At 41.2% G+C, this 57,671-nt stretch carries 46 protein-coding genes and 6 tRNA genes (1 of these 52 only partly in view); 32 read left to right on the top strand and 20 right to left on the bottom strand.

Features of this window, described 5'->3' with window-relative positions:
• On the bottom strand, window positions 1-1,716 hold the 5' portion of the coding sequence (locus QTN47_RS08050) for a M56 family metallopeptidase (RefSeq protein ID WP_369328832.1). It extends 414 nt beyond the left edge of the window; only the first 1,716 of its 2,130 coding nucleotides appear in the window; the start codon lies at window positions 1,714-1,716; its stop codon lies beyond the left edge, outside the window.
• A 2-nt stretch (window positions 1,717-1,718) separates the two neighbouring features.
• On the bottom strand, window positions 1,719-2,102 hold the full coding sequence (locus QTN47_RS08045; RefSeq protein WP_369328831.1) for a BlaI/MecI/CopY family transcriptional regulator: 384 nt from the start codon (window positions 2,100-2,102) through the stop codon (window positions 1,719-1,721).
• 271 nt (window positions 2,103-2,373) lie between these two features.
• Between QTN47_RS08045 and QTN47_RS08040 the strand changes: the two genes are divergently transcribed.
• Complete coding sequence (locus tag QTN47_RS08040) at window positions 2,374-3,360, top strand: pyruvate dehydrogenase complex E1 component subunit beta (protein ID WP_369328830.1); 987 nt, start codon at window positions 2,374-2,376, stop codon at window positions 3,358-3,360.
• Between the two features lie 518 nt (window positions 3,361-3,878).
• Entirely contained in the window at window positions 3,879-5,981 is a 2,103-nt protein-coding gene (locus tag QTN47_RS08035) for a TonB-dependent receptor (RefSeq protein ID WP_369328829.1), read from the top strand.
• Window positions 5,982-6,849: 868 nt separating this feature from the next.
• On the opposite strand, the gene QTN47_RS08030 is transcribed toward QTN47_RS08035, so the two are convergent.
• On the bottom strand, window positions 6,850-7,638 hold the full coding sequence (locus tag QTN47_RS08030) for an RDD family protein (protein WP_369328828.1): 789 nt from the start codon (window positions 7,636-7,638) through the stop codon (window positions 6,850-6,852).
• A 226-nt stretch (window positions 7,639-7,864) separates the two neighbouring features.
• On the opposite strand from QTN47_RS08030, the gene QTN47_RS08025 reads away from it, so the two are divergent.
• The 8 genes from QTN47_RS08025 (at window position 7,865) to QTN47_RS07990 (ending at window position 19,258) form a co-directional block, all read left to right on the top strand.
• A complete protein-coding gene (locus QTN47_RS08025; RefSeq protein WP_369328827.1) occupies window positions 7,865-8,827 on the top strand; it encodes a stage II sporulation protein M in 963 nt (320 codons plus the stop codon).
• The gene (locus tag QTN47_RS08020; RefSeq protein ID WP_369328826.1) at window positions 8,827-9,666 is read left to right on the top strand and encodes a hypothetical protein; all 840 of its coding nucleotides are present in this window, start codon (window positions 8,827-8,829) and stop codon (window positions 9,664-9,666) included. The genes QTN47_RS08025 and QTN47_RS08020 overlap by 1 nt, the downstream gene beginning before the upstream one ends.
• Before the next feature lie 9 nt (window positions 9,667-9,675).
• Entirely contained in the window at window positions 9,676-10,911 is a 1,236-nt protein-coding gene (locus tag QTN47_RS08015) for a DUF4350 family protein (protein WP_369328825.1), read from the top strand.
• Window positions 10,911-11,888: an AAA family ATPase gene (locus tag QTN47_RS08010; protein WP_369328824.1), complete on the top strand. Its 978-nt coding sequence runs from the start codon at window positions 10,911-10,913 to the stop codon at window positions 11,886-11,888. Before QTN47_RS08015 ends, QTN47_RS08010 begins: the two co-directional genes overlap by 1 nt.
• 3 nt (window positions 11,889-11,891) lie before the next feature.
• Window positions 11,892-13,235 (top strand): DUF58 domain-containing protein, encoded by a 1,344-nt coding sequence (locus QTN47_RS08005; protein WP_369328823.1) that lies wholly within the window; start codon window positions 11,892-11,894, stop codon window positions 13,233-13,235.
• A gap of 44 nt (window positions 13,236-13,279) precedes the next feature.
• Complete coding sequence (locus QTN47_RS08000) at window positions 13,280-14,053, top strand: hypothetical protein (RefSeq protein WP_369328822.1); 774 nt, start codon at window positions 13,280-13,282, stop codon at window positions 14,051-14,053.
• 188 nt (window positions 14,054-14,241) lie between these two features.
• Entirely contained in the window at window positions 14,242-17,517 is a 3,276-nt protein-coding gene (locus QTN47_RS07995) for a S41 family peptidase (protein WP_369328821.1), read from the top strand.
• A gap of 511 nt (window positions 17,518-18,028) precedes the next feature.
• Window positions 18,029-19,258 carry a T9SS type A sorting domain-containing protein gene (locus tag QTN47_RS07990; protein WP_369328820.1) on the top strand — a complete coding sequence of 410 codons (1,230 nt, stop codon included), beginning with the start codon at window positions 18,029-18,031 and terminating at the stop codon, window positions 19,256-19,258.
• A 78-nt stretch (window positions 19,259-19,336) separates the two neighbouring features.
• On the opposite strand, the gene QTN47_RS07985 is transcribed toward QTN47_RS07990, so the two are convergent.
• From QTN47_RS07985 to QTN47_RS07975, 3 genes are all read right to left on the bottom strand, one after another.
• On the bottom strand, window positions 19,337-20,029 hold the full coding sequence (locus QTN47_RS07985; RefSeq protein ID WP_369328819.1) for a TlpA disulfide reductase family protein: 693 nt from the start codon (window positions 20,027-20,029) through the stop codon (window positions 19,337-19,339).
• A gap of 181 nt (window positions 20,030-20,210) precedes the next feature.
• A complete protein-coding gene (locus QTN47_RS07980) occupies window positions 20,211-20,972 on the bottom strand; it encodes a slipin family protein (RefSeq protein WP_369328818.1) in 762 nt (253 codons plus the stop codon).
• An 18-nt stretch (window positions 20,973-20,990) separates the two neighbouring features.
• Window positions 20,991-22,268, bottom strand: a complete 1,278-nt coding sequence (locus QTN47_RS07975; RefSeq protein ID WP_369328817.1) for an NfeD family protein — start codon at window positions 22,266-22,268, stop codon at window positions 20,991-20,993.
• Between the two features lie 490 nt (window positions 22,269-22,758).
• Here QTN47_RS07975 and QTN47_RS07970 point away from each other — a divergent pair, with 490 nt between their 5' ends.
• From QTN47_RS07970 to QTN47_RS07960, 3 genes are all read left to right on the top strand, one after another.
• Window positions 22,759-24,033: a Gfo/Idh/MocA family oxidoreductase gene (locus tag QTN47_RS07970; RefSeq protein ID WP_369328816.1), complete on the top strand. Its 1,275-nt coding sequence runs from the start codon at window positions 22,759-22,761 to the stop codon at window positions 24,031-24,033.
• Window positions 24,034-24,161: 128 nt separating this feature from the next.
• Window positions 24,162-27,542 carry a 3-keto-alpha-glucoside-1,2-lyase-like domain-containing protein gene (locus tag QTN47_RS07965; RefSeq protein WP_369328815.1) on the top strand — a complete coding sequence of 1,127 codons (3,381 nt, stop codon included), beginning with the start codon at window positions 24,162-24,164 and terminating at the stop codon, window positions 27,540-27,542.
• Window positions 27,543-27,721: 179 nt separating this feature from the next.
• Window positions 27,722-28,165: a PepSY-like domain-containing protein gene (locus tag QTN47_RS07960; protein ID WP_369328814.1), complete on the top strand. Its 444-nt coding sequence runs from the start codon at window positions 27,722-27,724 to the stop codon at window positions 28,163-28,165.
• A 29-nt stretch (window positions 28,166-28,194) separates the two neighbouring features.
• Here the strand turns inward: QTN47_RS07960 and QTN47_RS07955 are convergent, their stop codons facing one another.
• Window positions 28,195-28,386, bottom strand: coding sequence for a type II toxin-antitoxin system antitoxin (locus QTN47_RS07955; RefSeq protein WP_369328813.1), 192 nt, complete (start codon window positions 28,384-28,386; stop codon window positions 28,195-28,197).
• A gap of 20 nt (window positions 28,387-28,406) precedes the next feature.
• Window positions 28,407-29,285, bottom strand: coding sequence for an SPFH domain-containing protein (locus tag QTN47_RS07950; RefSeq protein ID WP_369328812.1), 879 nt, complete (start codon window positions 29,283-29,285; stop codon window positions 28,407-28,409).
• Window positions 29,286-29,377: 92 nt separating this feature from the next.
• Between QTN47_RS07950 and QTN47_RS07945 the strand changes: the two genes are divergently transcribed.
• Window positions 29,378-29,557 (top strand): hypothetical protein, encoded by a 180-nt coding sequence (locus QTN47_RS07945; protein WP_369328811.1) that lies wholly within the window; start codon window positions 29,378-29,380, stop codon window positions 29,555-29,557.
• Between the two features lie 257 nt (window positions 29,558-29,814).
• On the opposite strand, the gene QTN47_RS07940 is transcribed toward QTN47_RS07945, so the two are convergent.
• From QTN47_RS07940 to tyrS, 6 genes are all read right to left on the bottom strand, one after another.
• The gene (locus QTN47_RS07940) at window positions 29,815-30,438 is read right to left on the bottom strand and encodes a hypothetical protein (RefSeq protein WP_369328810.1); all 624 of its coding nucleotides are present in this window, start codon (window positions 30,436-30,438) and stop codon (window positions 29,815-29,817) included.
• A 308-nt stretch (window positions 30,439-30,746) separates the two neighbouring features.
• Complete coding sequence (locus tag QTN47_RS07935) at window positions 30,747-32,924, bottom strand: TonB-dependent receptor (RefSeq protein WP_369328809.1); 2,178 nt, start codon at window positions 32,922-32,924, stop codon at window positions 30,747-30,749.
• Between the two features lie 53 nt (window positions 32,925-32,977).
• Window positions 32,978-34,231 carry a sensor histidine kinase gene (locus tag QTN47_RS07930; RefSeq protein ID WP_369328808.1) on the bottom strand — a complete coding sequence of 418 codons (1,254 nt, stop codon included), beginning with the start codon at window positions 34,229-34,231 and terminating at the stop codon, window positions 32,978-32,980.
• Between the two features lie 158 nt (window positions 34,232-34,389).
• Window positions 34,390-35,064, bottom strand: coding sequence for a response regulator transcription factor (locus QTN47_RS07925; protein WP_369328807.1), 675 nt, complete (start codon window positions 35,062-35,064; stop codon window positions 34,390-34,392).
• A gap of 294 nt (window positions 35,065-35,358) precedes the next feature.
• Entirely contained in the window at window positions 35,359-36,006 is a 648-nt protein-coding gene (locus QTN47_RS07920) for an alpha/beta hydrolase (RefSeq protein ID WP_369328806.1), read from the bottom strand.
• A 247-nt stretch (window positions 36,007-36,253) separates the two neighbouring features.
• Window positions 36,254-37,531 (bottom strand): tyrosine--tRNA ligase, encoded by a 1,278-nt coding sequence (gene tyrS, locus QTN47_RS07915; protein ID WP_369328805.1) that lies wholly within the window; start codon window positions 37,529-37,531, stop codon window positions 36,254-36,256.
• Window positions 37,532-37,673: 142 nt separating this feature from the next.
• Between tyrS and QTN47_RS07910 the strand changes: the two genes are divergently transcribed.
• Window positions 37,674-38,051 carry an RDD family protein gene (locus QTN47_RS07910; RefSeq protein WP_369328804.1) on the top strand — a complete coding sequence of 126 codons (378 nt, stop codon included), beginning with the start codon at window positions 37,674-37,676 and terminating at the stop codon, window positions 38,049-38,051.
• Between the two features lie 117 nt (window positions 38,052-38,168).
• Window positions 38,169-40,025, top strand: coding sequence for a Fe-S protein assembly chaperone HscA (gene hscA, locus QTN47_RS07905; RefSeq protein ID WP_369328803.1), 1,857 nt, complete (start codon window positions 38,169-38,171; stop codon window positions 40,023-40,025).
• Window positions 40,026-40,207: 182 nt separating this feature from the next.
• Here the strand turns inward: hscA and QTN47_RS07900 are convergent, their stop codons facing one another.
• Window positions 40,208-40,795 (bottom strand): riboflavin synthase, encoded by a 588-nt coding sequence (locus tag QTN47_RS07900; protein WP_369328802.1) that lies wholly within the window; start codon window positions 40,793-40,795, stop codon window positions 40,208-40,210.
• A gap of 102 nt (window positions 40,796-40,897) precedes the next feature.
• On the opposite strand from QTN47_RS07900, the gene rpsU reads away from it, so the two are divergent.
• From rpsU to QTN47_RS07825, 15 genes are all read left to right on the top strand, one after another.
• Entirely contained in the window at window positions 40,898-41,173 is a 276-nt protein-coding gene (rpsU, locus tag QTN47_RS07895) for a 30S ribosomal protein S21 (RefSeq protein WP_369328801.1), read from the top strand.
• Window positions 41,174-41,239: 66 nt separating this feature from the next.
• Window positions 41,240-42,136, top strand: coding sequence for a tyrosine-type recombinase/integrase (locus QTN47_RS07890; RefSeq protein ID WP_369328800.1), 897 nt, complete (start codon window positions 41,240-41,242; stop codon window positions 42,134-42,136).
• Between the two features lie 207 nt (window positions 42,137-42,343).
• Window positions 42,344-42,640: an HPF/RaiA family ribosome-associated protein gene (locus QTN47_RS07885; protein ID WP_369328799.1), complete on the top strand. Its 297-nt coding sequence runs from the start codon at window positions 42,344-42,346 to the stop codon at window positions 42,638-42,640.
• A 64-nt stretch (window positions 42,641-42,704) separates the two neighbouring features.
• On the top strand, window positions 42,705-42,965 hold the full coding sequence (locus QTN47_RS07880) for a hypothetical protein (protein WP_369328798.1): 261 nt from the start codon (window positions 42,705-42,707) through the stop codon (window positions 42,963-42,965).
• A 131-nt stretch (window positions 42,966-43,096) separates the two neighbouring features.
• Window positions 43,097-43,169 (top strand) — tRNA-Thr (locus tag QTN47_RS07875).
• A 67-nt stretch (window positions 43,170-43,236) separates the two neighbouring features.
• Window positions 43,237-43,319 (top strand) — tRNA-Tyr (locus QTN47_RS07870).
• Between the two features lie 116 nt (window positions 43,320-43,435).
• Window positions 43,436-43,508: transfer RNA gene (locus QTN47_RS07865), tRNA-Gly, on the top strand.
• 76 nt (window positions 43,509-43,584) lie between these two features.
• Window positions 43,585-43,656, top strand: a tRNA-Thr gene (locus QTN47_RS07860).
• A gap of 190 nt (window positions 43,657-43,846) precedes the next feature.
• Window positions 43,847-45,034, top strand: coding sequence for an elongation factor Tu (gene tuf, locus QTN47_RS07855; RefSeq protein ID WP_369328797.1), 1,188 nt, complete (start codon window positions 43,847-43,849; stop codon window positions 45,032-45,034).
• Window positions 45,035-45,152: 118 nt separating this feature from the next.
• Window positions 45,153-45,223: transfer RNA gene (locus QTN47_RS07850), tRNA-Trp, on the top strand.
• 104 nt (window positions 45,224-45,327) lie between these two features.
• Entirely contained in the window at window positions 45,328-45,522 is a 195-nt protein-coding gene (gene secE, locus QTN47_RS07845; protein ID WP_369328796.1) for a preprotein translocase subunit SecE, read from the top strand.
• A gap of 5 nt (window positions 45,523-45,527) precedes the next feature.
• The gene (gene nusG, locus QTN47_RS07840; protein WP_369328795.1) at window positions 45,528-46,109 is read left to right on the top strand and encodes a transcription termination/antitermination protein NusG; all 582 of its coding nucleotides are present in this window, start codon (window positions 45,528-45,530) and stop codon (window positions 46,107-46,109) included.
• A gap of 405 nt (window positions 46,110-46,514) precedes the next feature.
• Window positions 46,515-47,327 (top strand): purine-nucleoside phosphorylase, encoded by an 813-nt coding sequence (locus QTN47_RS07835; protein WP_369328794.1) that lies wholly within the window; start codon window positions 46,515-46,517, stop codon window positions 47,325-47,327.
• Between the two features lie 223 nt (window positions 47,328-47,550).
• The gene (locus QTN47_RS07830; protein ID WP_369328793.1) at window positions 47,551-49,587 is read left to right on the top strand and encodes a putative porin; all 2,037 of its coding nucleotides are present in this window, start codon (window positions 47,551-47,553) and stop codon (window positions 49,585-49,587) included.
• A 31-nt stretch (window positions 49,588-49,618) separates the two neighbouring features.
• Complete coding sequence (locus tag QTN47_RS07825) at window positions 49,619-50,092, top strand: TlpA family protein disulfide reductase (protein ID WP_369328792.1); 474 nt, start codon at window positions 49,619-49,621, stop codon at window positions 50,090-50,092.
• A 457-nt stretch (window positions 50,093-50,549) separates the two neighbouring features.
• Here the strand turns inward: QTN47_RS07825 and QTN47_RS07820 are convergent, their stop codons facing one another.
• The 4 genes from QTN47_RS07820 to QTN47_RS07805 all read right to left on the bottom strand — a co-directional run bounded on the left by QTN47_RS07820 (window position 50,550) and on the right by QTN47_RS07805 (window position 55,769).
• Window positions 50,550-52,856, bottom strand: coding sequence for a T9SS-dependent choice-of-anchor J family protein (locus QTN47_RS07820; RefSeq protein ID WP_369328791.1), 2,307 nt, complete (start codon window positions 52,854-52,856; stop codon window positions 50,550-50,552).
• A gap of 86 nt (window positions 52,857-52,942) precedes the next feature.
• Window positions 52,943-54,520: a NupC/NupG family nucleoside CNT transporter gene (locus tag QTN47_RS07815; protein ID WP_369328790.1), complete on the bottom strand. Its 1,578-nt coding sequence runs from the start codon at window positions 54,518-54,520 to the stop codon at window positions 52,943-52,945.
• 133 nt (window positions 54,521-54,653) lie between these two features.
• A complete protein-coding gene (aat, locus tag QTN47_RS07810; RefSeq protein ID WP_369328789.1) occupies window positions 54,654-55,301 on the bottom strand; it encodes a leucyl/phenylalanyl-tRNA--protein transferase in 648 nt (215 codons plus the stop codon).
• 120 nt (window positions 55,302-55,421) lie between these two features.
• Window positions 55,422-55,769, bottom strand: a complete 348-nt coding sequence (locus QTN47_RS07805) for an ATP-dependent Clp protease adaptor ClpS (RefSeq protein WP_369328788.1) — start codon at window positions 55,767-55,769, stop codon at window positions 55,422-55,424.
• Between the two features lie 79 nt (window positions 55,770-55,848).
• Between QTN47_RS07805 and QTN47_RS07800 the strand changes: the two genes are divergently transcribed.
• Window positions 55,849-57,213 carry an NAD-dependent succinate-semialdehyde dehydrogenase gene (locus tag QTN47_RS07800; protein WP_369328787.1) on the top strand — a complete coding sequence of 455 codons (1,365 nt, stop codon included), beginning with the start codon at window positions 55,849-55,851 and terminating at the stop codon, window positions 57,211-57,213.
• A 171-nt stretch (window positions 57,214-57,384) separates the two neighbouring features.
• Here the strand turns inward: QTN47_RS07800 and QTN47_RS07795 are convergent.
• Window positions 57,385-57,459, bottom strand: a tRNA-Val gene (locus QTN47_RS07795).
• Window positions 57,460-57,671 lie beyond the last annotated feature (212 nt).

The raw sequence follows: 57,671 nt of genomic DNA, 5'->3' as shown, positions 1-57,671 counted from the left end.
AGAATTGTCAGTTTGGGTCTTGTTTTCATTTCTTAAAGGCCGCGGAGCTGGTGGCGGTGGTGGAGTTGCACTTTGCATTCTTCTTGCTCTTGATCGATCCTTTGGAGACTCGGAAGCATTTTGATTCTCATTTAAATTAAATTGCAGGTTCAGTTCTTCTAATTGTTTAATAGCCTCATCCATTGACTTCTGAATAGTAGCCTGTTTATCTGCAGAAAGCCATTGCAATGCTGCCACCTTGCTCATTTCAATCTTTGCTTTAGCAACTTGTTCATCGAGCTTGTCTTTTGACCATTCGAATTTTACTTTCGCCAGTTCTTTATTAACTACTCTTTGAATTGAATCGGCATTGTATGCAAATGTAACGGGTATCTGTGCATTTTTAATTACATCAGTTGCTATAACAATTTGATTGCTAATATCTTTTGGTGAAATTAAATTAATGGCCTCATTTGATGCTTGTAGAGAAGTTAATACCAATGGAGCAACCTTTTCAACAGCTTTCTTTGCTTCAACCAGTCCTTTCATTGCTTCCTGTACACCTTGTTTAGCTGATTCTTCAACTTTATATGTAATCTCTTTTTTCATCGGTTCGTTAAGGAAAAAGACAGGGTTGAAAAGGGGGTTATCAACTTTTGCTGTAACAGGTTCTACTATTATAGTTTTAGTTGAAGTGCCTGTCGCCATCGGCGGTCCTGCTTTAATCGGACTTAGCCATGCAATTGAACTTAAAATTGAGGTCATTAAGACGAAGGCTACAATTTGGTGACGATAAGTAAAGGTTTGCTCTTTTTGATTGAGCATTCGTTTCACCCTCGAAAGCAAATCGCCTTTGTTACCCTTGGCTGGCATCGCAAGTGTGCTGCGACTCGTGTTCAGATAAGCAAGCTGAAGTAACGCCTCAGCATACATGGCCGGATTATATTTAAACTGAAGTACCCAGTCATCACAACTATGTTCCCTTTCTTTTTTAATGAATCTGCTGATAAGCTGCGTAAACGGATTGAAAAACAGGCTAATTTCTATAATGCTCAGAACGATGTTCAGGAGATAATCCATCCGCCTGATGTGAGCCAGTTCATGAAGAATAACGGCTTCTAATTGTTGCACCGTTAAATGATTGACACTTGCAATCGGAATAAGGATCACCGGTTTCCAAAATCCGATTGTCAGGGGAGAGTTTACAATGGTAGATGCAAAAATGGATACCTTGTTTTTGATATTGAGATGGGTAACCATGTCGTTTACAAAGTCTGACCATATGTCATCAATCCCCATAAGACCGTTCTTTTTGATCTCCAGAGTGTACCTGTAACTTCTGATCCAGCGAAAACCCAATACAAATAGTAACAAAATATATGCGACTGATAAATAAGGAAGTGTTTGTTCCATATGGATCAATGCACTCCACACCTTCGTATTAAAATTTTCAGCTGTTTGTTGTGTTATTAGTGCTTTTTGGGCGTTAATGTCAATTCCTTTCATTTCCTGGATGGACTGAAGACACTTCGAAAAATAAAACTGAAGTGTGAAAAGAAACCAGGCGAACCCGGCGAATTGAGCGGTAAGGGCAAGCTTATATCGTGCGTTGGATGAAAATGAAAAAAGGCTGTTTAAAAGAACCACTACTATCCAAAGCAGGGCCATTTGCCATAAGCTGTTAACAATTGCATACCCCAATGCCTGTAAAAAAGCTGAATGGGAAAGCGTTAGCATGTTTAGTGATTTTTCAGGTTATCCAAAATTTTTTGAATTTCTTCTAATTCTTCTTTACTGGTAGCCCCTGAGCCCAGGGCCTGCATAACAAGACTGGATGTTGAGCCGCCAAATAAAGAAGTGACCATTTTACCAACCAGCTGTTTCTGTGTGCTTTCCTTGGAAATTAGTGGTTCGTAAATATGTGTCTTACTACTGTCGTCCCGGGTTACGAGCCCTTTTTCAAACATGATCTGCATTAATTTGAGGGTAGTGGTATATCCGCTTTCCTTTGAAACACTCAGTTCTTCATGAACTTCGCGAACGGTTGCTTTTCCCCTGTTCCACAATATTTGCAGTATTTCCAACTCACTTTCGGTGGGCTTAATTTGTTTTAATGTACTCATGTTACGAATTGTTTCGTATCAAATGTAGAAAAAAAATCAGGAAACAAAAACGTTTTGCACACTAACTTTTGTGTTTTTTAACTATGTGTTGAATTTTACGGCGTTTCCCGGGGAGCTTATATTATATATTATACAACAGCGACACAGTTTACGCTTTGGGCTTTAAGCTTTAAGCTCCACATCTTCTCAACTTAAAACTTGTTTGTAAAGCATAAACTTATATTTTTGCCGAGCTTTTTTAAAAGGCTTTTAAACTTAACGAATCAATAGTATGCGACAAATACCTTTCCGTGAAGCTCTCCGCGAAGCCATGAGCGAAGAAATGAGAAGAGACGAACGTGTGTTTTTAATGGGTGAAGAAGTTGCTGAGTATAACGGAGCTTATAAAGTTAGCCAGGGGATGCTGGCTGAATTTGGTCCAAAACGTGTGATCGATACTCCAATTTCAGAATTGGGTTTTGCGGCAGTTGGAGTAGGTGCTGCACAAAACGGTCTGCGTCCTGTAGTTGAATTTATGACCTGGAACTTTGCAGTTCTTGCACTGGACCAGATTTTGAATACTGCAAGTAAAATGCTTGCGATGAGCGGTGGACAGATTGGTTGTCCGATCGTTTTCCGCGGACCTAACGGAAGCGCCGGTCAGTTAGGTGCACAGCACTCGACGGCATTCGAAAGTTTCCTTGCAAACATACCAGGCATCAAAGTGGTGTCTCCTTCAAACGGGTATGATGCAAAAGGGTTATTGAAACAGGCTATCCGTTACGAAGAAGATCCGGTGATGTTCCTGGAGAGTGAAGTAATGTATGGCGATAAAATTGAAATTCCCGAAGAAGAATATTATATACCTCTTGGAAAAGCTGACGTTAAGAAGCAGGGTAGAGATGTAACGATCGTATCTTTTAACAAGATGATGAAAGTTGCTATGGGTGCAGCCGCAGAGCTTGAAAAAGAAGGGATCAGTGCAGAGGTGATAGATTTGAGAACTATCCGTCCGCTGGATTGGGAAACCATTCTTGAGAGCGTTAAGAAGACCAACCGCCTGGTAATTGTTGAAGAACAATGGCCAATGTGTTCGGTTTCCTCTGAAATTGCTTACAAAATTCAGAAAGAAGGATTTGACTTTCTGGATGCTCCCATCCGCCGCTTAACCAGTGCTGATGCTCCGATGCACTATGCACCAAACCTGGTAGCCGCCTACCTGCCGGATGTGGCTCGTACGGTTAAGGTGGTTAAAGATGTTATGTACGCCAAAAAATAGTACAAAATCTGTTGTTAGAAATCAAATGGTCCCGGTGTTGAATAAGCTCCGGGATTTTTTTTGAAGAACGTTTGAACCACGGAGACAGTGCGACACGGAGAAACACGACGGATATTTGAAAGACGAAGTCAGGAAGAGCGCAAAGAGGCACAAAGGATTTTGGGAATATTTGAACCACGGAGACAGGGCGACACGGAGAAACACGGAGATTAGCCACGAAGACGCTAAGGCGCAAAGGGGCACAAAGAATTGTGGGAAACACGAAGACACGGAGAACACTAAGAGACACAAAGGTAAGAGACAAAAAGAGGAAGCTTAAGTAACTACAATGGCTTAAACGTAGAACGTAAAACTTATAACGTACAACTTGTTTGCCACTAAGGCGCGAACAGAACATGCGGCGGGTTGAAAAGTTTTAAGCTTTAGGCTTTGGGCTTTAAGCTCAAACAACTCTACCTTCGAATCGGTAAACGTATCACGTACAACTTACAACGTACAACTTAAACTACATTGCTACTATGAAGCATTTGTTGCATCGTACTTCTTTTAACTGCAAATCTCACTTCGGCAAGGTTGCGGGTATCCTTATAATCGGTAGCATACTGCATAGTTCTGCTTTTGGTCAGCAAGTAGATACTGTCGCTTTTTTGAAAGATACAAATGAATTAAAAGAGGTAAGCGTAAGCGCATTTGCTACGAATGCAAAATGGAAGGAAGTGCCTGCGGCTATTTCTGTTATCAATCAACAGCAATTGCATGTGCTGGATAATGCATCACTTGTGCCGGTATTAAATACAGTGGCGGGGGTGCGAATGGAGGAACGTAGCCCGGGAAGTTATCGCTTGTCCATTCGGGGAAGTTTATTGCGATCACCTTTTGGAGTTAGAAATGTACGGTTGTACTGGAACGATATTCCTTTTACCGACGCTGGGGGTAATACTTACCTGCAGTTAGTGGATCTGAACCAGCTTTCTTACATGGAAGTGATTAAAGGACCAGCGAGCAGCCTGTACGGAGCCAATACGGGCGGAGCTGTAATTATGCACCCTTATATTAAAGAGGGAAAGAAAAATATTCTGCAGGCTGGAATAACCGGCGGATCGTATGGACTTTTTGCAGAACACGCCGGATGGGATCACAACTCCGGAAATTTTCATTCTTCATTACAACAATCCCACACACAAAGCGATGGGTACCGACAGAATGCATCCCTGAGGAGAGACGCTGTTCAGTGGAACAGCAGTTGGGAGATCAGTCCTAAAGAGAAACTGTCCGCTATTTTATTTTATACCGACATGTTTTACAAAACCCCCGGAGGTTTAACAAAACAACAGATGGATTCCATGCCGTCGATGGCCCGGCCGGCCTCTTTGCAACAAAAGGCGGCTGTTTATAATAAAACTGCTTTTGCCGGAATATCACTTGAATCGCAGTTAGCAAAACATTTTAAGAATACAACTTCGCTAACGGTAAATCATACCGACTTCAAAAATCCGTTCATCACCAATTATGAAAAAAGGAATGAATGGAATTACGGAGCCAGAACCTCTTTTGATTATGCTGTTCAGGCGACAGGTGTGGACCTGCACTTGCTGGCAGGAGGAGAGTGGCAGCAAAATTATTCGAGAATTGATGACTACGATAACGATAAGGGCATCCCTGGAAATGTACAATCCAAAGATGTACTGTATGCCACCCAATATTTCTTGTTCACACAGGTAAACGCAACTTTTTTTAATAAGCTGAATGTGCAGGTGGGCATAAGCAGCAATAAGCAGCTGTTACGTTATAAGAGAATATCCGATCCGCAATCAAAAGGTTACCAGGAAAACAATACAGATGCGCTTCCGGCTCCGCGTTTTAGTGTTTCGTACCCTGTGGCTAAAAACATATTCCTGTATGCTGTTGCCGCGAAGGGATTCTCGCCACCAACTTTAGCGGAAATAAGACCGGGCGACGGAAATTTTTACAATCTGCAACCGGAAAATGGATGGAATTATGAAGCCGGCATAAAGGGGAGTACGTTACAATCCAGACTTCAGTTTGATGTTTCGTTCTATGACTTCCGCTTAAAGAACGCAATTGTGAGAAGAGTGAGTGATGCCGGAACCGACTATTTCGTGAATGCAGGCAGCACCAAACAACAAGGTGTGGAAGCGTGGTTTAAGGCATTCATCATTCACAACGAAAATGCTTTTCTTTCGGCGCTGATATTAAGCAACAGTTTTTCTTATCAGCCTTACAAATTTGACCAGTATGTATCCGGTGCCAACAATTACTCCGGCAATAAATTAACAGGCGTGCCACGCAACATAAATGCATCAACGTTAGAAGCTCATACACGAAAAGGATATTATGCCACTGTTTCATTAAATGCAACGGGAAAAATTCCGTTGAATGATGCCAATAGCGTTTATGCAGATAGTTATCAGTTAATGCAAATGAAAATTGGCTATCAAAAGCAATTGTCTTCCGTGCATCTTAATTTCTTTGGAGGAATTGACAATTTGCTGAATCAATCCTATAGTTTGGGCAATGATCTTAATGCCGCCGGCAACAGATATTTTAACCCCGCCGCAAAACGTAACTTTTGGGTAGGGTGTACCGTTGAGATTAGGTAGCTGTGAGTTATGAGCTATCAGCTATCAGCCATTAGCCATCAGCAAGAGAGTTGTCCAAATTAAATTTATCGCTATAAATAAATATTGGCAATCAGTAAATCGAATAAGGAAGCATCTTCAACTTTGGGAGATATCTCTTGTCGTGCCAATGACAGATTTGAGTATTAGGATGTTTTTTCATTGCCGTTCCGCTTTAGCGAACGGAAAATGCAGACTTATCGACAATGGCTTTAGCCACATAACTCGCTTTTTGGCTAAAGCCCGATAAAAAGGCCAATGATTGTCCGTCGGCTGAAGCGCGACGGCAATGAATCAAGCCAGCCCTTTGAATATGCCGGAAACTTCCTTTTTTTCACTTTTGACTGCAGTTCACCAATTGTTCGTGCTATGACAGATTGATAATAATAGTGATCAATTTTAAGTAGTATTTCCGACGCTGACGGGCGCCGAAGCATCACTATTGGCATCGTCTTATGAATAAAAATTGCCAAAGAAAATCAAGCGCTGAAAGACGCAATAAAAACAAGGCAGATTGTGAATAGGTAAACTGTAATTTGTTGCAGGTGCGCTCGACCCGAAACTATTCTACTCACTAACTATGGCGCTCAACCCTGTTTATTCTTGTTGGAATGGGAGAGCTTTTTGGTGCCGGATTTTCTAAAAAGGTTATTTGTGTGCTGTTTTTGTTTGTTTTTCCTGATCCATTCGCTAATCCGTGCAAAGTCATTTTGCGAGAGCTGCCTCCCGGTAGTATAGAAGTCTATATTTGTTGCTTCTTTTATCATACGAGCTAAATATCTGTAATTATTAGCAAAGTCAGCAATCTGATAAATCCTCTAATCCCTAAATCCCGGTCTGTATCCAAATTCTACTTGGTTGAAAGATGATTATAATCCTTCAGCAGCGTTTCCAGAAAACTCAATGAATCCTGCTTCGATTGAATGCCTAAAATGCTTTGAACCTTTTCTGCGGTGCGGTCAGCAAGTGGCCAGTTACTTTTTTTAGAAAGGGCATTCAGTACATTCTTTATGGCGTTCATATCCCTGTCGCTAAGCCTCATTACCTCAGGATAAAGCGGAACATAATCATCCTGTGTTTCAATAAAAATGGTTTCTGTAAGGTCAGCCTTTTGTTTTGTTTTGATTAGGATGGTGCCCGCGGCAAGATCACCAAGGCGTTGCGATTTTTTTGTGCCGACAAGGCAAGCCAGGTCCGTTATGGCCAATATCAAAGTGAATATCACCGCGCGGAGCAGGTATTCATTTTTAAGCAGAATGGCAAAGATCATTATCACGATCATCAGGTCCGACGAACGAAGCATCCACCTGATAAGGAACTGGCTGATTGTTGCATTGCCGCCAGTTTCGTTGATCACCTGTATCCCTACCAATTTTTTTCCAAGTGTTTGTCCATTCATTGTTATCTCAGTAACCAGTGGGTACAGGGACATTGGCGCCAAGAGTATCAGGAAAATGGCCCACCCGTTAATGTTTTCGGTTTCAGAGCTGAAAAGGCTGTTAAACACTTTTATTGCAGTAAAGAAATATATGAAAATGATAATAACGTCTATCGCCCAGGCAAAAAGCCGCTTGTGGAATTCAGCCGTGTCAAAATCCAGCTCGATGTTAAATGAGGTAAGTATTCTTAGTTGAGCCATAGTTAATTTAAAAGTAGGGAAAAGTTATAAGTTATAAGTGGTACGTTATACGTTTTTTGATAGAAGCATGAGGTGTGAGGCGTAAGGCTTAACGCAGAAGGGATAAGGTAAGAGATATAATGCCTCGGACCTTGTGTCTCACCCCTCACGCCTCAAATCTCAAATTTCAAATCCTCAAATTTTCCAATTTGAAACTAATCATTTACCTTGAAAAAAAATCCAGACCTTGCGCGAAGCGTTATTCATAAAGAAGAATAAGGAACGGTGGGAGCGAATCAGTCAACAACCCTCACCCGACACCGATGAAATGGCCAGTGAATTCACCCAGCTTGTGGAAGATCTCGGCTATGCCAAAAGCTATTATCCTTATAGTAAGGTCACCCGCTTTTTAAATGCTGAGGCTTCGAAGCGATACTTGTCTATCTACAAAAACAGGAGAGAAGAAACCAACCGGTTCGTTACTTTTTTTAAATATGATTTGCCACTAACAATTGCCAGGCATCAATTAGTGCTATTGATCTGTTTTCTCCTTTTTATGATCTTTTTGTTTGTCGGATTTTTTTCTGCAAAAGCAGATGAAAGCTTTGTAAGAAATATGCTCGGAGACTTCTATGTAAATACGACCGAACAAAATATAGAAAGTGGAAATCCCTTTGGCATATACCAGACCGGCAACAGTTTTTTAATGTGGATAGGCATTATGATCAATAACGTAAGTGTTGCCTTTCGATATTTCGGAGAAGGAATTTTCCTGGGAGTGCTAAGCGTTAAAGATATGGTGGAAGAAGGTATCAGGTTGGGAGCATTTGAATACATGTTCTTTTCCAAAGGATATGGCGGACTTTCCATTCTTACTGTTATGCTCCACGGAACATTGGAACTCTCGGCTATCATCATAGCCGCTGCAACTGGTGTTATTATTGGAAAAAGCTGGTTGTTCCCCGGAACGTTGAAGCGCATTACTGCTTTAAAGAACGGTGCTAAAGACGGTATTAAGATCATCATCGGCCTGGTGCCCGTTTTTATGATTGCGGCTTTTGTGGAAGGCTTCGTTACACGTTATTACCGCATGCCCGCAGCGCTTAGCATTAGCATTCTTATTTTATCTCTTGTTTTTATTGTTGGGTATTTTGTGATCTATCCGGTCAGATTACAAAAGTCTCTGACAAGAGCAGCAAAAATTAAATGATGAGGCAACGTAAATACATTTCAATAATACTGCTGCTGCTAACTTTCTTCGTTGCGGATTCCCTCTACGCTCAACAAGCCGAAGACACATCTGCAACCCGTTCCCTGAATGATGAAGCTGTTGATACTTCTATAGCAGATAGTGTTGCAGGTGGCGATACAATAGTAGAAAATAATACAGACCAGGTGAGAGCTGATGAAAAGTCAGAGGAAAAAGAAATGATTTTTTTCTCGCCGGTGACAAATGATACATTGAACGAGATCCGTTCTTTTAGTCCGGATGCATGGAGCAAAATAAAAAGCGATGATGATTTTAAATATGGGTTAAGGGAAGAACGAAAACAAGCTGAGAATGAAAACAATGCTGACTTCCTGGAGAAATTGGTTCGCGCACTCAGCAGTAAAACGGCAAGGGTGCTCATCTGGTCGCTTGTTATTGCATTCCTGGCATTCTTGTTTATTGTCTATCTCATAAACAATAAAATATTGCTGGCTACAAAGGGTAGAAAGATAAAACAGGAAGAAGGGGAGGCGACTGCGTCGGAGAATATTTTCGACATTGATTTCAAAACCAGTATTAACAAGGCGATTGCCGATAATGACCTGCGGTTAGCTACGCGGCTTTGTTTTCTGCAAATGCTAAAACAGATGTCGCTTAAAAATATTATCCAATACGGCTTTGATAAGACAAATATGGATTACCTGTTTGAGCTGAATGGAACACCTTATTTTAAAGATTTTGCAACCGCCTCGCGCAACTATGAATATGTATGGTACGGCAAGTTTGCGATAACGAAAGAACAATTTGATGACTTAAAAAGCAGTTTCAGTAAATTTTAGAAATATCCTTTGAAAAAAAATATTCCCTATATCATTATCGGCCTTGTGGCACTGTTGGTAACCGTTTTGGTGGCACTATTTGCGATACGCCCCAAAGGTTTTGATGAGCGTGTTACACTCACCCGGAAAGGAAAAAATCCCTATGGCACATTTATCACTTACGCAATGCTGCCAGAAATGTTCGGTGGCGCTGAAATGAACATCAGCAGGGTATCTCCGTTGCAGTGGGATAACAAAAATTATGTGGATAACGGACATACATTAATGTTTCTTATTTCACGGCAGTTCAATCCGAATAAAGAAGAGCTTGCTTACCTGAACAAATTTGTAAAAAGCGGCAACACTATTTTCATCTGTTCGCCTTCCATGAGTTACCAGGCAAGGGCTTTCTTTAAATTACAGGAAGAAGGCTATTATGAAAATATGGGACCAGGGTATAACGGTTATCTTATTGATTCAGGAAAAAGCAGATTGTTGCATCCACCTTTTCCCGGAGATGAGCAACTTTACTTCAATCCCGGCTTTCAGTTTGCCAGTTTTTTTAATGAATACGATTCAAGCTATTACAAACCGCTGGGAAAAAACAGTAATAATAATATTAACTACCTGCAGCTGCACTCTGGGCAGGGGAATTTCTTTTTTCACAGCAATCCATTTCTGTTTGCGAACTATTTTTTGTTGCAGGGTAATAACATAGACTATCTGAAAGCCTCTATGTCGTTGATTCCGGCATCTACAAAAAAGATCATATGGGATGAATATTTTGTGTACAAACTTCCGGAAAACGAACGGCCATCCGAGCCCTCGCCATTTAAAGAGTTGCTCCGGCACCCGGCCTTCAGATGGGCATTATTCCTGGCCCTTGCGTTATTGGCTTTATATGCATTATTAAATGTTAAGCGATTGCAACGCATTATACCTGTTATGGAAAAGCCACGGAATGATTCGTTGGATTTTGTACAAACAATCGGCAGATTGTACTATGAGAAAAGTGATCACATTAACCTCGCTAATAAAATGATTGCTTTTTTTCTGGAACACCTTCGGGGTAAATACCTTATTCAGACCAATGTTCTGGACGACCAGTTTATTAAAAGCCTAAGCGCTAAATCCGGTTACGATGAAGAGAAAACGCGATCATTGGTTTATCGTTTCCAGGAAGTGCAATCTGAAAACTTTATTAATGAGGCGCAACTAAACGATCTTTATATATCAATTACAGAATTTTATAAAACAACAGCATAATGGAAGAAACGATATTCCAGGAACGTATTGATCTGTCAAGACTTAATGAGGCTGTGATGGCCATAATGGGGGAGATTAAAAAAGTGATTGTTGGGCAGGATGAAATGCTGAAACTGATTATTGCTGCAATACTTGCCGATGGACATGTGTTAATAGAAGGTGCACCCGGCGTAGCAAAAACGCTTACCGCAAGGCTGGTGGCCAAAAGCATGGCCGTAGATTTTTCCCGTATCCAGTTTACTCCGGACCTGATGCCTTCAGATGTTTTGGGAACATCGATCTTCAGTCCGAAAAACGGTGAATTCGAATTTAAGAAAGGTCCCATCTTTAGCAATATTGTATTGATTGATGAGATTAACCGGGCTCCGGCAAAAACTCAGGCAGCCTTATTCGAAGTGATGGAAGAAAGGCAGGTAACAATAGATGGGCAAAGCTATTTAATGGAGTCACCCTTCATGATCGTAGCAACACAAAATCCTATCGAATATGAAGGAACTTACCGTTTACCTGAGGCTCAGCTGGACAGGTTTCTTTTCAAGATCAATGTGCCCTATCCAACAGAAGCACAGGAGATGAATATCCTCGCAAACTTTCATAATGCAGGTAATCAGAATATTTTGGACAGTGTAATTCCTGTTCTCTCCGCAGAGCAGGTGCAAATAGTAAGGACATTAACCAAACAGGTATTGATCGACGAAAAACTGTTGCAGTTTATAGCAAAGATCACTATTACTACACGTAGCCATAAATCATTGTTCTTAGGTGCATCTCCGAGGGCGTCTCTTGCGCTTATGAACGCCTCCAAAGCAATAGCTGCATTAAATGGGCGTGACTTTGTAATACCTGATGATGTTGTTTTTGTAGCGCCATCTGTGCTTCGACACAGGCTGTTGCTGGCGCCGGAGAAAGAAATGGAAGGTATTACTACAGACGAGGTGATACAACAGATTATTCATTCAATTGAAATTCCCCGTTAATCATTGGCAAATATTAAAAGTCTATACAAAAGCTTTTACCTGAGCAGGCGCACCTACATTGTGGGAACCGCGCTGGTACTGCTTTTTATTCTTTCTTTCTATATACCCGTATTGGAAGAAATGGGAAAAGTTTTGCTGGGCCTGATGGTTATCCTTATTCTGATTGACACTTCAATATTATATGGAAACCGGCGCGGAATAACTGCAAACAGAAAGCGTTTGCAGCGTTTTAGTAATGGCGATGACAATAAAGTTGAAATTACGGTTACAAACCAATATGGTTTTACGCTTAAGGTGAGGTTGATTGATGAAATACCGGTTCAGTTCCAGGACAGAAACTGGAAACGTGATTTTAGGATGGAGGGGAACGGTAATCAGGCGATTGAATATTTTTTGAAGCCTTTCGAACGTGGTGAATATAGTTTTGGAAATATCATTGCGCTGGTGGAAAGTCCTGTTGGCCTTGTAAGACGCCGCTTTGAATTTCCCGCAGAGGAGATAGTTGCTGTTTATCCATCTTATCTGCAGATGCGTAAGTTCGGACTGAATGCAGTTACAAATGAACTACAGGAAGCCGGTAATAAAAAGTTGCGGAAAAGCGGGCACAGTGTTGAATTTGAACAGATCAAAGATTACGTAAGAGGAGATGATTACCGCACGGTGAACTGGAAAGCTTCGGCACGCAAAAGCCAGTTAATGGTAAACACGTATGTAGATGAAAAGAGCCAGCAGATCATATGTGTTATTGACAAGGGCAGAAGTATGAAAATGCCATTTGATAGTTTGTCATTGCTGGACTATGCGATCAATTCATCGCTGGTGTTAAGTAACGTTGCCTTACATAAACAGGACAAAATGGGACTGCTTACATTCGGGAAAAGAGTTGATTCCTACCTGCCGCCGGAACGTAAGTCGCTACAGATGGAGGCCATTCTTGAAACGCTATACAAGCAGCAAACAGATTTTACTGATTCAGGGTATGAGGCCTTATACAGCTATGTCAGAAACAAAATAAAACAAAGAAGCCTGTTGGTTTTGTTCACCAATTTTGAGTCGCTGTACAGTCTGCAAAGGCAAATGCCTTATCTGAAAATGATGTCGCATTATCACTTGTTGCTGGTTGTTTTTTTTGAGAATACGGAAATCAAAAAACTGGTTCACACACCTGCGTCGAATACAGAAGAGATCTACATAAAAACCATTGCAGAAAAGTTTAGTTTCGAAAAAAGGCAGATGGTGAAAGAGTTAAATCAGCAAGGGATTTTAACGCTACTTACAACACCAGAGCAATTAACGGTGAATGCGATAAATAAGTATCTGGAGATAAAAGCAAGGCAAATGTTGTAATGAGATTGATTGTATCAAATCAAAAAAAATGAAACAATTCATTAATGAATCGAGTTTGGGTATTTCTTTTATTTCTGTGCCTTTCATGTAAAAATAGTTCACATCAAATTGGTCGTGGAGACAGAAGTGATACATTATTTTTCAAACCTGCCGGTCAGTCATCAATTCCAAAATCGGCAACCATTGACACTTCGTTCAACAAATTGTTTGGTCAAAACTACATCACTGCTCTTAAGGACTCTGACCATTATAGCACTATGATTGACTCTGCAGACTTTGACAAAGATGGAGTATTGGAAAATATTGAAGTCGGGTTTGATACTGCAAACTTTAAAACAAAGATTGTTGTTTATAAGAAACTTAGTGGAAAGATTGAAGTATTAGATTCGTCAACGGCCATGGAAAGCGATGGACGAGGTCCGAAGGTAAGTATTACAGGCGATACGCTTGTTGTTACGCATTCATTCCATCATGGACAAAATAGATTCAAATTTTTGTACAACAAACCTGTCAGTAAATTTCAAATGGTTGAAGCAGTGTCCTGGGATATGGAACCAAGCAACTCAACACCGGGGCATCGTTTTTATTTTATGAAGGATTTTAAACCGCAAAGCAGTAAACTCAATTTAAAAGCCCAGCTGTTTTTTGAAGATTCAGATGATGCAGAGTATACGAAGTATAAAACAGTGCCGGCCAAATGCGGCGACACATATTTAAACAACCTAGATGATTCATTGATGTTCATGTACGACGTGTTTAAGATCGGGGAAAAATACCGGCAGACAATGCTAAGCATTAAATGCCTGCATAACCATTGAGACAAAGAACTGTCCGTTTATCAGATTTTTTAAGTCTAAGCCAAAGTTGTATTCTAATTATTAGTACTTTAACGCCTTGTTTCGCAATCTGTACTGCATTCGCTGCTGTTCATTGGTGATGAGAAAAATACATTGATTGCGTCCTTCGCTCTTGCCAGCCAGACAACTTTTTAAACAAATAAAAACACATGAGAACGTTTTTAGCTCTACTATGCACCGTTGGTACGCTCTCGCTAAATGCGCAGGAAACGCCTTTATGGATGCGTTACCCTGCCATCAGTCCCGACGGAAAAACAATTGCTTTTGGTTACAAAGGTGATATCTACACGGTTCCGTCGTCGGGCGGGACTGCAACTCCTTTAACTATTCATGAGGCCCAGGATATGATGCCTGTTTGGAGTCACGATGGTAAATCAATTGCTTTCGCCAGTGACCGTTATGGAAATTTTGACGTGTTTGTGATGCCTGCTACAGGTGGTGCACCGGCTCGTCTGACATATAACAGTTCAGGCGATTATCCTTATGATTTTTCGCCCGATGACAAGAAAATAATCTTTGGCAGCGCGCGCAATGTTCCTGCAAATGATATTCTTTTTTACAGTCCGCGTTTATTTCAAAACTTATACAGTGTAGATGTAAAAGGGGGCCGTGCTTTATTGATCAGCGCCGGTGGTTTTGAAAATGCACACTATAACAGCAATGGTAGCCAAATCGTTTTCCAGGACAGAAAAGGTTATGAAGATCCCTGGCGCAAACACCAGACATCATCAGTAACCCGTGATATATGGGTAATGGACGTGGCTGCTAAATCTTTTAAAAAGATCAGTAACTATGTTGGTGAAGACCGTGAGCCCGTTTACAGCAACGACAATCAATCTATCTATTACCTGAGTGAAAAAAACGGTAATCAGAATATTTATAAGATACCTGCTGCCGGCGGAACAGAGCAGCAGTTAACTGATCTTAAAACAAATCCGGTTCGTCATTTAAGCATCAGCAAGGATAACACCTTATGTTTTACTTATAATGGTGAGATCTATACAATGAAGGACGGAGCACCTTCCAAAATAAGCATCCGTATTACCAACGATGGTCGTGAAGGTATCGAGAAAAACCTACCGGTTAACGGTAATGTAACGGAGTTCGCCTTGTCGCCAAACGGTAAAGAAGTCGCCTTTGTTACACGTGGCGAGATCTTTATTACAAGTGTAGATGGCACGCAAACAAAACGAATTACCAATACGCCGCAGCAGGAACGCATGGTAGAATGGAACCCGGACGGCAGAAGTGTAATCTACGCTGCGGAGAGAGACGATAGCTGGGATATTCTTAAAACATCTATTGTAAATAAAGACGAACCTTACTTTTATGCTTCGACAGTGTTAAAAGAAGAACCTGTTATAGCAACCTCCGCGGAAGAGTTCAGACCCAAGTATTCACCTGACGGAAAAGAGATTGCCTACATAGAAGAACGCAACATTCTTAAAGTGTACAACGTTGCCACCAAGCAAACAAGAGTTGTGTTACCTAAAGGCCGCAATTATTCTTACAGCGATGGTGACTGGGATTTTAACTGGAGCCCGAACAGTCAGTGGCTGGTAAGTGACGACCAGGAAGGTAATTGGTTCAGTGGCAATGTTGCTTTGATAAAAGCCGATGGCAGCAAAGGCATTCAACATCCTATTCCAAGTGGCTTTGGTCAGGGTAATGTAAAATGGACATGGAGTGGAAAAGCCCTTTCATGGGTGAATGCAAGAGAAGGACGTAAGTCATTGGCGCAGCAGGGAAGCCGTGAAGTGGATGTTTATGTCGGCTTTTTTGACCAGGATCAGTTTGAGCGTTTTAAATTAAGTAAGGAAGATTTTGCGCTGCTGAAAGAAAAAGAAGAAAAAGAAAAATCTGAAAAAGAGAAGGCTGAAAAAAACAAAACAGAAGATAAGAGCACTGCTAAAAAAGCAGAGCCTTCAAAATCGGATACTGCTACTTCATTAAAGAGCTGGGTACCGAATATTGAAAACATGGAAAACCGTGTTGCTCGTATTACCATCAATAGTTCTTCCGTTTCTGATTACGCAGTGTCTCCGGATGGTGAAAAAGTGTACTATCTCTCATCTTTCGAAAAAGGTTACGACTTGTGGGTTACCGAACCCCGAACACATGAAACAAAAGTACTTGCGAAACTTGGCGGTTCCCAGAGTGGAATTGAAATGAGCAAGGATGGCAAATCAATTTTTGTATTAAATAAAGGAGGGGTTGTAAAGGTAGATGAGAGCGGAAAGATGAGTCCGATAGGAATTAATGGCGATATGGTATTGAACCAGGCTGCTGAACGTAGCTATATCCTGGGACACGCATACCGCCAGGTGCAGAAGAAATTTTATGATCCGGCATTGCATGGTGTTGACTGGAAAAAGACGTATGAGAATTATTCCCGTTTTCTGCCACATATCAGCAATAACTATGATTTCCAGGAATTGCTAAGTGAAATGCTGGGCGAATTAAATGCATCTCATACAGGAGGACGATATAACCCGGTTAATCCTAACGGAGATGCCACTGCGACGCTTGGTCTGATGTATGATGAAACATATACCGGTAAAGGGCTGAAGGTGACAGATGTAATAACAGGCGGTCCGTTTGATAAATCTTACAGCAAGATTAAAAATGGTACGATCATAGAAAAGATCGATGGCATGCCTGTTACAGACAGTATTGACTTTGCAGTATTGCTTAACAGAAAAGCAGACAGAAATATTCTGCTTGATCTGACTGATGGCTCAGGCAACCACTGGCAGGAGACTTCTAAACCAATAACTTTCGGTGAAGAATCTGCGCTGATGTACAAACGTTGGGTGAAGAAAATGGAAGATATGGTCGCAAAACTCAGCAATGGCAAAGTTGGATACGTGCATGTTCAGGGTATGAATGACGCCAGCTTCCGCAGCACATTTGACGCAGTACTTGGCCGCAACTTCGGCAAGCAGGCATTGATCGTTGATACCAGGTTTAATGGCGGCGGATGGCTGCATGATGACCTGGCAACTTTCCTCAGTGGCAAAAGATACCTTGATTTTGCACCCCAGGGTAATCGTTTGAATGATGGCGAGCCAATGGGCAGATGGACAAAACCTAGCTGCGTATTGATGAGTGAAGGCAACTACAGCGATGCATTTATCTTTCCTTATATCTACAAACAAAACGGCATTGGTAAATTGATCGGTATGCCGGTGGCAGGAACAGGCACTGCTGTTTGGTGGGAAACTCAGATAGATCCAACCATCGTTTTTGGTATTCCGATGGTGGCAACAATTGGTAAAGAAGGTCATCCAACTGAAAATCACCAGGTTGAACCTGATATTAAAGTTCCGTTGCGGTATGAAGATTTTCTTAATGGAAAAGACGCACAGATTGAAGCCGCAGTCAAAGAGATGCTAACCGAAATAGGAGGGCAGGCATCGAAATAAAATTCAATCTAACTCAATACCCAAAGAGCGCTTCACTAAAGGGGCGCTCTTTTCTTTTTAATTAAAAATTGAAAGTTGAAAATGGAAAATGAACTGGAGCGGAGTTATTTCTAAGTCAATTAAAGAGATGATAGTACATTTTCGTCGATAGTCCGTAGGACTTTAAGCTCAATAGAAAACTGCAAACTTACAAGGCCTTTCTTGTCCGTAGGACATTAACCCTTTTGATTTGGTTAAAGCCCCAACGGGCTATGACTAACCGGGTTCGCCCATTTCTACTGAGCTTAATTCCCTAGGGGAAAATCTGTTGCTGTTATAAAATCTGTCATTGACACGACAGAAAACATCTCCCAAAACGACGATGCATGTCTAACTAAAAACACTTTAAATTTTCAATTGTCCATTCTCCATTGCCCTCGCCCAAATGCCGTTTGCTAAAGCGAATTTCATCTTATCAGAATTTTTTGTAACTTATTTGTCCCTTTTTTCATCACCCCAAAAAATTCCGGTTATGCGAACAGGTTTCTACGCTACTGTGCTGTTGGTTATAGCCTTTAATTATGTTTCAGCACAGAGCCAACCCGACAGATTTGCTTATGTATTTACAGACAGCATTCAAGCTGGTAAAAACTGGACCTCGCTCAGAAAACTAGATCTTAAAACTGGTGAATTTAGCAATGTGCTAATTAAAGGCGCAGACAAGAAAATAGTTCTTTTGGATGCCGCAACCCGCAAGTCAATAGCCTTTTCGCAAAGCAGCGCTAATGATACAACCAATGCCAGTGCCGCATTTGCAACAGGCGTTGCCGCAGCTGCAATTGATCGTAAAAATAACCGGTTGTATTTCGCGCCGATGGTAGTTGATCAGCTCAGGTATCTCGATTTGAATATGATGAAAGTATATTGCGTTACTACCGAAAATTTTACCAAGACAAAATGTAACACAGGAAATCCAATTGCCAGGATGATCATTACCAATGATGGTTATGGATATATGATCACCAATGATGCAAAACATTTGGTGAGGTTCACCACCACAAGAAAGCCTTCGATAACAGATCTCGGCGCGTTGACAGATGATTCTACAAACAAGGCAATGACGATCTTTAATTTCCCTGTTACCGCCGGCGGAGATATGGTTGCTGATGCTGACAACAATCTTTACTTGTTTACCCCGACCAATAGGATCTATAAAATAGATGTAAAGACGAGGGTTACAAAGTATATCACGACTATAAAAGGATTGCAGGGCAATTTCATTACCAACGGAGCGGCGGTTGACGTCAATGGAAATGTATTAATCAGCAGTTCAATAAATAACGAAGCCTACTATGTTGTTGATCCTAAAACCTGGACCGCGACCGCATTTAAATCAAAAAATGGCGTTTACAGAAGTTCAGATATGGCAACTGCTAACATTTTGTTTGCCAGTAACAAGGCTGCTGAAATTAAAAGTGTAGTCAAAAATGAAGTTGTATCCGGTAGCATCAACGTCTACCCCAATCCTGTTGCAAACAACCGGATTACTGTAAGATTAATGGACATTAAGCCGGGGAAATATAATTTCTATCTGTTCGATATGCAGGGCGCCAAAGTAATGAACAGTAAAATAACTGTTACGCGAAGTGACCAAACAGAGGTGATTAATTTTGATCGTTATTATCCCCAGGGAACATACTTTGTAAAAGTTGTGGGCAAGAACAGTAATAATAGCTACAACACCAAAATACTTGTTCAGTAAGCGTTAAACCAATATAATAACTCAGCAACAAAACCCTTCGAGTGAAGGGCTTTGTTTTTTGGCTTAAAATAATGTTTCCTATTTAAGCAATTGTTGAATAATCTCATCATCTTTTTTGAAAACTGCCAGTTCAAATTTTCCTGTTGTTGCATTTTTCTCAAAGGAAGCTCCGGTTGTAACCTTTGTGATAACGCCTTCATTGTTTACAAAAAAGTTAACAGGGTAGGTGTCAATGCCCAGCTGCTCAAAATAGGAGCCACTATTTGGAATAATAATATAGTTTAGCCGTTTTCGCTTGAAAACTTTCATTATTTCTTTTTTATTCTCAGGTGCAAAAGCAATAAACTTAACCTTCTTTTCTGCATATTGGGCTTTCAGTTTGTTTAGGTCATCAAACTCTGCTTTACACGGCCCACAGGTTGTCGACCAGAAATTGATATGAACAATATATCCTGATAGATTGGCAGAGCTAATGTTATTGCCGTCGAGATCTTTAAAAATAAAATCAGGTAGCTTCTTGTTCACTAATTTGTCGAATGACGCAGTATACGGAGGCCTTATATGGCCTGACGAGTCAATTGGGGCTTTTTGAAAATTATAATTGACAATCGTAGTATCATGTTGCTGATACTTTGAAATAATACTTACAGCATAACCAGAATTAAATAATGAATCAATAAAAGCCCGATTGCTTAATACGTTAGTCGATACGTTTTTGTAAAGGGTAATTTTTTCGGGCTGCTGGCTGTTGCTTACTAGAGCACATGCCATTACCGATAAGACAGATAAACTCTTTTTAAACTTCATGAAATTGTTGCTTTGGTATAAAAGGTTTTAAACAGGTTAGCGATAAAGATGCCTGTTTTTGAGCATGTAAAAAAGCTTTTAATTCTTAATGTTTTAATAAAGTAATGGAGGTCTCATTGTCGCTGCTATTCTGATTTGAAAAACATCAAATATTTTCCTTCCCTTTCATAAATGCTTTCAATAGGTCAATAGGAACAGGGAAGATAGTAGTAGAATTTTTTTCCGTGGCAATTTCTCTCAACGTTTGTAAATAACGAAGTGTTAAGGCACTGGGTTCTTCGCTTAGTATTTTTGCTGCTTCGGCTAAACGTTGCGAAGCCTGGAATTCACCCTCTGCAGCAATTATTTTTGAACGGCGCTCACGTTCAGCTTCTGCCTGCTTAGCCATTGCACGCTGCATTTCTGTGGGAAGATCTATTTGTTTTACTTCTACATTTGAAACCTTTATACCCCACGGTTCCGTATTGGCATCAATGATCTGTTGCAGTTTATGATTGATTTTTTCCCGTTGAGACAGCAGATCATCCAGGTCTGATTGTCCAAGTACACTACGAAGTGTAGTTTGGGATATTTGTGAAGTTGCGGCAAGATAGTTTTCTACCTGTACAATGGCGTTTTGCGGCTCAAGCACGCGGAAGTAGACGACAGCATTTACTTTTATAGAAACATTATCCTGTGTTATTATATCCTGTGAAGGCACATCCAACACTACAGTACGTAAACTTACGCGTACCATTTTGTCAATAATCGGAATCAGTAAGATAAGGCCAGGCCCTTTTACACGGATTAGTCGCCCCAACCGGAAGATAACCCCGCGCTCATATTCCCGCAAAATACGAATGGCATTGAACAAAACAATGATGACAAAAAATACAATAACGGTAAATGATATAGGTAACTGTTGCATAGTATATTTAATATGTGTTTAGCTTTGAATAGCTTCAACAAAAAGTTTGAAATTTTTTCTGCTTATCACCCTCACTTTTTCATTTTTATTAATTGTACCGCCTGTTGACTCTGCGTTCCATATTTCGCCATGTATTAAAATTGTTCCAACCGGATCAAGCGTTTCAAGTGACGAACCGGTAAGTCCAATCAGTGCGTCAATGCCTGTAACAGGTTTGGTACGTTGTGCTTTAAGTCCCAGTCCTATTATCAGAAGAAAGAAAAGCGCCGAAACTGAAACCGCGCTGATGATCACACTGAGAGAAATTTTTCCCACGGCCCCGGCATCTTGCCGAATCAACATCATAGAGCCCAGCAACATGGAAATAATACCACTGATGGCCAGCAATCCATGGCTGACAATTTTGATCTCTAAAAGAAACAGAACAACCGCAAAAACAATTAAAGCCAGTCCTGCATAATTAACCGGTAATGTGTGCAGCGAATAAAAGGCCAGGATGAGGCTGATAACACCAATTATACCCGGAAGAATTGCGCCCGGGCTGTATAGTTCAAACATAATCCCGTAAAATCCCAGCATCATCAGCATATACGCAATGTTTGGGTCGCTGATGATGTTGAGCATTTTTTCAACAAAAGTCATATCATCTTCCTGTATGCGTGCTGTTCTCGTTTTAAGTATAACAGAACCGCTGCTTACTTCTACCATTTTGCCGTCAATAAGTGTCAATAATGCCTTGTCATTGTCTGCAATAAGATCAATTACCTGGTAATTAAGTGCCTCCGTAGCGGTAATGGAAAGGCTTTTTCGAACGGATGCCTCCGCCCATTTCTCGTCGCGTTTTCTTTTTTCTGCAATCGTGCGGATAAAAGCCGCTGCATCATTTGTGAGTTTTTCTGACATTATAGGGTCAACTGTTCCCTGCATATCTACCGGGTGTGCAGCGCCTATGTTTGTACCTGGTGCCATCGCTGCAATGTGAGCCGCAAGCGTGATGAATACACCGGCCGAACCTGCACGTGCGCCTGGCGGAGAAACATACACTACAACCGGAACCGGTGATTCCATAATATCGCTGACTATTACACGGGTTGATTTAAGAAGACCGCCAGGTGTATTTAGATGAATAAGAAGACAAGTTGCTTTCTCATTTTTGGCTTTCTCAATGCTTCGGTGAATGAAAGCCGCTGTGGCAGGATTAATATTCGCGTCCAGTTTTATTGATACAACAATTTGTGTCGTAGCCAGAAGTGGCGTCAGAAGGAGACAAACAAAATATAAGATAAGCTGTTTCACAAAATTTCTTTTGAACCTGCAACTCAAATCATTGTGGTACTAAGGAAACCAGTCTTTCGACAAAACCGCTCTATACATGTAATTTACTGAAAAGGACAGGGATTTGCAATTTTTTAGCGCAGGTACGGTGTTAAAACCGGGCCTGGGATTTGAAATTTAAAATTTGAGATTTGAAATGTGGAAACCTTAGCTTGTTTGGAATGTGATTGAGGTGCTATCATAAACGATTTAAAGAATTTAATATATAATGAGAAGTCCGTCATTAACAATCTCAAATCTCAAATTTCAAACTCAAATTCCCATCTTCATCCCAAATCACAATTTCTGCAAACGTTTGGGTAAAATCTGAATGCTATAATTACTTATCTTCATAGCTTGTTTTTTGACGACGATTGTAAGGGCTGTAAAACCACGCTGCTTTGAAAAACATTACCGTAAGTGGTCTACCCCCCGTGTATTAGAAAGAATCAACTTCTGAAAAAAAATCAACATGATGCCAAACCAACGTTCGAGAAGGGCATTCCTAAGGAATTCATTTGGCGCCCTTGCTGCTTTTTCCATTGTTCCCCGTCATGTGTTGGGGAGAGGCTACATAGCACCCAGTGATCAGCTTACCAAAGCCATAGTTGGCGTTGGTGGTATGGGCCGCGGTCATATTCCTTATGCGGGAACCCGCGTTGTCGCAATTTGCGATGTGGACAAAAATCACTTGAAACAAGGGCTTGACCTTTTAGGCGGTCCCGGTAAAGGAGTAAAAACGTTCTCCGATTACAGGGAATTGATCACGCTTCCTGAAGTGGATATTGTGCACGTGGCTACGCCGCCGCACTGGCACGGTATCATTGCCGCAGATGCCGCCCGGGCAGGTAAAGACGTATGGTGCGAGAAACCTATGACTGCAACCATAGGAGAGGGCAAGAAGCTGGTTGAAGCTATTCAGCAAAATGGACGGATCTTCAGGCTGAATACCTGGTTCCGTTTCTCTGATATTTTTTATGGTATGGGTACCACAGTCCGGCCAATTAAAAAACTGGTAGACAGTGGGCTTCTCGGATGGCCTTTGAAAGTAACCGTTAGCAAGCATACCGGTTTTGACTGGAAGTTTTATTGGGTGGGTAAAACCAACCTGCAGGAAATGCCGGTTCCTGCCGAACTTGACTACGATATGTGGCTCGGCCCCGCACCTTACAAACCTTACAACCCGCACAGGGTTCACCAGACTTTCCGCGGTTACTGGGATTATGATGGCGGTGGCCTTGGTGATATGGGACAGCACTATATAGATCCTATTCAGTATTTCTTAGGCAAAGACAACACAAGCCCTGTATCCGTTGAGATAGACGCGCCTCAGCAACATCCTGATGCAGTGGGTACATGGCGCCGGATTACGTATACATATGATGATGGTTGCCAGATCATTTTAGATGGAGAGGGAAGGGATGTAAATGCAGCATATATAGAAGGTCCGCAAGGAAAATTATATCCTGGCTTTAAGTCAACTATTCCTGACCTGGAAAAGAAACTTGCAGCCTTCCCCGAGCCTGTGCCGCAGGTAACAGATTTTGTGGAAGCTGTAAAAAGAAGACAAAAATTTGCGTTGAATGAAGAGAATGGCCATCGCTCCGCCACAATTGTTAACATGGGTAAAGTTGCACTGAAACTGGGCAGGTCATTAAAATTTGATCCGGTTAAACAGGAGTTTCTAGATGATGCAGCAGCCAATGCACTTATGTGGCAGCCTATGCGTGGACCGTGGACAATTTAATTTACAATGACACTTCCTGTTAGGCGAAGCCATCTATGCAGGATAAATTGAAAATGATTTCGGGACTGAAAGGGCGATGGTTACCTAAAACCTGTTACCTGAAACCTGATACCTTACAACACAAACGAATGAAAAAGATTATAGGTTCTTTGCTTTTTATAAGCACATTAATGGCAGTGCAGGCGCAAACTGACCAGCGCACTGCTACTACAAAAATTGCAGATGTACTTGCAAAAGCACCAGCTTTAAACGCACCGCAGCTAAATGCGAACATGACGATTATTTCGGGCATTGGCGAAGCTGGTGTACGTGAAATGGTCGGCATGTTGTCACCCACAGGAAAGGGCGACAATACCAACCTGGAGTACACCATTAACAGTTACTCTTATTATGTAGTTCAAAAAGGTAAAGAAAAGGAGCGCGTTGCTGCTGAAAAAGCGTATGTAAGTGCATTGCAAAAAATAGCGGACAAGGAAAACAAAGCTTTTTTAATAAGGCAATTGCAGACCGTTGGTAGTGATTATTCAGTGAATACATTAAAAGGTTATTTGCAGGATGACAGGCTATGTGATGATGCAGCCAGGGCGTTGGTAAAAATAAACACGCCAAACGCTGGCAAAGCATTGTTAGCTGCATTGGCTGGCTCAAACGGTAAGAGAAAAATTACGATTGTAGAAGCGCTCGGCGAGTTAAAAGTTAAAGAAGCAGTTCCGCAAATAACAAAACTTGCATCCAACTCCGATGTTAAACTGGAGAAAGTAAGTTTGTTCGCACTGGCCTCAATTGCAGATCCTTCATCTTCGGCTGTATTGAGCAATGCTGCTAAAAAGGCCGGCTACACTTTTGAGCCGACCAATGCAACATCTGCCTATGTTCTTTACATAGAACAGCTTGCAAAAAATGGAAAAACAGCCCAGGCAAAAGAATTGGCCCAGGCTTTGAATAAAACCGCCACACAGGTTCAGACAAGATCTTCTGCATTACAATTAATTGCGCAGATAGATGGAGAGAAAAGCACTCCAGTGCTAATTGAAGCGATGAATGATGAAAACAGTGCATACAGAATTGCTGCGCTGAAATCAGCAGGAAAACTCATTAATGATAACACAGCAAACCTATGGTTGCAGAAATTGAGCAGCAGCAATGGTGCAGTTAAAGCTGAAATCATTACCATGCTTGGCAATGCCAAAGCTACAGCTGCGTTGCCGGCAGTTCAACAGGCTATTACGGATCAGGATGCTGCAGTGCGTACTGCTGCCATTACTGCTGCCGGAAAAATAGGCAATGAAGCTGTATTGCCATCATTACTTACCGCATTGAAAAGTGCATCACCTGCAGATATCGAAACGATCAAAGGATCTTTGATGACGTTGAAGGGTGACGGCGTTGCGGCAGCAATTGCGAAAGCATTACCTACAGTAAACGGTTCTGCAAAGGCAGCTTTGATAGATGTACTGGCTGCACGCAGTTATAGTGCTTCTACCAACGATTTTCTGGCCCTCGCGAACGATAATGATCAGGCTGTTGCTGCAGCAGCGGCAAAGGGCTTACAATCTGTTGTAAGCGCAGATAATCTTTCTCAATTATTCCCGTTACTTACTTCATCCACAAATCAGCAGAAAACAACTGCGATTCAGGATGCGATCGTAACTGCATTGGGCGGACTGAAAGATGTGAATCAGAGAGATGCACTTGTTCAGGCACAGCTGAGCAAAGCTCCGGCAGACAAACAACCTTTGTTTTACGACATCATGGCGAAAACAGGCGGAAGCAGCAGCATTCAGGCGCTTTCTGCTGCATTTGCTTCTGGTAACGATAATACTAAGAAAGCTGTTGCGGATGCATTGTCAACCTGGAAGGATCCAAAATCTTCTGAAGCTTTATTCAAAGCTTGCATGGCAATGAACGGCACATCATATTTTGAAACGGCATTAAACGGTTATATCAAACTGGCAAACGACGTATCTTTCACTAAAGATCAGAAATTACTGATGCTCCGCAGAGCAATGGATGTAAGTAAAAGCAATACACAAAAAGCGCATATTCTTCAGGAAGCGTCATCTTGCAAAACATTCCTGGCACTTGTTTTTGCCGGAAAATACCTTGATGATTCAGCATTGCAAAGTGAAGCTGCAATGACTGTGATGAATATAGCCCTGGCTAATCCTGAATGGAATGGCGATGTGGTTAAGCAATTATTGCAGAAAGCATCTCCATTGTTAAAAGGACAGGATAGTGACTACCAGCGCCAGGCAATAGCTAAACGTCTTTCTGAAATGCCTGCTGGCGAAGGTTTTGTTCCGCTGTTTAACGGCAAGGATCTAACCGGATGGAAAGGCCTGGTTGCAAATCCGATCAAGCGCGCATCTATGGATAATGCTACGCTTACCACTGAACAGGCAAAGGCCGACGACGTAATGCGCAAAGGCTGGACCGTTAGTAATGGTGAGCTCGTTTTCCAGGGGCAGGGCGATAATCTCGCTACTGTTAAAAAATATGGCGACATAGAAATGTTCGTTGACTGGAAAATTCAAAGCAAAGGTGACGCAGGAATTTATCTTCGCGGCACACCGCAAGTACAGATATGGGATACTTCCCGCACAGATGTTGGTGCAGAGGTAGGATCCGGCGGTCTGTATAACAACACGACCAATCCAAGTAAGCCGCTTCATTTGGCCGATAATGCGATAGGTGAGTGGAACACGTTCCATATTGTTATGAAAGGTGACCATGTTACGGTTTACCTGAATGGAGTTTTAGTGGTTGACAATGTTCCGCTCGAAAACTATTGGGACAGAAAAATGCCTCTTTTCCCACAAGAGCAGATTGAATTGCAGGCTCATGGCACCATAGTTAACTACCGCGACATTTATGTTCGTGAATTGCCGACTGTTAAACCATTTGAACTGGGCAGCGATGAAAAGAAAGAAGGGTACAAAGTACTGTTTGATGGGACAAATCTTGACGAGTGGACCGGCAATAAACAAAGTTATGTGGTAGAAGACGGCAATATCGTGGTTAAACCCAACGGCGGCAGCGGCGGAAACCTCTATACAAAAGACGAGTATAAAGATTTTATCTACCGTTTCGAATTTCAGCTTACCCCGGGAGCCAACAATGGCATCGGTATCCGCGCACCGTTAGAAGGCGATGCGGCTTATAAGGGTATGGAAATACAGGTGTTGGATAATGATGCTGATATTTATAAAAACCTGCATGAATACCAATACCATGGTTCTGTTTATGGTGTAATACCTGCAAAACGTGGTTACCTGAAGCCGTTGGGTGAATGGAACAGCGAAGAAATTGCAGTTAAAGGCAACAAGATCAAAGTAACCCTTAACGGTGTTGTTATTGTTGACGGTGACATTACGGATGCTATCAAAAATGGTACGTTGGATCATAAAGAACATCCGGGATTAAAAAATGAAACCGGGCATATTGGCTTCCTGGGACACGGTGACGTAGTTCGTTTCAGAAACATCAGGATAAAGGATTTAGGTAAATAAAGAATTTTCTCAGTTTTTCAAAGGAGCTGAATGAAAGCCGCAGGTTGATTTTGCCTTAAATGGTTAAAATCGGCTTGCGGTTTTTTATTGCAGTAAATTTGTATGAAGTTTGTATCTGTTATAGAAATATCCGTCTTCTTGAAGACAGAACGATTCTCTAAACAATAAAATACTAAAGCATGAAAAAGGTTCTTTTATCAATCCTGATGTTCATAGCAGTTAGTGGAGCTTTTGCCCAACTAAGAAAAATACCTGCCGAGGTAACAAATGCGTTAAAAGAAAAATTTCCTAAGGCCGAGGATGTAAGCTGGAAAGATAATTTAACAAGCTGGACGGCAAAATTCACCAACGACGGAATCAAGACCAGTGCTTATTTTACCGGAAAGGGTGAGTGGAAGGAAACTGATAAGGAGTTAAAATATGATAGCATTCCCGAGGTTGTAAAAGATGGATTTAAGAAGAGTAAATATAATGACTGGACACCCGGCTCAGTTCTTTCCATTGAAAAGAAAGATAAGGGACTACAATACAGAGTATATGCTGAGAAAAGTTCTGTATTTCAAAAAGCCTATTTATATTTTGATGAGAAAGGCGCTTTGCTGAGAGAAGCGCCAGGCCTTTAACGATAGTATAGGAGCAGTAAAGTGAGAACTTACTGCTCCTTTTTATTTTTAGTTTGATTTTTCGGAGCTGCTGTTTTCCTGCCCGCTTCTTTCAGTGCTTTATCTATCAGCCATTCCAACTGACCATTTACACTTCTGAACTCATCTGCTGCCCATTTTTCGAGCGTAGAAAAAGTCTCTTCATCTATTCTTAATACAAATGTTTTTTTGGATTGACTCATACTCCAATATTAACCGCACATTATTGATATAAGGTACCTGTATTCAGTACCGGTGTTGCTGCTTTCTCACCGCATAATACCACCATCAAATTACTAACCATTGTCGCTTTTTTATCTTCATCCAGCTGAACAATTTCTTTTCTGGATAGTTGCTCAAGTGCGAGTTCAACCATGCCTACAGCGCCTTCAACAATTTTAAACCTTGCAGCTACGATTGCTGAAGCCTGCTGTCTTTGTAACATAGCGCCGGCAATTTCCGGTGCATAGGCTAAATGGCTGATCCGTGCCTCTTTAATGATAATGCCGGCTGGAGCCAGGCGTTCATTCAGTTCCTGTTCCAGCATGTCAACAACCTTGTCACCGCCATCCCGTAAAGTAATAGTAGCAGTTTCATCTTCCATATTATCATAGGGGCAACTTGTGGCCAGGTGTCTGACTGCAGCTTCACTCTGTATTTGCACATACTGCTGATAATCGGCGACGTCAAAGCCTGCCTTGTAAGTATCCTGTACCTGCCATACAATTACAGAAGCAATTTCAATGGGATTACCCATCTTATCATTTACTTTCAATTGCTGACCATTCAGGTTCTGGGCTCTTAAAGAAATTTTATAGGTAGTATAAAATGGATTTACCCACTGCAAACCATTGGTCTTGATGGTACCAACGTATTTCCCGAAAAACACGCACACAAGCGAATGATTGGGATTAACAATTTTTAATCCTTTAGTAAGAAAGACAAATAATACAATTAGTAGAATGCCGATAATTATTAATGCGGAGTTGCTTTCGTTACCAGGACCAACACCTTTTGTTATAAATGCTAATCCGGCAACAAAACTGATAATGGCCATCAGAAGTGCCATAAATCCGGTCATGGGTTTAATGATCTTTTCCATAATATTTGTTTTGATATCATAATGATATCAAATCTACAAACAAAAATGAATTAGTCAAATGGTTTTAAAAAAAGATTTTACAGCCTGCCGGTATGCAATCCGGTGAACAAATAACAGATTTCGTCGACGCATTGCCTGTTAAAACGGACAATCACTTTATTGAAAGAGATCAATTGGTTGTTGGCGCTCATTCGCACAAACCTGTCCGGCAACCGAACAATGGCGATCAGCATGGCTATTTGGTCAGGGCGAAATTTGTTAGTCGCGTGTGATGTCCTTTTCCGCCAGCCTTGAATCAGAACTCGCCGTTGGCATGCAGGTACGCCAATGTGCTGAGTACTAACAACAGATTGCGCTGATGCAGTTTGTTTTTTAGAAGTGAGAATTTATCCTAATGGCTTTAATTTGTTGTTTGGTGCTCTCCGCTGGAAATTAAGATCAACAGAAAATTAATTAAAATCTGCTGGACATAACTTATCCAACCGCATTGTAATGGGTATTAATTATGAATAACATGTCCCAGGAATCTCTATTGCTTTTGCAAAATAGTAGTTGAACGGGCCTGGGTTGATTGGTTAAATTGATAGCCCTGTACATCTTTTATTCCCGACTCGTTAATAAAGGAAGTAATGTACAATTTGTCACCCTCTAATTTAAACTTTCCACCGCTTGGCTTTGAAGCAGTAGGCGTGGAAGAGGCAGAAGCATCCACAAAAAAAGAACCTGAAGAAAAATAAATGGAATCAGTTCCTATTACTTCGTAAGGGACAACGGAACTAACGGGTGGTGTCGACAATTGCAAAGGTGATGTGACGGAATCCTGCAAAATTCCATTTATATAAATATATCCTTTCATTGTAGCATCAATCGTGTAAGCAATGTTATTGGTGGCGATGGTTGTAGCATCAAATTTCACCGTGCCCTTATTGTCTTTTGAAATGTAATGAGTTAGCGAGACAGTTTTTTCATTGTCATCTCCGTCTTTTGTTTCCATAGACACAACGCTTTCAAGTTCTACTGAAATCAGTTTATAGTTGCCCGCGAGGCCACGGGTTGCGGCTGTTGCAGGAGGATTTTCACTGACTTCTTTCTGACAACCAATAAAAAAAATGCTTGCAAAGAGAATGAGTACGGCAGTAGTAAGTTTTGACATAAGGGTCATTTTCAAATTAAGTAAAGCAAAAAAAGGGATTTTTTCGATTAAAATCGGTAGCCGCAGTTTATTTTTTCTTTACGTTAATTCATTAAACTTAAAAAGAGCAGAGGTTTTGTTTGAAAGAGATGATCTGGTTGTTGGAGCCTTTGGCGCACAGCCATTATTCACACCGAATGACGGCCGGCAGCTTGCAATTCCACCAGGAGGACGTTTACTAATCGTGTGTAAAAAAGAAAAGGCCGGCATTCATCAATGCCAGCCCTGGTTTTTCTGCCTGTTGTTTATGAAGGATTAAAACTCAAATGCTATTTCGCGAAAGGCGCTATCCGCAATGCCATGTTTACAACCCGCCCATCAATAGGCGCCCATAAAGGCTTGTAATCAGGATTTTTCACGCTGCCTGTAAACAAAGATTCGTACCGGCTCTGACGCTCGTCCAACAGGTTTTCACAGTTCAATACCAGGCTCACTTTTGGTCCGAATTTTCTTTCAATCATAGCCGCAATAAACAGGTAGCCCGGTGTATTACTGTCGCCGTCCCTGTACTGACTTCCTGTATACGAACCTTCCAATCCAAATCTCCACTTGCCTTCTTGTTCATATACTACGGTTGCTGCTGCTCTATTGCGCGGCGTTAACGGCATAAACTGGTTTTGAGCAAGATATTTTCTTTCTGCATTAGTATAAGTATAACCGATATAGAATTCCCACGCAGGAATTTTTAACTGGATATAGGTATCAGATCCTTTTGTAACAACCGATTTCGATTCGTTCGAAAAACTCACTTTTCCGGACGCATCTTCATTAGCTACTATTGGATTGTTTATTTGCGTGAGGAAGAACGCCTGGTTAATAAACAGCGTTTTATCATTGCCAAAATCTTTTTTAAAGTTCACTTCAACATTGTAACCGTAAGAACGTTCTGCACTTACATCGGGATTTAAAGGCAGAATATCATAAATACCATAATCTTTTATTTGCGGAGCCAGCGGATTAGGCGTTACATAGCCCATGCCGAAACCGGCTCGGGCTCCCCATGTGTCGTTAAAGCGCTGAAAGATGGCAAGCCTTGGTAACAGGAAGTTTCCATATGTATAATGATGATCGGCGCGCAAACCACCTTCGAGTTTTGTTTTAGGGAGAATTTGCCACGTATCCTGCATAAATGCGCCTGCCGTAGTATTGCTAAATGTTCCTACAGGTGCCGGGGTTGCCGCATCAGGTGTAAAACGGCTGTAGGTAAGGTTTACACCACCGGCAAGGCTGTGTTTGTTCAATCTTGCATTTATGGACAATTCATTGTAATTGTTTATTTGCCCACCGTTGAAAATGTAAGTATTTGTAGTTTCATCCCTGTTGAATATACTTACACTGCTTTTTAACGTTGCAGTTACTTTATTACTGAACCGGTTTTCTGCGATCAGCGTAAATGTATTCCTGTTTATTTTGTTCTTATCAAAATAGGGGTGTGCCGTGTCAGCAGTATTTTTAATGGCAGTCATGTCGCCGCCAATGCGGTTTTCAAAACTACCAGACCAGCCTATTTCAATGGAACTTTTAGATGAAGGATAGATAAACAGCGTGGGATGGATTAACGTACTTTTAGTATTGGGCACATCCGAAAGTCCATCCTTGTCTACGTCTGCTTCTTTCTGAAATGTTTGGCCTGCAAACATGGTAAAACCAATTCTTTTCCACCTTTGTCCATAGTACGCGTTCAGGTTCGTTTCCTTCAGCGTGGTTTGGTTTACTACGAATGACGCATCTGGCAGATAAGTCGGTTTTTTTGAAATAAAGTTGATCAAACCTCCAATTGCGCCGCCTCCATATAAGGTTGAGGCCGATCCTTTAATTAATTCTATTTGTTTAAGGTCAAGCGGCAGGATAGATAGGATACCAAAACCACCGGAGTAACCATCATATAAGGGCATCCCGTCTTTCAATAGTTGGGTGTATTTACCATCAAGCCCCTGTATACGAACGTTGGCATTACCTGTAACTGCAGAGGATTGCTGTATTTGTATGCCACTTACATCTCCCAGTATACTTGCAACATTTCCCGGCTTTAAAGTGCTTTCTTCATTCATCTCTTCCTGCCCAAGTACTTCAACTTTCATGGTTGTATTTTCCATGTGGTCATTGTTTCTTGTGGAAGAAACCACTACAACATCACTTAAAGCATTCTCGTCAGCCTCCATGTAAATCGTGTGAGTGCTTGTATCGGGGATTGTGATTGTTGTAACAAATGGTTTATACCCGGTGTATTTGAATTGCAGTGAGTAAGACCCTGTTGGCAGATTGATTTGTACAGCGCCGGTAGTATCGGAAATAGCGTGATATTTGGCACCTGCTGACGTGGCAACTGAAACGTTGGATAACGGTGCTTCATTTGCTTTGTCTTTTACAACAGCCTTAAATACTTCTTGTGCAGATAAAAAACTAAAAGAAAACAGAAGAGCCACAAAGAAGATCGGTTTCATCATATCTTTTTTGTAAAGGAACAAGTTGATTCTGATGGAAATTTGTAGCAACAATTTTACCAGGAAAGTTCAAAAGAATGTATTCCGTTGTTGTAATGGTAGGATATGGCAATATTTGATACGTCACATATTTGTTTGATAATGGCAAGGCCGAGACCGTGATGATCGGTATTAAATTGTGAAGTATAAAAACGGTTAAATATCCGGCTGTTATCAAGGGGGTTGGGTATACCGGAATTGCTGATGATACATTTACCGGCAGAAAGATCCAGCGAAATACAGCCATTTTCATGATTATGCCTGATGCCATTGGCAAGCAGGTTATTGAATAATATTTCACATAAAATAGGGTTGATAGTAATGTGGGCTTCTGCGAGTTTTTGAGCTACTTTCAGGTGCTTGTCAGCAAACAACTCGTCCAGCTCATCTATTTTGTCATGCAGGAAATCACGCAAATTTATATACTCAGTACTATGAAATTGATTGTTTTCAATTTTGGCGAGCAACAATAATGATTGATTCAACCTGCTCATTTTTTGTACAGCATCATAAGCACCCTGCAAATGCCTCAGGTGATGTTCGGTTAATGATTCATCCTGTATCAGCAGATCAAGTTTTGTTCTTATGATTGCCAGTGGCGTTTGTAATTCGTGAGATGCGTTTTCTGTAAACTCTTTCAACAGTGTATATTCTTTGTCTGCATTATCAGTTACTTCCTTGAGCGTTTTATTCATGAAAGCAAACTCATCAAGATTGCTCGGTTCAAACTGCAGCGAGTTATGTTGCCCGAGCTTGAATTTTTTCATCACAGATAGTGTATTGTAAAAGGGTAACCAAAGTCGTTTAAGAACAATACGGTTGATAAGCAAAGTGGCAACCAGGATCAATAATATAGTTGAGAGCGTGATGATGATAATAGATCTTACCAGATCTTCGGTTTCCTCCAATGACTTTACAACTTCTACACGGTACAACCGATTGCTAACCCTTGTTGAAAATATAAGTTGCCTTCCATTTTTTGAGCCGTGATCACCATTGCTATCCATACGCACATCAATGAACTTTCTTTTGCTCAGCGGTCTGTCAATCGGAGTGAACGATGATTTCTGATTGGTTAGCTGCATAGGTTCTGGTAGCTTGCCATGTTCAGCTATGTATGCCTCGATTTCCCTTTGTTCTATTTTCAGACTATTATCAACTTCATTCAATAAAACATAATACAGCAAAACAGAGAACGCAAAACTTGATAGCATAAATATGCCTATCGTTATACCAAGGTTAATGCGGTTGTATTTTGTAAATAGCTTCACCTTATTAGTTGTACGTTGTAAATAATACGTTTTACGTTTAAGCCTTTGTATTCTTTGTGCACCTTAGCGCCTTAGTGTCTTCGTGCCCGCCCGTGCCGGATCGGACGGGGCAAAAAAAAACGCTGTGTTTCCTTGTGTTGTCTGTGCCTCCGTGGTTTTTAAACACTAAACTTATACCCCATACCATAAATACTCTTTATCCTGTCTTCACTACCAGCAGCAATAAGCTTCTTCCTCAGATTTTTAATATGCGTGTAAATAAAATCATAGTTGTCGGCCAGGTCCATATTGTCACCCCACAAATGTTCAGCAATGGCATTTTTACTGATCACTTTATTCTTGTTGCTTACAAAATAAAGCAGCAGGTCGTATTCTTTTTGTGTCAGGTCTAAAAGAACATCGTCTACTTTAACTGTCTTTCCCGTCAGGTCAAGAGAAATATTATCGATCTGTATGGAGTTCTTTCCATCAAAGGACTTTCGCCTGATAATGGCAGTGATTCTTGCCATTAATTCCGGCAGGTGAAACGGTTTGGTAAGATAATCGTCAGCTCCGGATATAAGGCCGTTAACCTTATCATCAAGAGAATTTCTCGCGGATATGATCAATACACCATCCGGCTTGTTATTAGCTTTCAACTCTTTTAAAATGTCCAACCCACTGCCGCCCGGCAGCCCTATATCAAGCACAATGCAAGCATAGTCATAAATGGATATTTTATCCATGGCTTCATGAAAATCAACTGCGATTTCACACACAAACCGCTCACTGTTCAGATAAGTGTAAATACTGTTACTCAGCTCAGGTTCATCTTCTATGATAAGGATCTTCATGCTTATTAATTGATTTTGCCACCGCTTCTTAGAGACAAAAATGCAATAGAAATCTGAAGTAATTCTAAAGATTAACTTTTGCGTATAAGTAAGGTCTCGGTCGAGCCAAGGTTTTTTTATAAACAACTGATAAAGCCTGAGCCCAAAACCTAAAGCTGACTGAAGCGAAAGTTTTTAAACCATTTAAGAAATATAAGAGAAAAAAGCACTTTTACCTGGGATAATAATAACGCTTGAACCACAATATATTTACTTAACCAGCCCGAACCTTCACCATTGACCATTGACTATTCACTAGCTGCGTATAAGAGACCTAAGTAAGCCGGAAATTTCTTTTGCATTGTTCATGATCATCAGATGTGTACCTCCTTCAATTGTATAATCTGCCTTAACATACGAGTAGGGCAGAAGCTTGTCCCCTGTACCATGGATATGGGTAACGTTAGGCGGCACTATGTTATTTTTCCAGTTGAGAACCGCATCAACGGCCCAAAGGTTGAAGTCAACATCCGCATCGTTGAGCAGGTTATTTAAGACGAGCATTTCTTTTCGGGACCTCGCATTCATAAATAGCCTGCATAGCGGTTTACTGACAGCCTTCGCAAATTTGGCCGGGACAAACTTATACAACGGAAATTTGCGCCACATTCTTAAATAAAACGGTATTTCTTTATGATGCTTGGCGCTTGATATAAGAATAGCTTTTGCTGATGGATTAACTGACGCTATTTCAGTGGCAAGCATTCCGCCAAAGGACAGCCCGACGATCACGGGTGCTGGTTCTTTTATCAATGCACCAATTCGCCCGGCATAAGAAGGTAATGTTTCCTCTTCATCCTCGGGTTTAATCCAGGGAATAAAAACCGGAGTGCAAAAATCGAGTTGCAGAAAGCTAAAAGCCCTTTCATCCGCTCCTAATCCGGAAAGAAAATATACATTCATTTAATTAAGGTAGCTAAAAATAAGGGCATAAAAAAAGCATCAAGGATTTGTGATCTGCTATTTTTAATTGCTTAACTTTTGCAAATCTCCCCGATGCTTTCGTGAGATGATCTTCATTTTGTTTAGAAATGCTTTTCATCTCTTTTGTACCTCTAAGATACATTAGTAATACTGTGTTTGCCAAATTTTGCAGGTCTACGTTTTGCACGCTTTATGCACTATTTTATGCACATTTGGCCAATACATTTTAGGCTATTTTAACCAGGTAATAATTCTTTTTTCCTTTTTGAACCAACAGAAAAGTATTATGTAAAAGCATATCTGTAGAGATCACAGTTTGAAGATCTTCTATCTTCTTCCTGTTAATGCTTACTCCTCCGTTCTGAAGCATCTTACGGGCTTCTCCCTTGCTTGGAAAAATGCCTGAATCGGCAAGAAAACTGATCACGTCGATACCTGCATCGATTTTTGATGCCTCAAAATCAAATTTAACCACACCCTCCATGTTTTCCAGGTCTTCAATACTCAGGCTTTCAGCTGGTGCACTTTGATTGGCAAACAGTTTTTCTGTTGTTTCAATGGCTTTATTGTATTCTTCTTCGCCGTGAACAAAGCAGGTGATTTCCTTTGCCAAAGTTTTCTGCAAAAGCCTTGCACCTGCATTGGTTTCATGTTGCGCTATCAATGCGTATATTTCATCTTTGGTTAAGAAGGTGAATATTTTAATCCATTTTTTTGCATCTTCATCAGCGGCGTTTAGCCAGAACTGGTAAAACTGGTAAGGGGTTGTGCGAACAGGATCCAGCCAAACATTTCCTTTTTCTGTTTTGCCAAACTTTCCGCCATCGCTTTTAGTCAGAAGAGGGCAAGTGAAAGCAAAAGCTTCGCCGCCTGCTTTTCTGCGGATCAGCTCGGTGCCTGTTGTAATGTTTCCCCATTGGTCACTTCCACCCATCTGCAGTTTACAGTTATGGTGTTGGTAAAGCCAATAAAAATCATAGCCCTGCATTAGCTGGTATGCAAATTCAGTATAGCTGATGCCTGTATCGCCCTCAATTCTTTTTTTAACGCTGTCCTTGGCCATCATATAGTTAACAGTAATATGCTTACCGGTATCGCGCAAAAAGTCAATAAAGGAGATCGTTTTAAACCAGTCATAGTTGTTCACCATAACTGCGGCATTCGCTTTATTGGTATCAAAGTCCAGGTATTTAACCAGTTGATTATGTATACCTGCAACATTTTTTTGCAATTGTTCTTCGCTCAGCAGGTTTCTTTCTTCGCTCTTCATAGATGGGTCACCAATCATACCGGTTGCCCCGCCAACAAGTGCAAAAGGTTTGTGACCTGCGCGTTGCAGGTGAACCAACAGTAAAATAGGTACCAGGCTTCCAATATGTAAACTGTCTGCAGTAGGATCAAAGCCAATATATGCTGACGTCATTTCTTTATTCAATTGTTCTTCGGTTCCAGGCATCATGTCTTGTATCATGCCTCTCCAGCGTAGTTCGTCTACCAGGTTCATAGCAAAAATTTGCGCAAAAGTAAGGAATACTGCAAACGAGAATGGTAAAACCCAGCGCCATTGTTAAGGAAATTGGGTCAGAATGGCGGCAATGCGCCTCCGTTGCTTACCTTTGCGCCTTCGTATTAAGAAACTTTGCATCATGAAAAGAGTTGGAATTGGTACAAGAGTGTTGAATTTCCTCGTTGATACAGTGCTCCTCGCGTTGATAGCTTATGGCGTTTATCGCGTGGATGTGTTTTATGCCATGTATTATAAAGCCTTTTTCATGCCCTATTACCTGTGGTTTGATGCAACGCTGGTGGTCTATTATACCTTTTTTGAATATATTTTCAAGCGCACACCGGGTAAATGGTTGTCTTATACCAAAGTTGTCACCAATAACGGCGGTAAACCCTCTTTTTTGCAGGTATTGATCAGGTCACTTGTTCGCCTCACAGTAATAGATTGCTTCTTTTTCCCTTTCCTTGAAAAGACGTTGCATGACTACCTGAGCAAGACGGAAGTGGTTGAAGTGTAACAAGGTACGATGTACGATGTTAGGTGCCCGCGCGTACCGACGGCACGTTCGGGCGGATGCGATGTTAGATGTGCGATCGATAAATTTTAATTTTGTGAGCTTTTAACGAGAATAATTATGGCAAAGATTGGTATTAATATAGCAACAGGTAGTTTGCAACAGGCAGAAATGATCGTGGGTATTGATTTGGGCACGACAAACAGCCTCGTTGCAATTATACATCCGGAAGATAAAAAGCCCCGCGCATTAAAAGAACACAATACGAGTAGTCTTGTGCCAAGTGTTGTGCATTTTGATGAGCGTAGTGAAGCGATTGTGGGAGAGGAGGCGAAGAACTTCCTGGAAAGTGATCCGCAGAACACCATCTTCAGTGCGAAAAGATTAATGGGCAAGAGCTATAACGATGTGAAAGAGCATGCTGATTTCTTTACTTACAAGGTAATTGATGATGATACTGACAGGCTGGTAAAAGTACAGGTGGGCGATAAATTTTATTCGCCAATAGATCTTTCTTCACTTATCCTGAAAGAATTAAAACAAAGGGCTGAACATATTCTCAAAACACCGGTTAGCAAAGCTGTTATCACTGTTCCGGCTTATTTCAATGATGCTCAAAGGCAGGCCACGCGCGATGCTGGTAAACTTGCCGGGTTAGATGTGTTACGCATTATCAACGAACCTACAGCTGCCAGCCTTGCATATGGTCTTGGCCTGGATAAAGAAGAAGAAAAAACAATTGCAGTATATGATCTGGGAGGAGGGACTTTTGATATATCTATCCTGAAGATAACAGGCGGAATATTTGAAGTTCTGAGCACCAATGGCAATACATATTTAGGTGGTGATGACTTTGATCGCGCTATTGTGAATTATTGGCTTAAGCAATATGAGATCTCTCACGACGAGTTGCGCATGAATAAACAGTTGGCGCAGGGATTGAGACTGAGAGCAGAGGAAGCTAAAAAGCAATTGAGTGGTCATGAACATTTTGAAGCCGATTTTAACGGGCATAAATTAAGCATTTCCAGGTCTACCTTCGAGGAGTTGATTCATGGCCTGGTGGATGAAACCATTCAATGCTGCACAAATGCACTGAAAGATGCAGAACTGAAGCCCTCAGAAATTGATGCGGTGGTAATGGTGGGAGGCAGCACACGTGTGCCGTTTGTGAAAAATAAGGTAAGTGATTATTTTGGCCGGACAGTAAGTGATACAGTAAATCCGGATGAAGTGGTTGCTTTAGGAGCAGCTGTGCAGGCCGATATTCTTGCCGGTAACAATAAAGAATTTTTATTACTGGACATTACGCCTTTGAGTCTGGGTATTGAAACTGCGGGCGGTTTAATGGATGTATTGATTCCGCGCAACTCCAAAATTCCTTCCAAAGCCGGCAGGCAATACACCACACAGAAAGACGGCCAGGGCAGTATGCGTATCTCGGTTTTCCAGGGAGAAAGAGATTTGGTGAAAGATAACCGCAGGCTGGCCGAATTTAATTTAACTGGTATTCCAGCCATGCCAGCCGGATTGCCAAAAGTGGAAGTAAGCTTTCTCATCAATGCAGATGGTATTCTCGCTGTAAAAGCGAAGGAATTGCGCAGCGGTGTAGAACAAAGCATCGAAGTGAAGCCTCAGTACGGTCTAACGGATGAAGAAGTGGAGCGTATGCTGCTCGAAAGTATTACGCATGCTAAAGATGATATTAAAACGCGTGCCCTGGTGGAAGCAAGAACAGAAGGTGAGCACCTGCTTGACGCAACAGAAAAATTCATCACGAAAAACCCCGGCATTCTTTCAAAAGAAGAAATGACGATCACCGCATCAGCCATGCAAAACCTGCAACTGGCGCTCACAATGGAGGATAAGGACCTTATTCATACAAAGATTGAAGAACTGAATGAAGTTACGCGCCCCTTTGCCGAACGCGCAATGGATAAGGCGGTAGGAGAGGCATTGAAGGGGAAGAGCATTTAGCTGTCAGCTATCAGCTATGAACTATCAGGTATCAGGTATCAGGTGTGAGGCTGGCGGTTCAACGAACAACTTCAATACAATTGCGATTTTTTCTTTTAATAAAAAGGCACAGAAAGATTTCAGTTTCTGTGCCTTTGTTTTTTTAAAAATCGATAAACGTATAACGTAAAACGTATAACGTACTACTTGAGACCGGCCATCCTCGCCAGGTACTTTCCAATAATGTCAAATTCAATATTGACTGTCGAACCGGGCTCTACTGACTTTATATTGGTGTGCTCATAAGTGTATGGGATGATCGCCACAGTGAATGCTTCTCTCGTTACGTTAAAAACGGTAAGGCTGGTGCCGTTAACAGAAATGGATCCTTTTTCTATTACAAGGGCCGCAAAGCTTTCATCGAACTTAAAAGTGAACTCCCAACTTCCCGAAACGCTTTTTTTATCAATACACGCAGCTGTTGTATCCACGTGACCCTGAACAATATGGCCATCGAGCCTTCCATTCATCAGCATACATCTTTCCAGGTTTATCTCGTCACCTGTTTTCCAGTTACCCAGATTGGTCTTTTTTAATGTTTCATCAATGGCCGTTACTGTGTATTCATCATTTTTAATGGATTCTACGGTAAGGCACACTCCGTTATGGCTAACGCTCTGGTCAATTTTCAGTTCATGCACTATAGGGGCAGTGATTGTAAAAGTCTTATTGGTACCGTTGGCATTGACAGCCAATATTTTACCCGTACATTCAATTATTCCTGTAAACATGGCTGCAATTTAGTTACGAAAGCTGAATTCCGGTTACTTGCCAGTGACCTGGTATATCTTTTTTACTTTTGGTCTTTTTTAATAGTAGTAGGAGCAAAAAGTTTGGTTGAAATAATTTGGAGTGTAAAAAAACAAAACCTACTTTTGCACCTCAAATCACCTAAAGGGGGTATATCAATTATGCTTATTATAGATTCAAAAGATTGCGAAAACATAGACAAGGCGCTTAAGAAGTACAAAAAGAAGTTTGAAAAAAGCAAAGTTTTGTTACAGTTAAGAGAACGTCAGAGCTATACAAAACCTTCAGTTAGACGTCGTAACGAAGTGTTGAAAGCAGTTTATAAGCAAAGCATTGCCAGCGGCAAAATCGAAGCTTAATTCTACTTGTAGAATAAATTTATATTTTTTAGCCATAGGGTTTCATAACTTTATGGCTAATTTGTTATGTACAATAGCCAATACCCGCAAATACAGCCTTTTCTTCAATACCTGCAATTTGAGAAGCGATATTCTCAACACACCATTATTTCCTATCAGTTAGATCTCGATCAATTTGCTGCTTTTTTGGTAAGCCAGTTTGAAGCACCTTCTATTAAACAGGTTTCCTCTGTAATGATCCGTTCCTGGATGGGAGAGTTGAAGGAGGAGGGGTTATCGGCTAAAACCATTAACAGGAAGATCTCCACGCTCAAATCTTTTTTTAAATACCTGCAGAAACAGGGCGAAATATTGCAAACACCGCTGGCTACTGTAATCACGCCCAAGATCAGCAAACGCCTGCCGTCATTTGTTGCAGAAGAAGATATAGATACGCTTATTCGCTATGTAGAATTTCCCGATACATGGAGTGGCAGAACGGACCGTTTAATCCTCCTGCTTTTCTACAATACGGGCATGCGTTTAAGTGAATTGATCCAATTAAAAGAAAGCCAGTTGGATCCGTCTTACAGCCAGGTAAAAGTGCTTGGTAAAGGGAACAAGGAGCGCATAATTCCAGTACAATCTGAATTGATAAAAGAACTTGCACTTTATACACGGGAAAAACCTGAAAGGGTAGAAGGAGTGACCAATATTTTTGTAAGTGAAAGAGGTAAACCCCTGTATCCGAAATATGTATATAACCTGGTGAAGAAATACCTGGGTGCAGTAACAACCATCCAAAAGAAAAGCCCACACGTCCTACGTCATACTTTTGCCACTCATTTAATGAATAACGGAGCGGACCTTAATGCAGTTAAAGAATTGCTTGGCCATAGCAGTCTTGCTGCTACTCAGGTATATACCCATAATACCATTGAGAAACTAAAAGAGGCTTATCGTAAAGCGCACCCCAAGGCCTAATGTGCCATTTATACTTACCATTGTTCGTGTTTGAAGCAGGAAACAACCACTGATTTTATTAGCGATTTTTTAAGGAATTATTGCCACAAAAAATGAGGGTAAAATTTGATAATATATGCTGTTTATATTACCTTCATTTCATCCGATATTTAATGAAAAGATAATCGTAGTTCTTTAAAATATTGTTTCACATAAAAAATATGTACTATGAACGTTAACATCCAAACTGTGCACTTTGATGCAGATGTAAAGCTTGTGGATTATGTAAGCAAAAAATTGCAAAAAATTTCTACGTTTCATGACAGGATCATCAAAGTGGACGTTTTCTTAAAGCTGGATAATGTAGTACACACAATTAAAGACAAGATCGCGGAGATTAAAGTTCATGTTCCCCGTCAACAATTCTTCGTAAAAGCATCTTCCAAATCATTCGAAGAATCTTTTGATTGTGCATTAGAATCACTTGTAAACCAAATAAAACGCAAAAAAGAAAAAGCATTTTAAATTAAATCACTGAATTACAAGGGCCTGATTAATTTCAGGCCCTTTTTTTGTTATATGTGCGGCTATGAAAATGACGTACCTCCTTGTGCCTCTGCTTTTTCTGCTGGCTTGCAACACAAAAGGCAAAAAAGAAACAGTTAATGCTGAGATAACAGAGCGGCAAATGCTCGATAACGGCAAACTGATGTTGACTTATACCTATAATTACAATTCTTTGAAGTTCATAGCAAAGAAGGAAGTAGAGAACAAACCGATACATTCGGATATTTTACGGGTTAGTTTCTCAACTAAAAATCCGCTGAAAAGCAATGCGGAATTGCCTTAAAGAAAGTTTTATTTTTGCGTTGCGGCAGACGTAAAAAAAAGTTTGAAAATTTCTTGAACAAAATTTTGCAAAATGAACTTTTCTCTTACCTTTGCCATCCCGAAAAACACGGGTAGTTCTCTGATAAACAGGCCACTTTAGCTCAGCTGGTAGAGCAACTGATTTGTAATCAGTAGGTCGTTGGTTCGATTCCGACAAGTGGCTCAGTATATGTGCGATTTGCTGCAAGTAGAGTTCAAATCTTAGTGCAAACATTTCCTGCATAAACGACGGGCAGGTGGCCGAGTGGTTAAAGGCGACAGACTGTAAATCTGTTCTCTCCGGAGTACACAGGTTCGAACCCTGTCCTGCCCACACACAATTCTTTGAAGGCCTGATTTGTCAGGCTTTCAAAGAATTTTTTCAGATGTAGTTCTTTAAATAAAAATGTGTTGATTCGTTAACAAATCAAATGCATTTTTACATTAAACGCGGAAGTAGCTCAATTGGTAGAGCGATAGCCTTCCAAGCTATAGGTTGCGGGTTCGACCCTCGTCTTCCGCTCTTTTTAGTTTGGTGTATATGTTTGTATTTGATACCAGATGCAAGACACCCAACTATAAACTACTAACTGAGAAAAGCCGTTGTAGCTCAGTGGTAGAGCACTTCCTTGGTAAGGAAGAGGTCGTGAGTTCAATTCTCATCAACGGCTCTGTCTTCAAGAACTTAAAATTTATTTTTTTGTTTTTGGAGGCATGTCTGGTAAAGAACAAAAGCAATTGTTTGTTTGTTTCAGACAAGTGAAGAAAGAAGAAGGTAATGTAATCATTACATAAGAACACGAAAGCTTTGGAATTATTCAGGGCTCTAATTTTTAAAACCACAATTTAAAACCGATAAAGATGTCTAAAGAGACCTTTAAGAGGGAGAAACCTCACGTAAACATTGGAACCATTGGTCACGTAGACCACGGTAAAACAACTCTTACCGCTGCCATTACTTCTATTTTGTCACAAAAAGGTTTGGCACAAGCGAAAAAGTATGATGAAATTGATGGTGCGCCCGAAGAAAAAGAACGTGGTATTACCATTAACACTGCTCACGTAGAATATCAAACTGCTAATCGTCACTATGCTCACGTTGACTGTCCTGGTCACGCTGACTATGTGAAAAACATGATTACAGGTGCTGCGCAGATGGATGGTGCTATCCTTGTAGTTGCTGCTACTGATGGTCCTATGCCTCAAACAAAAGAACACATCCTTCTTGCTCGTCAGGTAGGCGTTCCTCGTATTGTGGTATTTATGAATAAAGTTGATCTGGTTGACGATCCTGAATTGTTGGAACTGGTTGAAATGGAAATCCGTGATCTGTTAAGCTCTTACGGTTTTGATGGTGATAACACTCCAATCATTAAAGGTTCTGCAACCGGTGCATTGGCTGGTGATGAAAAATGGGTTAAAGCTATCGATGAATTAATGGATGCTGTTGACTCTTATATTCCTCTGCCTCCTCGTCCAATCGATCTTCCTTTCTTGATGAGCGTTGAAGACGTATTCTCTATCACTGGTCGTGGTACTGTTGCTACAGGTCGTATCGAGCGTGGTATCATCAAAGTTGGTGAAGCTGTCGAGATCGTAGGTCTGATGGAAGAAGCTAAAGCTTCTACTGTTACCGGTGTTGAAATGTTCAAAAAATTATTGGACGAAGGTCAGGCTGGTGACAACGCAGGTTTACTGTTACGCGGTATTGAAAAGAAAGATATCCGTCGTGGTATGGTAATCTGTAAGCCAAAATCTATCACTCCGCACACAGACTTCAAAGGTGAAGTTTATGTACTGAGCAAAGAAGAAGGTGGCCGTCACACTCCGTTCTTTAACAAATACCGTCCTCAGTTCTACTTCAGAACTACTGACGTAACTGGTGAGTGTATGCTTCCAGAAGGAACTGAAATGGTTATGCCTGGTGATAACATCAACCTTTCTGTAAAATTGATCCAGCCTATCGCGATGGAAAAAGGTCTTAAATTCGCGATCCGCGAAGGTGGCCGTACAGTAGGTGCTGGTCAGGTTACTGAGATCTTGAAATAAGCTGGCAGCCTTTAAGCTTTAGCTTTGGCTACAAGCTTTGCAAAAGAATAAACAAATTATCTTTGCAATATTATCTAAAAGCTGTCCTGCGGTTAAGCCGGATAGCTTTTAGATTTCTACGGGCATAGTTCAATGGTAGAATAGCGGTCTCCAAAACCGTTGATCTGGGTTCGAATCCTAGTGCCCGTGCAAAAGAAAAGTAAACTTGGAAATTGAAAATGCTCAAGAGTATTTTCAATTTTTGTTTTATCTTTCGGGACTTTTTTGATAAGGAAAACATTCAAAGCGCTGTAATGAATAAAGTATCAACATACATCAGAGAATCATATCATGAGTTGCTTGATAAAGTGACCTGGCCAACATGGGCGCAATTGCAGCAAAGCACTGTAATAGTACTCGTTGCAACTGTTTTAATAACAGCGATGGTATGGATTATGGACTTTGCCAGCAATTCATTGCTGAAATTCGTTTACCAACTTTTCAAGTAAAATAAATGGCTGAAGAAAAAGAGCAACAGGCAGAAAGTAAGTGGTACGTGCTGCGGGTGGTGAGCGGAAAAGAACGCAAGGTTAAAGAGCAGCTTGACAAAGAAGTATCACGCAACGGCTGGACGGATTCCATTAAGCAGGTTTTTCTTCCAATGGAAAAGGTGTATAAAGTGCAGAACGGTAAAAAAGTAATGCGCGAAAAAAACTATTTTCCCGGTTATGTTATGTTGGAGGTTGCTGAAGGTAAACTGAATGATGAAATGATTCATTATATCAGCAACATCAGTAACATCATGCATTTCTTAACGGATGGTAAAGGCTCAAAAGGTAACATCATCTCCTTAAGAAAAGCCGAAGTAAACAAAATGCTCGGTAAGGTTGATGAGATGAATGATCAGGGAGTTACCATGAGCGAACCGTTTATTGTTGGTGAAACTATCAAGATCATCGAAGGACCTTTCAACGACTTCAACGGTGTAATTGAAGAAGTGAATGATGAAAAGAAGAAATTAAAGGTAACTGTTAAGATCTTTGGACGTTCCACACCTGTCGAGTTAAACTACATGCAGGTAGAAAAACTAAGCTAATACAACAAGAAAGTAATAGAGAGCCATCCGATTCGGGTGGCTTTTTTTTTGAACCACGGAGACAGAGGTACCGGGAACCACGGAGACAGGGCGGCACGGAGAAACACAGACTTTTTTTTGCCCCGTCCGATCCGGCACGGGCGGGCACAAAGGCGCCAAGGCTCAAAGGAGCACAAAGGAAAGAAAAGATTAGTTCGACAGTTTCAGTATGATCTTGCAAACGTAAATGTATAACGTACAACTTATCACCAGTTTTAAGCTTTGGACTTTAAGCTTTAAGCTCGTCAAAAAAAGTACGACGTATAACGCACAACTTACAACCAGTTCTAAGCTTTGAGCTTTAGGCTTTCAGCTTCTCCTTACTGCTTTCTCTGTATATTTGCCCACTTTAATAAAATTACTTCTATGTCATTAGTAATGCAGCAGTTAAAAGAAACAGCGGCCTATATCCAGTCAAAATACCAGGCTATCCCGGAAATTGGAATTGTCCTCGGAAGTGGCTTGGGAAATCTTATCAGTGAAATATCTGTGGAAAAGGAAATCGCTTATGCTGAACTGCCGCATTTCCCCGTTAGTACGGTTGAGGGACATCACGGAAAATTGATCCTGGGAGAACTGAACGGCAAGAAAGTAATTGTAATGGCGGGAAGATTTCATTACTATGAAGGATACACTTCTCAACAGGTTTCTTTCCCTATCAGGGTCATGAAAATGCTTGGTGTGCACACCCTGCTGTTATCCAATGCTGCCGGAAGTGTTAATCCTGCTTATAAAGTTGGCGATCTGATGATCATTAAAGATCATATCAGCTTTTTTACAGCCAACCCTTTAATCGGAAAAAATGAAGATGAGATAGGAACAAGATTCCCGGATATGAGTGAACCTTATAGCCGCGAATTAATTGAGAAGGCGAAGACCGCCGGCAAGCAGTTAGGCTTTCATTTACATGAAGGTGTATATACTGCTGTAACCGGACCAACATTTGAAACCAGGGCTGAATATAAGTTGATAAAAATCGCCGGCGGAGATGTTGTGGGCATGAGTACCGTTCAGGAAGTAATAGTGGCGGTTCATGCGGGAATGAAAGTGTTTGCTGTTAGCGTGGTAACTGATATTGGAATTCGCGAAGATGATAATATTATCACGCACGAAGAAGTGCTGGCTGCTGCAAAAGAAGCCGAGCCGAAGTTGACAGCGCTGTTTAAGGCACTCGTGTAAATAAGGTGAAGATAATTGACAATTGAAAAGGGATAATTGACAATGATTGCAACGAAAAAACTCGAGAATTTCAATGTCACTTTCTCTGTCTATAGACATTTAAAGCAGCTTAAACGTACAACGTATAACTTACAACGTATTACTTAGCGGCTTTGAGCTTTGAAACCAACCTTTAAGCTTTTATTTGAATTGTTTGCGTTTAGTTTGTAAATCATTATACTGCATGTACAATAGAAAAGGTATTTTATTTCTTTTTATGTTGATCGCTTTTGCATTTTCATTCAAAAGCGTGCATGCACAGCAGCCCACACTAACCTTACCGGGAGCAAACCAATCTCAGGTTACTTACGACAACCAGGGACGGCCCATTAAGCGGAGCAAAGATTCATTAACACTGAAACATCGCGATCAGTTTGAAGATTCCATTACCATCAATTTCAAATATTTTGACTCATCACGCATTCACCGGTTGGATTCATCAATAAGCGATTTCAGGGCGAAGTATCCTTTGCCTTACACGTATAATGATCTTGGTAACTATGGTACGGCGGCTTATTCTTTACTGTTTAAGCCATATATGAAGCCTGGCTTTGATCCGGGATTTCATTCTTTCGATATTTATCAATTTACGCTTGAGGGAACGCGTTTCTTTCAAACGACAAGGCCATATACAGAGCTGGCATATTTGTTAGGAAGCAAGTCCGAGCAAATGATCAACTTGCTGCATACGCAAAACCGGCAGAGCAACTTCAATTTTGCTTTTGAATACAGGTTTCTGAATGCGCCGGGCACTTACCGTAGTCAGAATACAAGCCACAATAACATACGGTTTAACAGCTTCTATCAAACAAGCAATAAACGCTACGGCATCTATTTCATATTTATCAGCAATAACCTGAAATCTTCTGAAAACGGTGGCGTCATTGACGAGAAAAAGCTGGATAGTTTGCAATTAGGCGACCCGTATGAGCTGCAAACCCGAATAGGCAATGGAAACGGAACATCAAGAAATTTCTTTAATACAAACATTGTTACAGGAACCCAGTATAAGAACAATACCATTTTCTTCAGGCATTACTATGATCTGGGTAAAAAAGATTCGCTGGTTACAGATTCTATTACCTACAAACTATTTTATCCGAGGCTAAGATTACAGCACACGTTCAGCTATACAAACGCGCAATATATCTTCCAGGATTATCTTCCCGTTCCGGCCAGCTATGTCGCCTTCTTCAATTATTATAACGCATCAGACTCCGTAAGATTCAAGGATACGTGGAAGAACATGACCAACGAGCTCAGCATTCTTACGTTCCCGGAAAAAAATAATCTCAACCAATTTTTGAAACTTGGCATTGTGTTTCAGAGTCTGAAGGGGCAGTTCGATACGATCCGTGATGCGAGCCTCAGTAATATCTACGTAACAGGGGAATATCGCAACAGAACAAGAAATCAAAAATGGGATGTGCTGGCCAATGCCCAGTTTTATGTCGGAGGGAATTATATTGGAGACTATTCAGCATACATTAGTCTTAGCCGCTCATTAGGTAAAAAGGTAGGAACGCTTGAAGCGGGTTTTCAAAACGTGAACAGGACGCCTTCTTATATCTATAATAATCCAACTACATTCCCGGTTATAATGGGGAAGGATTTCAATAAAGAGAATACCACACGAATATTTGCAAACCTTTATCTGCCAACGCTACAGTTAAAACTTACGGGTAATTATTACATCGTTAGTAACTACTCTTATTTTGATAACTTTTTTGAGCCAAAGCAGGAATCTACGTTGTTTAATATTCTGCAATTAGGCGGTGAAAAGAAATTCAGGCTTAGCAGATTGTTCAATTGGTACACAGAGCTATACCTTCAGCAGCCAGCCGGCAATCCGCCGGTTAATCTACCGAATGTTTTAACCAGGAACAGGATAGCATTGGAAGGCAATTTTTATAAAAACCTCTTCCTTTCTACCGGCTTCGAGGTGAGGTATTACACGCCATTTAAGCCCGCTAACTATTCACCTTTTGTCGGGCAGTTCTTCTATCAAAATGAGTATAAAACGGCGAACAGGCCCGACATCGATGTCTTCCTGAATTTCAGAATAAAAAGTTTTAAAGCATTTATACGTCTGGAGAACCTTAATGCGTTAAATCTGCAGGGATCAAATGTTGGCTTTACGCATCCCAACTTCTCGGTAGATCATTATCCCGGAAAAGGATTGTGGTTTAGATTTGGATTCTGGTGGAGTTTTGTAAATTAAATTGGTTAATGACTTTATTAAAACAATTATAGTGAAAAAAGCGCTTTTCGTAACAGTTTTTCTGGCAGCAGCATTCCTTCTGCAGGCACAACCAAAAACAGGTACTTCTGTACCGGAAATACAATTGAAAGATTCAAAAGGGAATCTGGTAAAACTCTCTTCACTTAAGGATAAAGTGATCTTAATTGATTTTTGGGCAAGCTGGTGCGGACCATGCAGAAGAAGCATTCCGCATTTGCAGACTTTGTATAGCAAATACAAGGAAAAAGGTTTCGAGATCTATGGTATTTCAGTTGATAACAATGCCAACGCCTGGAAGCGCGCCGTAGTGGAAAATAACATTAAATGGATACAGGTTAATGATCCGCAAGGTGAGGTTGCCGGTCCATGGCAGGTTACCTACATTCCCAACACCTATCTCATTAATAAGAAAGGAAAAATTGTTGCCATAGATGCTCCTGAAAATGCGCTGGATGACATGGTTGGGAAATTGCTCGCAGAGTAACGTGATTGTCAATGGTGAATGGTCATTAAGAAAAAGTGAAGAGTGAATGGTGAATGGTGAAAGGTGCAGGCGGCGTGGGTTTTTCTTTTACAGCTCTAAAAATATAAACGAGAGACCGTTAAAGTCTCTCGTTTTTGTTATTGGTTTCAGTTAATCAGGAATAAATGCTATACCTGATTAGGAGAATACCAGGTATCCATTGAATGGGCTATCTATCTTGCCAATGACAGGTCTAGAAAAGAGTTATTACGTGATTGGATTCTGGAAGATCTGACCATGATCTTCATGCAGCTCAGTGCCTGCTCCGTGACGCTCTGTGTAAGGCCTTGCCGATAATACGTTCATTCCTCATCAATCCCACAAATACAGTTCTTTCGCCGAAATTGCACACTCAACAAGCTTCTTATCAATTCACAGGCTTCACCTTTCACTATTCACCATTGACCATTCACTTCTTCTAGTATTTAATTATCTTCTGGCTCACATTCTTATCTGAATAAATCAATCGTACCACATACAATCCGGAAGCGAGGTTTGATAAGTTTACATAAATATTAGTGCTTGGTGAAGCTATATTTTGACTGTAAACCAATTGGCCTGTCGTGCTATAAACATTTATACTCTTTAGATTAACCGGGAGTACAAGGTGTTGAACCAGTACCATGCCGGTTGTGGGGTTTGGATAGACGAGATATCCATTTTGCTTAAGTAATGCCGGATAGGTCTTGGTATAAATGTTTACGTTATCAATGTAAGTATTGTTGTTGAAATTCTCGGTGTATTGGAATTTTACGCGGATTGATGCTGTATTCCCCGTAACAGAAGTAACGTTTACAGAATCAGTGCGCCACTGATTGGCGTTGGGTACAAATTCAGTCGTGACTGCGCCTTGAACGGTGACAAGATTTGTTCCCCATTTTTTGTAAACCTGCTTGTATGTGGCACCGCAATCTGTACTGATAAATACGGCCAGCGTATCAAGTGGCAATGTCTGGGAGGAAGGGTTGTTGTACGATGCACTTGCAATGTCAAACTTAATAAATACAGAGTCCACATTGCTGAAACTTACAAGCGGCGAAATGAGCGCATCTATCTTTCCTTCGCTTTCATAATTGTAGCTGTTCAGGTATGCCGAAGCAGAACCTGTTTTAGCAGCAAAGGTTGATCTATCCCAGGTAATATTATCTACAGGCGTTTGAACGATATTCCAGTTGGCAGGAGGGAAGGTAGTACCCTCAAATCCTTCTACAAGTGGCGCTGCGTTTGAAGATGAAGCCTTAAATATTGTACTTAAAGAATTGTTCGCGGTGTTCTGATCGGTTTGGCCGTTAGGAGCAGAAACCGTTACTGCTATGGTATTATTTCCTGCAACAGGTGATATGTTTGAAAAAGTTACCACCATTGACTGGGTAGTGGCAAGAGAAACATTGGTAACATTAACAGTGGCCGCTGTTGTTCCGTTCAGCGACAGCGTAGCTGTAAAAGATGTAATGGTAGCTGTACCATTATTGGTTATAGTGACTTTGGGTATCAGGCCAGAACTACATTGTGTTTCCGATGGATATTGAATAACAGCGCAATCAATCAATTCACTTCCTCCGGGATTTACAAAATTTGAAACAGCAAGATCATAGGTTGGTAATCCTGCCGGAGGATTGGCTGTATTGGATGAGCTGAAAGAGTTTCTGAAGTTATCATAAGCATATTCCATCCGCTCAACCTGCTTTAATGTAAACATGCGATAACAGGGATCTTCAGTGTAATCCATAAAGTCCTGGTATAATCTTCCGCGCGAATCTGGTGAACAACTGTCAGTTGCAACACCTGTCGGACAATCCCGGGTGTATGAGGCCATGTTAGGAGTATCTCCCACATCATTTGGTCCGTTGCCTTGTCCAGCAGGATTAAACAGTCCTGTAGGAAAATGGTCGGTTCCATCCAATTGTCTGAAATCGTCACCGCTGCATTTGGCTGCATCCTGATCATCGTCTCCCCAAATATGAAATAGTCCAAAGAAGTGACCGGTTTCATGGACCAGTGTCCTGCCCAGGCCATAAGATGAAACCGTATAACAGGGATTACTTCCAAAGCCAATATAATTCACTACAACACCCTGCATTTTATTTGGGTCCACACCGGGAAATGTACCGTATCCAAGTATTCCATCCGTATTATCACCCACCCAAACGTTGTAGTACTTCGTTGCGTCCCATGCATCAAGGCCGCCGTTCGCAGCAACCTTTATATTGTCTGTATCAGCATTCGGATCAAACTTGACAGAACTGTTTTTTCTTTCAATTCCTGAAGTTAGTTTACCTGAAGGATCGGTTCTGGCTATTTTAAACTGGATCTTGCACTCGCCGAATAACGATTTAAAACCTGCGGGGATATCTGTGGCATCTGTATTTTTTCCCGCAAAATCAGTATTTAGCAATACAAGTTGTCTCGCAACATCCGCATCAGAAACCTGCGCGGCGTCTGGTAGCACAATATGAAAAACAACCGGCACATACACGGTTGTTTTTAAGTTGTATTTTTTTTCTGCGGTTTTGCCCGAAGTGACAGTCGTGGATTGTTGACGGTTGTTAGCTGAAGTAGTAGAAGCTCGTTCAGCAGCAGTTTTTCTTTTCCATACCTCCAAATGCTCCATAGTGGCGCAACGTATCAGGGGCTTCGTGTTTCCAATAGTTTTTGCTGCTCGGTTTTGGGCATGCAATGCTGTGGTCGTTATAAAAAGCAACGCTACGGAGAGTGTTAATTTCAAGGTAATGTGTTTAATGGTGACTCTTATATTTATAACGAAAGACGCAATACTTTAATACGCCAAATTAATTAAAAATGTTGCTTTTGTTACATCAAAATTCCGGCAATTGTTGCCGAAAGATAAGATGCCAGTGTTCCGCAAATCAATGCTTTAATACCCAATTTGGCCAGATCGGTTCTTCTTTCCGGTGCCAGTTCACCAATTCCGCCGATCTGCATACCTACACTACTAAAATTAGCAAAACCGCAGATGGCTATGGTAATTATCCGCAGACCTTTTTCAGTCGCTATAAAATTGTGCTTACCCGTAAGGTTATTGAAAGCAACAAACTCATTTATGGTGAGTTTTTGTCCCAATAATGTCGCTGCATGTCCCACATCCTGTTGGGGGATCCCCATTGCCCAGGCCATCGGATAAAAGATCTTTCCAAAAATATAATCAAGACTAAGATTAAAGTTTGGATTAAAAAGATGGCCGATCTTCATCAAACCCCAGTCCAGAAAAGCAATCAATGCAATAAAGCCGATCAGCATGGCAATAACATTCATTGCAATTTTAAAGCCATCTCCTGCACCGTGTGAAATAGCATCAATCACATTTGTATAGTTGCTTTTTACTTCAAGTTTAACCCTGCCCATGGTTTGGCTTTCTTCCGTTTCTGGCATAACGATTTTTGATATCACCAATGCTCCGGGGGCGGCCATCAGGCTAGCGGTAATCAGGCTGGGAGCGAGATCCATACCTGCTGCTGCACCCATATTGGCATATACAATCAGGATGCCGCCGGCAATGCACGCGAGGCTACCGCTCATACTTGCCAATAGCTCACTTTTGGTCATGCCTTTTAAATACGGTCTTATCATTACCTGGGCTTCTACTTGTCCTACGAACGCACTGGCAACATTACTCAACGCTTCGGCTCCGCTTACACGCATCACAAAATTCATCGCGCGGGCAATCAGGGCTACCACGCGCTGCATAATTCCGAAGTGATAAAAAATAGCAACCAACACGCAAACAAGTATAATCGTTGCCGTAACACTAAATGCAAATACAAAACCTTTTATCGCATAGTCAGCATGTTCAAGCGGCGCACCGGAACTGCTTCTGAAAACCGGGTTTGCAGTATTTGGCTCGATTAACCTGATGAATCTTCCGTCCCTGGTTTTGACAGAATCTCCTCCGTTATTTGATGCTGCAACTGCTATTGTTTGTCCGTGAATTGTAGTAACCGAATCATTAATCTTGCTTTCGGGGTCGTTGATTCTTAATACGCCAATCGTTTTACCAGACGCTGTTAGCACTGAATCTTTCGGAATATGATCTATGGAAGATATTACTTCAACCTTTCCGTCTGTTGTGGCGAGTGAATCATTGTCAATCTTGCTGGCATCGCTTTGTCCAACAACATTATCTACCACAACACCGCCATAAACAAAACCTGCCCCTTGTTTGGCAAAACCCTCAATCTTCTGCATTCCTCTTCCCAGTTTCTGGAAGAAAATGGAGACAGGCTGAACCTTGAAAACAAGAACGGCAATAAGTATCTGTAAAAAGATCCCGCTTATTACAAGCCTTACATTGATCTTTTTTTTATTGTTCGAAAAAAGAAAAGCCAGTCCTAAAATAAGTGCAATTCCAATTAAACCGTGGAAACGTGCCATACGAACAGTAAAAAATGGTTTGTTAAAATGTGATGAAGATAGCCATTTTTGCTGCAAAATAAACCCTGACAGCAGTTATTGAATAGACGAAAGAAAATGTGTATGCCAATTGTTGAAAAGTAGCGTCAAAACCTTAAACGAGGTTTTTTTCAACTGTAGAAATAAAGGTTTGTCTGCTGATCATTCTGGCTCCAAGACTTTCCAGGTGTTCGGTATATACCTGGCAATCTATCAGCTTCACGCCTTCTTTTTGCAGATGTTGAACAAGCTTTATAAATGCAAATTTGCTGGCGTTGCTTTGCAGGCTGAACATACTTTCCCCAAAAAAGATCTTTCCGAGTTTTATGCCATACAGGCCGCCAACAAGCTGATCATTGTTCCATGATTCAGCGCTTAATGCAATGCCCTCTTTGTTAAGTGATGAATAAGCGCGTTCAACGTCATCATTTATCCATGATCCGTCATGGTCCTTTCGCTTAACCATGCGGCATTGATGAATTACATTTTCAAAGGCTGAATTAATAGTGAAATGGAAGGCTTCTTTCCGGAGCAAAGCTTTCATGCTCTTACTTACTTTCAATTCGTCGGGATAAAGAACAAATCTTGGATCGGGACTCCACCATAACGGAATTTCCCCGTCGTACCAGGGAAAAATGCCTTTTTTATAAGCTGCTATAATGCGTTCTTTTGAAAGATCGCCGCCCATCGCAAGCAAGCCGTCCTCAAGTGCTTCAGTTACCGGCGGAAACCATATTGAATTATCCAAAGCGTACAACGGCATAAGTAAGCTGCGATTTGAAAATGGAGTTAATCTGTTGTGCGCGAAGTTAGGAGAGTACCTGCTTTGTGCAAAATTACCCTGAAAAGCAACTTACGAATTTGTTTAGTGAAATATGAAATTTTAGATACTTACGGTAGACTCTATAGTAGCGCCAATTCCTCTTTCAGTAATGGCTTCTTTCATTGGTTTAAGGGTATCAAAATCGCCTTTTTTTACAGCATATTTTCCCTGGAAGTGAATAATATATGCACACTGTTCGGCCTGCTCCTGTGAATGTCCGCAAACTTCAATTAAAGTTTCAATTACCCATTCAAAAGTGTTTACTTCATCATTCCACACAATCAGGTTATATGGCGATTCTACTTCGGTCAGTACATCCACCAGATCTTCTTCGAAAGGTTTCGAAACAGCGTATTCAAACTTCACATTCATGCCGTAAAAGTAATAAAATACTAAAACTGCAAGCATAGTTTTTGTAATATTAACGGATTATCTAACGGAGATTTATCTGTAGATCATTTCAGTTAACATCTGTCAAGCATATTTTATGGCGACTTTTAATTCGATATTCCCTTATGATGGGGCTGTTATCGGCACCTATCCGTTGATGGACAAAAGTGATTTGGACAAAAAGCTCATCATCGCACAAAAAGTATTTCCATTTTGGGCACAACAATCATTCGAAGTTCGAGCCAGTGCTTTGAAAAACGCTGCGGAAATATTAAGACGTGACAAAGACTCCCTGTCGGGATTAATTACTATGGAAATGGGAAAGTTGCTGGAAGAGTCCAAAGCGGAAGTTGAAAAATGTGCCGTAACCTGTGATTACTTTGCTGAGCATGCCGGGGCTTTTCTAAAAGATGAATATGTGGATGCCGGGTATACAACCAGCTTTATTTCTTATGAACCGATCGGCGCAGTGATGGCCATTATGCCCTGGAATTTCCCTTTCTGGCAAGTGTTCCGTTACGCGGCCCCTACGTTAATGGCAGGAAACGTTACGTTTTTAAAGCATGCGCCAAATGTATGTGGCTGTGCTTTGGCTATAGAGAAAGTTTTCATTGAAGCTGTAGGTATGGAGGGCGTTTTTCAAAGTGTTATTATCGATACACCGTTGGTTGAATACCTGCTGGATGATGATCTTGTTCAGGCTGTGACGCTTACAGGAAGTGAAAGAGCGGGAAGCTCAGTTGCGTCGTTGGCCGGCAAGCTGATCAAGAAACAGGTGCTGGAATTAGGCGGTTCGGATGCTTTTATTGTGCTGGAAGATGCAGACATAAAGCAAGCGGCGAAAGTTGCGGTGCAAAGCAGGATGCAAAATGCTGGTCAAAGCTGTATTGCAGCCAAAAGATTTATAGTAACCGAGGCTGTTTATGATAGCTTTTTTGAAGAAATGAATTTGTTGATCGGTCAATTGAAACCGGGAAATCCGCTACAGGTGGGCGTTACCCTGGCGCCAATGGCCAGGCTTGATTTAGCGGAGACATTGGCTGGTCAGTTGAAAGAATCGGTTAGCAGGGGAGCAGTTGTTGCAACTGGCGGGCATTTTAGCGGATGTAATTTCGATGCAACCATACTAACCGGAGTTCAGCAGGAGATGCGCGCGTTTAACGAAGAAACTTTTGGACCTCTTGCCGCTATAATTAAGGTAAAAGATGAGCAGGAAGCCCTGTTGATGGCAAATAATTCCCGCTTTGGCCTGGGATCGAGTATTTGGACAACAGACATCGAAAAAGGAACAGCTTTGGCCAAACAAATTGCTGCCGGCGCAGTATTTATTAATTCAATGGTGAAATCAGATGCAAGGCTGCCTTTTGGTGGGATAAAAAAATCCGGATATGGGAGGGAACTCGGAAAACTGGGCATCCATGAGTTTGTAAATGCAAAGACGATTACGATTACAAGACCGTAAGACATGTAAGACCGTAAGACAGTAAGACAGTAAGACCGTAAGACCGTAAGACATGTAAGACAGTAAGACCATAAGACATGTAAGACAGTAAGACCGTAAGATGGCGGGAAATATCGAGACCGCCAGTTCTGACAAATAAAAAAGCCCCGCATTATTGCGAGGCTTTTTGTGTGGGAGCACACGGGTTCGAACCGCGGACCCTCTGCTTGTAAGGCAGATGCTCTAAACCAGCTGAGCTATGCTCCCTTGTTATTTGGGAGTGCAAATATAGGAGACTGGTTGAAACAGAAAAAAATATTTGCAAGAAAAATTTGAGAAAAATGTGAGAATTAGAAAAGAGCGGATCGTGGTGCTAAATAAAAAAAGCCCCGCATTATTGCGAGGCTTTTTGTGTGGGAGCACACGGGTTCGAACCGCGGACCCTCTGCTTGTAAGGCAGATGCTCTAAACCAGCTGAG

The organism is Danxiaibacter flavus, from assembly GCF_041060425.1.
Classification (GTDB): domain Bacteria; phylum Bacteroidota; class Bacteroidia; order Chitinophagales; family Chitinophagaceae; genus Danxiaibacter; species Danxiaibacter flavus.
This window is presented reverse-complemented; position numbering and strand designations above follow the sequence as displayed.

Bases quoted from the DNA above. Each gene is read 5' to 3' on its own strand.
- QTN47_RS08045 (WP_369328831.1), bottom strand. From the start codon at position 2,102: ATGAGTACATTAAAACAAATTAAGCCCACCGAAAGTGAGTTGGAAATA.
- QTN47_RS08040 (WP_369328830.1), top strand. From the start codon at position 2,374: ATGCGACAAATACCTTTCCGTGAAGCTCTCCGCGAAGCCATGAGCGAA.
- QTN47_RS08035 (WP_369328829.1), top strand. From the start codon at position 3,879: ATGAAGCATTTGTTGCATCGTACTTCTTTTAACTGCAAATCTCACTTC.
- QTN47_RS08030 (WP_369328828.1), bottom strand. From the start codon at position 7,638: ATGGCTCAACTAAGAATACTTACCTCATTTAACATCGAGCTGGATTTT.
- QTN47_RS08020 (WP_369328826.1), top strand. From the start codon at position 8,827: ATGAGGCAACGTAAATACATTTCAATAATACTGCTGCTGCTAACTTTC.
- QTN47_RS08010 (WP_369328824.1), top strand. From the start codon at position 10,911: ATGGAAGAAACGATATTCCAGGAACGTATTGATCTGTCAAGACTTAAT.
- QTN47_RS08000 (WP_369328822.1), top strand. From the start codon at position 13,280: ATGAATCGAGTTTGGGTATTTCTTTTATTTCTGTGCCTTTCATGTAAA.
- QTN47_RS07995 (WP_369328821.1), top strand. From the start codon at position 14,242: ATGAGAACGTTTTTAGCTCTACTATGCACCGTTGGTACGCTCTCGCTA.
- QTN47_RS07990 (WP_369328820.1), top strand. From the start codon at position 18,029: ATGCGAACAGGTTTCTACGCTACTGTGCTGTTGGTTATAGCCTTTAAT.
- QTN47_RS07985 (WP_369328819.1), bottom strand. From the start codon at position 20,029: ATGGCATGTGCTCTAGTAAGCAACAGCCAGCAGCCCGAAAAAATTACC.
- QTN47_RS07980 (WP_369328818.1), bottom strand. From the start codon at position 20,972: ATGCAACAGTTACCTATATCATTTACCGTTATTGTATTTTTTGTCATC.
- QTN47_RS07970 (WP_369328816.1), top strand. From the start codon at position 22,759: ATGATGCCAAACCAACGTTCGAGAAGGGCATTCCTAAGGAATTCATTT.
- QTN47_RS07965 (WP_369328815.1), top strand. From the start codon at position 24,162: ATGAAAAAGATTATAGGTTCTTTGCTTTTTATAAGCACATTAATGGCA.
- QTN47_RS07960 (WP_369328814.1), top strand. From the start codon at position 27,722: ATGAAAAAGGTTCTTTTATCAATCCTGATGTTCATAGCAGTTAGTGGA.
- QTN47_RS07955 (WP_369328813.1), bottom strand. From the start codon at position 28,386: ATGAGTCAATCCAAAAAAACATTTGTATTAAGAATAGATGAAGAGACT.
- QTN47_RS07950 (WP_369328812.1), bottom strand. From the start codon at position 29,285: ATGGAAAAGATCATTAAACCCATGACCGGATTTATGGCACTTCTGATG.
- QTN47_RS07945 (WP_369328811.1), top strand. From the start codon at position 29,378: ATGCAATCCGGTGAACAAATAACAGATTTCGTCGACGCATTGCCTGTT.
- QTN47_RS07940 (WP_369328810.1), bottom strand. From the start codon at position 30,438: ATGTCAAAACTTACTACTGCCGTACTCATTCTCTTTGCAAGCATTTTT.
- QTN47_RS07935 (WP_369328809.1), bottom strand. From the start codon at position 32,924: ATGATGAAACCGATCTTCTTTGTGGCTCTTCTGTTTTCTTTTAGTTTT.
- QTN47_RS07925 (WP_369328807.1), bottom strand. From the start codon at position 35,064: ATGAAGATCCTTATCATAGAAGATGAACCTGAGCTGAGTAACAGTATT.
- QTN47_RS07920 (WP_369328806.1), bottom strand. From the start codon at position 36,006: ATGAATGTATATTTTCTTTCCGGATTAGGAGCGGATGAAAGGGCTTTT.
- tyrS (WP_369328805.1), bottom strand. From the start codon at position 37,531: ATGAACCTGGTAGACGAACTACGCTGGAGAGGCATGATACAAGACATG.
- QTN47_RS07910 (WP_369328804.1), top strand. From the start codon at position 37,674: ATGAAAAGAGTTGGAATTGGTACAAGAGTGTTGAATTTCCTCGTTGAT.
- hscA (WP_369328803.1), top strand. From the start codon at position 38,169: ATGGCAAAGATTGGTATTAATATAGCAACAGGTAGTTTGCAACAGGCA.
- QTN47_RS07900 (WP_369328802.1), bottom strand. From the start codon at position 40,795: ATGTTTACAGGAATAATTGAATGTACGGGTAAAATATTGGCTGTCAAT.
- QTN47_RS07890 (WP_369328800.1), top strand. From the start codon at position 41,240: ATGTACAATAGCCAATACCCGCAAATACAGCCTTTTCTTCAATACCTG.
- QTN47_RS07885 (WP_369328799.1), top strand. From the start codon at position 42,344: ATGAACGTTAACATCCAAACTGTGCACTTTGATGCAGATGTAAAGCTT.
- QTN47_RS07880 (WP_369328798.1), top strand. From the start codon at position 42,705: ATGAAAATGACGTACCTCCTTGTGCCTCTGCTTTTTCTGCTGGCTTGC.
- tuf (WP_369328797.1), top strand. From the start codon at position 43,847: ATGTCTAAAGAGACCTTTAAGAGGGAGAAACCTCACGTAAACATTGGA.
- secE (WP_369328796.1), top strand. From the start codon at position 45,328: ATGAATAAAGTATCAACATACATCAGAGAATCATATCATGAGTTGCTT.
- nusG (WP_369328795.1), top strand. From the start codon at position 45,528: ATGGCTGAAGAAAAAGAGCAACAGGCAGAAAGTAAGTGGTACGTGCTG.
- QTN47_RS07835 (WP_369328794.1), top strand. From the start codon at position 46,515: ATGTCATTAGTAATGCAGCAGTTAAAAGAAACAGCGGCCTATATCCAG.
- QTN47_RS07830 (WP_369328793.1), top strand. From the start codon at position 47,551: ATGTACAATAGAAAAGGTATTTTATTTCTTTTTATGTTGATCGCTTTT.
- QTN47_RS07815 (WP_369328790.1), bottom strand. From the start codon at position 54,520: ATGGCACGTTTCCACGGTTTAATTGGAATTGCACTTATTTTAGGACTG.
- aat (WP_369328789.1), bottom strand. From the start codon at position 55,301: ATGCCGTTGTACGCTTTGGATAATTCAATATGGTTTCCGCCGGTAACT.
- QTN47_RS07805 (WP_369328788.1), bottom strand. From the start codon at position 55,769: ATGCTTGCAGTTTTAGTATTTTATTACTTTTACGGCATGAATGTGAAG.
- QTN47_RS07800 (WP_369328787.1), top strand. From the start codon at position 55,849: ATGGCGACTTTTAATTCGATATTCCCTTATGATGGGGCTGTTATCGGC.